This window comes from Sphingobacterium sp. HMA12 (assembly GCF_002933815.1).
Lineage (GTDB): Bacteria > Bacteroidota > Bacteroidia > Sphingobacteriales > Sphingobacteriaceae > Sphingobacterium.
This window is the reverse complement of the sequence record NZ_BEYR01000008.1, coordinates 115343-173013: the sequence shown is the minus strand read 5'-3', so window position 1 is coordinate 173013 and position 57671 is coordinate 115343. Positions and strand designations below refer to the sequence as shown.

Here is a 57671-nt window from a genome sequence, read left to right as displayed (position 1 = left end):
GTTCTTTTAATTCCTCAGCTATCAAAGAAACCCGTAGGGCACATCTTTGTTCAGAAGGAATCGTTGGTGTATCCAAGATCGGATGTTGGAATGTTTTATGGAATTCCGCTACGGATGAAAGTGTTTTTGGATCAGTCATATTCTTTAATTTTTTATACTCTCTTCTTATCAGGTGCAAATATAAAAAATAAAGGACGGTTAACTGAATGACCGTCCTTTATTTTATTTTTCAAATGAGATTTGATTAGATCAAATGTTTCAATTGAACAATCTCTCTTTCTTCTAGATATCTCCAGCGTCCGCGTGGTAAGTCTTTTTTCGTCAGGTTAGCATAAACCACACGATCTAACTTCACAACTTCATAACCTAGAGATTCAAAAATACGGCGTACAATACGATTTTTACCAGAGTGGATCTGAATACCTATTTCTCTTTTTGAACCTCCTTGTACATAGCTTAAATCATCAGGTTTGATAACACCATCTTCCAATTCAATACCAAAATTAATTTTGTTAAAATCTCCTTGAGTCAGACTCTTATTAAGTTCGACATTGTATATTTTGCTGATGCTGTTACGTGGATGGGAAAGTTTTTCCGCTAGGTTACCATCGTTTGTCATCAAAAGTAGTCCGGTTGTATTTCTGTCAAGACGACCAACTGGATAAATTCTTTCTTTCGTTGCTTTAGAGACAAGTTCCATTACAGTATGACGCTCTTGTGGATCATCCGTTGTGGTGATATAGTCTTTTGGTTTATTGAGTAAAACATAAACCATTTTCTCACGTTTTAGACGTTCGTTGTTGTAACGGATTTCGTCTATCGCCGGATCAACTTTCGTCCCTAATTCGGAAACAGGTTCTCCATTTACCCAAATTACTCCGGCAGCGATCAATTCGTCCGCTTTACGTCTCGAGCAGATACCAGCATTGGCGATATAACGGTTTAAGCGAATTAGGCCATCATCTTCTGTTGAAGTTTCAGCTTTCTTTTTAGGACGCTTAATATATTGTTTCTCGTCAAAATTTTTGTTTTCATCAAAGTTTCTGCTTCTATCGCCATCAAATTTTCTATTGGATGGTTTATAAGGTCTGTCGAAACTTTTGTTGCGACCGTTTGAAGAGCGTTCATCTTTATCAAAACGTTTGTACGAATCTCTTTTTTCGAATGAACCTTCTTTTCGGTCAAAAGATCGTGCGCCATCTTTCTTGTCGAAAGAACGCTCAGATTTATCAAATTTATTGAAAGTGTCTTTTTTATCAAAAGAGCGGGATGAATCATTTCTGTCAGTACGTTTGAAACCATCTCTTTTATCGAATGAACCTTCTCTTCTGTCAAAAGAGCGGGATGAATCATTTCTGTCAGTACGTTTGAAGCTATCTCGTTTATCAAATGAACCTTCTCTTCTGTCAAATGATCTTGATGAATCATTTCTGTCGGTGCGTTTGAAATTGTCTTTCTTGTCGAAAGAACGTTCAGATTTATCAAATTTGTTGAAGGAATCTCTTTTGTCAAAAGATCTTGATGAATCATTTTTATCAAATGACCTGCCCCCTTTGTTGAAAGGTTTGTCTGAATTATCTTTTGAACGGAAGGAATTACTTTCTCCTCTATAGGAAGGTTTGTCTGCGTATTTATTAGATCCGAATGATCTATTTTCACGGTTATCATCTTTTCTGAAAGAACCTCTTTCAGATTGATCCTTTGAGCCAAAGGATGATTTTTTACCGAAACTATTGTTCTTGTCGCCTCTAGATTTGAAGCTATCTGAGTTGCCCCGTGACTTTCTGGAGTTGTCATCACGACTGTTCCTTTTATTGCTGAATGGCATTGTGTTTTGCTAAAATGTGAACTGCAAAGTTAGGTATAATTTTGGGTTTTGCGAAAAAATCCTTATCTTTTTGTCTTTTCTTGCATTTTGATGATTTAGGCATAAAAAAAGCCCTTTAAAAGGGCTGCAACGTAACTATTTGTTTTTTAAATAAATACTATTTATCTTTGTACCCTTGAATTTGAACCAAGCTATTTTTTGATCGATTTGACTCGTGGATAGGATAGCATTAAGGGAGTGAATGATAAGAAAGAAAGTATTATGTAGTAGTTTAATTTTGTTTGCGTTATTGCTGTCAAAATTATACTCAACCCCACACAACAACACTTCTGGTGGCGATAAGATCGTTGCAGCGAAGTTAGTCGAAACTCCAGCTCATCTTGGAGGCGATGAAGAGAAAAAAGAAAAAAGCAATTCTTTTGAATCTTACCTGAGTTCATTGACGTTTGCTGAAGATTCATTGCCAATGGATCGTCCATTAGTGGAAAGCAAATTGCGCAAGTTCTTCAGTAGGTTTTCATTTAAAAAAACAGGATCCTATGATATGCATAAAAAGGCGGAAACCTATCTGCCTATGATTGCAAAAATCCTGAAGTCACATGGCATTCCAGAAGATTTTAAGTACATCCCATTAGTGGAAAGTGGCCTAAGCAAGGCTGTCGTTTCATCGAAAGGGGCTGGTGGTTATTGGCAATTTATGCCAGCAACGGCGCGCTTATATGGCCTGCGCGTCAATGGTACAGTGGATGATCGAAAAGATCTTGTGAAATCCACACATGCAGCAGCACGCTACTTGAAATATCTTTATGCTCAATTCGGTAACTGGACTTTGGTGGCAGCGGCTTACAATGTAGGTGACGGTAGTTTAAAGGGTTCGATGAGAAGGCAAAAGAAGGATGATTACTTTGCTTTGAAATTGAACAATGAAACTGGATCTTATGTGTATAAACTGGTATCGATGAAGGAAATTATCGAGCATCCGCAGAAACACGGGTATTCACGTTATGCGGACAAGGAGACCGAGACATTGGATAGAGAGCCTAATATGCTTTAGAACAAGAACAAACAAAACAAAAAAAGGATTTCCCATTGAGAAATCCTTTTTTTTGTAGTCTTATTCGGACGGAGAGTTGATCCATCCGAACATAGGCCTTATCTTAGGTCGACGATATCAAATCCGCTGTAGTTGCTTTTATTAAAAGTAAAAAAGCTAGATGCAATGGTTTTGTTTCCTTCCTGTGCATTCAAGGTATAGGTATAACGATTACCACTTTTATCAAAAATAGTCGTATCATAGATCAAATTATTCGCTTTATTGATCCGTAACTTGATTTTGGAATAATTCTTTTTGCTATCAACTGGCGTCAATTCTACAACACTTAAATTTATTCCTTTTGCTTTCTCTGCGTTTGCTAACGCATATTTAAAGCCTGAGGTATAGAATGTAAAAATATTAGTTGGGTTGATCTCATTTGTTGAGTTGCTTGCCTCCGATATCTCGACTTCTTTCTCTGCTTTCATGATATTCCATTGTGTTTTGGAATCTGAAATTAGAATTTGATTTTTAGTATTGATATGGTATTTATTATTTGCATTGTCAAGATATAAAGTGCCTGCATCACGATGTGAACTTCCGTTTGCTTGTCTGATGTCTAAAGAGAAGTCAGCCTGTATGGTCTTATATCCATTATATTTTTGACTGACTTTATTAAGTAACGCTTTTGCGTCATTTTGTGCATAGCTGTATTGACTTGCTATAAGTAGCAAAAAGCTCAGCAGGAACCCGATTTGTTTTTTCATGTTAATTGTTTCTTAGCGTCTCCAAATACTGTTCTAATGAATATTCATCTGGATAAAGTACTTCACGTGCTTTACTTCCTTCAAATGGGCCGACAATTCCAGCGGCTTCCAATTGATCGATGATTCGTCCAGCTCTGTTATAACCCAATTTCAATTTACGTTGGATTAATGATGTAGAACCTTGTTGATGCATGACAATCAAACGAGCAGCTTCTTCAAACAATTGATCGCGATCTTTAGGATCAAAATCTACACTACCTGAACCCTCTCCGTTTTCATCTACATATTCCGGAAGCATAAATGCCGATGGATAACCACGTTGTGCTCCGATATAATCGGAAATCTGTTCAACTTCTGGTGTATCGACAAATGCACACTGAATACGTATCAAATCACTTCCAGTAGCCAGAAGCATGTCCCCGCGACCTATTAACTGGTCTGCTCCGCCTGTATCTAAGATCGTTCGCGAATCCACTTTAGATAACACACGGAAGGCAAGACGTGCTGGGAAGTTGGCCTTGATTGTACCTGTAATGATATTGACTGAAGGACGTTGGGTCGCAATGACCAAGTGAATTCCTACAGCGCGGGCCAATTGGGCCAATCGCGCAATAGGTGTTTCTACTTCTTTTCCGGCAGTCATCATCAAATCGGCAAACTCATCAACAATAAGAACGATATATGGTAAGAATCGATGACCCTCCTCAGGGTTTAATCTGCGATTGATAAATTTTGCATTATATTCCTTTAAATTACGAACCTGTGCATTTTTCAAAAGGTCATAACGCTGATCCATTTCGATACAAAGCGAGTTTAGGGTATTGATCACCTTTTTTGTATCTGTAATGATCGCTTCCTCCTCATCGGGTAGTTTGGCCAGGAAATGACGTTCAACCTTTTTGAATAGGGAAAGTTCAACTTTTTTAGGATCGACAAGAACAAATTTAAGCTCTGCCGGGTGTTTTTTATATAATAAGGATGTTAAAATAGCATTGATACCAACTGATTTACCCTGACCTGTGGCCCCCGCAACCAAAAGGTGGGGCATCTTTGCTAAATCAGCGATATAAACTTCATTAGAAATGGTTTTTCCTAACGCGATAGGTAGATCCATATCCGTTTTTTGGAACTTTTCGGTCGCCAAAACGGAGCGCATGGATACCATCTCCGGACTCGAGTTTGGCACCTCGATCCCGATGGTTCCCTTACCTGGCATTGGTGCAATAATCCGGATTCCCAGTGCCGCGAGACTTAAAGCAATATCGTCTTCCAGGTTTTTGATTTTTGAAATCCGTACACCTGGTTTCGGAATAATCTCATATAGGGTAACTGTAGGACCGATTGTTGCTTTTATACTTTCAATCTCAATGCTATAATTCCGAAGGGTATCAACAATCTTGTTTTTGTTTGCTTCAAGCTCATGCTGATTGATGGTTATTTTCCCTGTTCCATAGTCTCGCAACAGATCAAGCGTAGGGTGCTGATAGCCTGATAAATCTAATTTAGGATCATATTGACCAAACTGGGCAACAAGATCGCTGGCTGTTATTTCTTTTTCCTCTTTAATGTCTTCGACAACCAATCCTGGGACTACAGCAACTTCAATCGGAGGTTCTGGTTCCTCTTGTGGAGCAATTGTGATGGTCGGGTTGTGGTTTTCCTGTATACTTGGACGCACTTGTTCTGCAGCATCTTCATCCGGTTGATCAATAGTAAAACTAATGGAGGGTGTACTTTCCGTACGTTCCAAAGGACTATCATCGAAGGTGAGCACAACCTTGTCCTTTGGATCTATCTGTACCTCCGTTATAGGATGATGTGTAAATGCAGGACGTTCGAGTTCTTGCTGTAAATCTTTCTCCCGACTGGACTGAAACCTTTCATTTATAGAGGTCGGTCGTTGGAAAGATTCCCTAACAGATTGAATGGAATCGTCCTCTACATGGACCTTGGTCCTCAAACTATTCGCTGTGTAAGAATCTTCGTCGTCTTCATCCTCCAGATCCTCAGTTAAAGATTTGGATTTTCGATTGCTAAATAATACAAATTTAAAATCTAAGTTATACAGTAGTATCAATGTTGTCAGATAGGCAAAGGCTAAAATACAACCAACGCCGACAACACCAACCTGTGCTTCCAGTAATTTATTGGTCCAAAAACCAAATTTACCTTCCAACATGTGCGGTGTATCCGCCATAAACCCATGTAGGAATCCCAATGTGACCGAAATAAAGACAATCGCTACAAATGAGTAAACTACAGTGCGGTATAATGGAAGCAGTGATTTTTTGAATAATAGGCGATAGCCTAAAATGAACAATACCGGGATAAAGAGGAAAGCGGCAACTCCAAACCATTCATACATAAACTGGTTGGCAAGTAATGCGCCGAATTTTCCTAATTTATTGTCGACGACAGGTAGTTCGACAGTCTCATCGTGAATTTCTTCGGAAGAACTAAAAAGTGTCCCCCAACCGCCATTTGTTTTGGCGATATAACTTTGGTCATCTTCCCATGTAAAAAGATAGGAAACAAAAGCGGTGGCAAAAGCCAACGAAAGCACAATCAATAAAATCCCTAGAATTTTGACAGTCTTCTGCTGTGCATCTGAGTAATCTCTGGGGACACTGGTTTTTTGACTTTTTTCTTTTTTAAATGTTGCCGATTCTTTTGATGGGGCACGCTTGCCAGAAACTGAATTTCCTGCCTGCCTAAATGTATTTCCTTTATTTGACATTGAAAAGCTCACAATTATACTGCTTACAAACTTAGTTATTTTGATAGTATTTTGAAGATCATGAAGACTATTATTTTAAGTTTGTATTTTTTTCATAAACGAATAATTCTCGATCGGCTATTAAATGAATAATAGCAATGTACAACTAGCAAATACTATGCCCTGCGAAGAGGTTTGCTGTAAAGATTGGAGTAAATCGGAAAGAATAGACTGGTTTGTCTGTCTTTTACAGTTAAAGTAAATTATGTAGTTTTACTGATCAAATTAAGGCATTATGAATAAGTTTCAGATACGGAAAGCGGAACAGGCAGATAAGGGAAGGATTTGGGAAATTATACAACAGGCAATAGCGCTGCGCAGGGAGCAGGGCAGCAGGCAGTGGCAGGATGGTTATCCGAATGAAGATGTCGTACAGTCGGATATCGATAAAGGATATGGGCATGTGGTGGAGGCTGACGGCAAAATTATCGGTTATGTCGCTATTATTTTCGATATCGAACCTGCTTATAATGTTATCGAGGGCAAATGGCTTAGTGATGGCGAATATGTGGGCATTCACCGCCTGGCCTCAGCTCAGGATCCACACGTAAAAGGTGTTGGTACAGCCATTATGCAAGGGGTGGAGGAAATCGCTGTTCTTAACGGCGTTTATAGCATCAAAGTGGATACAAACTTTGACAATGCAGGTATGCTGCATGTATTTGATAAATTGGGGTATCAATATTGCGGAGAAGTACATTTTCGGGGTGCTGCCCGTCGTGCTTTTGAAAAACTACTAAATAAGTGATTATAGTAACAAAATGGGGCGAAAACGAGTTAAAAGTTGGTCGGTTTAATGGCCTATTTAATGCAATTTATATAAAATAAAAAATCCCTTCTAACACTGTTAAAAGGGATTTTTTTGATGAATAAACCTATACTTACGCAATAATCAAATAATAGTTTTTCTTGCCTCTCTGTGCAATGATGTATTTATTGTTCACCAAATTGCTTTCGGTGATCACTTGTTCAATATCCGTTGCTTTTTCGCGGTTGATAGAAACACCACCACCTTGCAGCATTTTACGTGCTTCGCCTTTTGAAGGGAAAACTTGCGTACTGACAGCCAAAAGATCAAGGATATTGATTCCTGCTTTTAGATCTTCTCTTGTTATCTGAAATTGTGGAATACCTTCAAATACATCCAATACGGTTTCGTGATCTAAGTTTTCTAAAAATTCCAATGTGCCATTGCCAAAAAGAAACTCAGAGGTTTTGATTGCAGTCTCGTAAGCTTCTTCGGAGTGTGTGCGAATGGTGATATCTTTCGCTAATGCTTTTTGGACAATACGTAAATGCGGCGCTGCATCATGCTCTGCAATGATCGCTTCTATTTCTGCCTGTGGTTTAAGTGTAAAGATCTTAATCCAGCTTTTCGCATCGTCGTCGGAGGTGTTTAACCAGAATTGGTAATATTTATAAGGCGAAGTTTTCTTAGGATCCAACCATACAGCTCCAGATTCTGTTTTTCCGAATTTTTGACCATCTGCTTTTTTTATCAATTGTGTAGTAATGGCGTAAGCTGTTCCCTGATCCTGACGACGGATCATTTCACTCCCAGTGACAATATTACCCCATTGATCAGATCCACCCATTTGTATTTTACAATTGTGGTGTTTCCACAGGTAATAAAAGTCATAACCTTGAATCAATTGATAGGTGAATTCTGTAAAGGATAGACCATTGTCACCTTCTAAACGTTTTTTTACAGAATCTTTTGCCATCATATAGTTGACGGTAATCATTTTACCGATATCACGAATGAAGTCCAAAAAAGTAAAATCTTTGAACCAGTCGTAATTATTAACCATTTGGGCATCATTTTCACCTTCTCCAAATTCAAGAAATTTGCCTAACTGTTTTTTCAGACAAGCAACATTATGTTGTAAGGTTGCTTCATCAAGTAAGTTACGCTCTGCAGATTTGAAAGAAGGGTCTCCGATCATTCCTGTTGCGCCACCCACTAAAGCTACGGGTTTGTGGCCCGCGTTTTGAAAATGGATTAAGGTCATGATTTGAGTTAAGTGTCCTACGTGTAGAGAGTCTCCTGTGGGATCAAAGCCAATATAGCCAGCGACTTTCTCTTTATTCAGTAAGTCTTCAGTTCCAGGCATAATATCTTGCAACATGCCTCTCCAACGTAATTCTTCTACAAAGCTCATTGTTAAATGGATTTAATTTTTTAATTTACAAGATGCAAAGATAGGAGATTAAGCGTATATTGAGCGAATAATTCCAGATAAAAGCACACGCTAATAAGCTAATATGAATTTTTTATCACATTTTTATTTTGAGCGGTTTGCGACCAATCCCGAGCGAATTGTCGGTGGGTTGTTGCCGGATCTATTAAAAAATGCAGATAAAACTTTTGTCCTTAAGCCTAGGCAATATGAAGATGAATTGCTGGATAATCCATTGCTGGAACAGCTTTATATTGGCTGGAACCGTCATATTGAGGTCGATCGCCTTTTTCATAATTCAACGTATTTTTTTCATCATACACATCAGTTAAAGTTACAGATACAGCCAAGTTTGCAAGGATTGCCCATTCGGCCTTCCTTTATGGCCCATATTGCCTTGGAATTGTTGTTGGATCATATTCTAACACAGCAGAAGGCGGTTTCCATTGATAAATTTTATGTGGCAATGTCGCAGGTGAGTGAAGATGCTTTACGAAAATTTCTGAAAATAAACCAATTGAGTGATATTCCTAAATTTGAGAAATTTTACCATCAATTTATTGACTGGAAATATCTCTATGACTATGCACATATTGAAAAAATTGCCGGTGCACTTTTCAATATCTGTAAACGCCTCTGGCAATTTGACGTTCAGGAGCATCATCGCCAATTACTGACGGAACAATTGATTTCTTATTTACAGCATCATATGACGGATTACCAAGAGATTTACCATTATATTCATTATGAGCTGGTCGACTTTAAATAGTCTGCCCGAAAAATACCAATAGTATAAGACCTTGAAAATATTTATTTTCGCATAATTTTACGTATAAAACTAATTTTACATGTCACATAGACTTTTTCGGAAGAAAAGTGTTGATCAGATCCTACTGGATACCCAAAAGGAGGGTGGAACTGGCCTCGCAAAAGTGTTGGGAGTAACCGATCTCGTTTCATTGGGTATAGCTGCTATTGTGGGCGCTGGAATCTTTAGCACCATCGGATTGGCGAGTTATGAAGGTGGGCCTGCTGTTTCCCTGCTATTTATCTTTACTGCTTTTGCCTGCGTGTTTACGGCTCTGGCCTATGCACAGTTTGCGAGTACTGTACCTGTTTCAGGATCAGCTTATACGTACGCTTATGTGGCGTTTGGCGAACTGTTTGCCTGGATTATAGGCTGGGCACTGGTGTTAGAGTACGCAGTTTCAAATACCGTTATCGCTATTTCCTGGTCACAGTATTTTGTTTCCATGCTAGAAGGTTTTGGTTTACACATACCTGCTTGGCTTTCCATGGCCCCGGGCTATGCTTATGATGCCGTGGATAAAATGAATCAACATGGTATGGCTAGCCTTACTGCTATCGATCAGCACGGACTTGCCGCATTTAATAGTGCGCCACGGCTCGCTGGAATGCCCATTATATTTGACTTGCCCGCCGGAGTAATTACTTTTTTGGTCACTTGGCTTGTCTATATTGGCATTAAGGAGTCCCAAAAAGCGAGCATGATTATGGTGATGATCAAAGTGGGGATAATCCTAGCGGTTATTTTTGGGGGAATATTTTATGTAAAACCCGAAAACTGGACGCCTTTTGCACCGAATGGACTAGAGGGTGTACTCGGAAGTGTTGCTGCTGTATTCTTTGCTTTTATCGGATTTGACTCGATCTCCACAACTGCTGAGGAATGTAAAAATCCGCAACGCGATCTACCTAAAGCCATGATTTATTGCTTGCTGATCTGTACGGTATTATATGTTGCTATTACTTTAGTATTGACGGGAATGGTAAATTATACTGAACTTAATGTGAAAGATCCTTTAGCTTTCGTATTCAAGTATGTTGGATTTGACCATATGGCCGGAATTATATCCGTGACATCGGTAATTGCGATTACTAGTGCACTATTGGTCTATCAATTGGCACAGCCAAGGATCTGGATGACAATGAGCAGGGATGGATTGTTATGGAAGAAATTTGCGACGATTCACCCCAAATATAAAACACCTTCTTTTGCAACAATTGTAACAGGGCTGGTCGTAGCTGTTCCCTCATTATTCTTCAAAATGGACTTCTTTGTCGACTTGACAAGTGTAGGTACATTCTTCGCTTTTATCTTAGTTTGTGCAGGGGTACTTTATATGGATTATTCGGGACTGTCCGCGAAATCTAAATTTAAAGTTCCCTACATTAATGGCAAATATGTGGTGGGTGCAGGACTATTCATCGCTATCGTCTTGATCACAATATATGGACAGGATACCTTGGACGAGTGGAAAAAACTTTCCCTTCTGGAAATTGTGGAACATAAAATGTTGGTGATTATTTTTTGGCTGACATGGCTGGGCTTGACTATCTATAGTTTTAAAATGAATTTTTCACTTTTGCCTGTTATCGGGATATTGATCAATCTATACCTGATGACCGAACTTGGCGCCAGTAATTGGATTATTTTTGTCATTTGGTTGGTTATTGGTCTAGGCGTGTATTTTATGTATGGCTATAAACACTCTAAGTTAAATAAATCGGTAACTGTTTAAATCTGGAATTCTATTTTTAAATAAAAAAGGAGCTATCAATAGCTCCTTTTTTATTTAAAATCTCCACAACAGGATTCGACTCACTTTGTTCCCTTGTTCCATACGGATAACTTCCGATTCTTTTACATTGATTTTCTTTAGCTTATGCTGGAGAAAACGAACATCCTCACGGTGGGCAACCAGAGAGGAAAACCATTTGACCTGATCTTTATAGAACTGGCTCTCAAATATCATGCGCGTCAAGAAAGCCTTCTCCCCGCCGTCGCACCAGAGCTCACTTCCTTGTCCTGAAAAGGTTTGGACAACGGTCGTCTCCTCTATTTTAGCATCTTTTATGCCAGTAGTTTTACGTACAGATTGTTGTAATGCTTCCGTTTGTGAACTAAAGAAAGGTGGATTGCAGATAATCATATCGAATTTTTCGCCCGGCAGAATGATATCTTTGAAAATCGCTTTTGGATTGTTTTGTAACCGTATTTGGATGTTCTTTTTGAGGCTCATATTGGTGCGCGTAATTTCAATAGCGTTTTTATAAGCTCTTTTTATGATTTCTGAACCAACAAAACTCCAGCCGTATTCCTGATGACCAATAATGGGATAGATACAACTTGCACCCACACCAATATCCAGCACCTTTACTTTTCCTCCTTTTGGAATTTCGCCATTATTATCCCTGGCAAGCACGTCAGCAACATAATGAATATAATCTGCTCTACCCGGAATTGGGGGGCATAGATTTTCCTTTGGAATATCCCAATGTTGAATGTGGTAGTATTTTTTTAGAAGCGCTTGGTTTAAGACTTTCACAGCTTCAGGGTTATTAAAATCAATTGTTTTGATTTTATAGGCATTTAGCGTGACAAATTCTTTTAAGGAAGGTTCGACTTTGCAAAGTTCGTCAAAATTGTAATTATCGAGATGTCTATTTCGAGGGTGTAATTTCTTTGTTGGATTAGCGTCTGCCATGTTATAATATTTGCAACAAAAGTAATGCAATTCTATTGAATAAAAAAGGTGATGCTTTTGCACCACCTTTAAAGACTTAATCTTTTCGTATGAGATGAACCTCCGATGTCTGCGGAAAATTCAGCGGAACTCGCTCAACTGTGACAAAACTAGAATCTAAACCAAATCCTTTTTCTTCGGATAAACTCATTTTTTTCAGGTAACCATAAATGTCCATAATCACTTTTTCGATCCACGACATCTGATTGGTTTTGGATAATACTTTCTCCAGCACAACAAATTTGAAATCTCCTGGAATATTATGTTTACGTAGGGTATCGTATTGGCTTGTAATGTCTATTTCGCCTTTTTTAACCATGTCTTCAACGACTTTTCGGAAAAGTAGACTGATACGCTGCTCTTCTCTAAAACCTAATTTAAAGTCGATGCGAATCAGTTTTCCAGGGATAAGTTGATCAATGGAGTATTCTCTTGTGTGTGGGTGATCCATGACATCGACGTGGACCAGCCAATAAACGTCGGCGCGCTTCGGTTTTTTATTGATGATGGAATAAATAATCTTAGCTTCGATTTCAGATTTGAAATTCGCGCTGGTCAAGTATACCAAATGTGAGGCAAAAGGCGGGACGGATTTGTCTTCACTCAATTCCGATATAATCGGATAATATTTATTGATATTGATAAAATTGACAAAACGATTTTTAATCTTACGCGCTGTATACCAGCAGTACATTGTACCGAACAGGGCAATCGCTAATAGCAATGTCAACCAACCACCGTGAGCAATTTTTACACCGTTACCAATCAGGAAGGTCAATTCAATCACAAAATAGGCGACTAGGAAAATGCCGATGAGCACGCGATTGACTTTTTTCATGGCAAGGAAATAGCCCATTAGAACTGTTGTCATTAATACCGTTAGGTTGATGGCAAGACCATAGGCTGCATCCATTTTGCTTGATTCTTCAAAAACCCAGATAACGATCATACAGCCAATCCAGAGAATGAGGTTGATCGATGGGACATATAATTGTCCTTTATGCTCGCTCGGATAGCGTATAGCAACTTTGGGCCAGATATTTAAACGTACGGCTTCCGAGATTAAGGTATAAGATCCAGAAATCATCGCCTGGCTGGCGATTACGGCAGCAATGGTCGCAATAGCAATACCATAGCCGATAAACCAATCCGGCATAATCGAGTAAAATGGATTTGCCCCACCTAAGACCCTTCCTTCTTGTGTCAATAACCAAGCTCCTTGACCAAAATAGTTTAATATCAAGGTAATTTTGACATAGATCCAGCTGATGCGAATATTTGCCTTACCACAGTGGCCCATATCTGAATACAAGGCTTCAGCACCTGTAGTACAGAGGAATACTGCGCCGATGAGGAGTAGCGAGTGTGGGTAGGTTATTAAAATATGAAAAGCGTAATATGGATTGATTGCTTTCATTACTTCCGGCGCCAAATGGATATGAGATAGACCAAGGACACCAATAATAGTGAACCAGATCGTCATTAATGGGCCAAACACCTTTCCGACGACAGAAGTACCAAACCGTTGAATAATAAAAAGCAAGGAAATAATCGTTACGACAATTGGTACGGTTGGCAAGCCCGGAAATTTGATGTCCAATCCTTCTATCGCTGAGGATATGGTGATGGCTGGTGTGATCATCCCATCGGCAAGTAACGTTGCTGCACCGATCATCGCGGGAAAAATTAACCAAGGTGCCCGTTTGCGGACCAACGAGTAAAGTGAAAGGATTCCGCCCTCGCCTTTGTTGTCCGCGCGCAACGTGATCCAGACGTATTTAATGGTGGTTTGTAAGGTAAGTGTCCAAAAGACGCAGGAGAGACCGCCCAGAACGAGATCTTTTTGAATGGCACCCTGTCCCATGATTGCTTTGAAGACATATAGCGGGGAGGTTCCGATATCTCCGAACACGATTCCTAAACTGATCAATAATCCGGCGAAGCTCACCTTATTGATGCTGTTGTGATGACTGTTATCTGTCATTTAATTATTATTTTATTTCAAAATATAATGCAAAAATATACTTTTTACTTGTACTCTAAGCAGGTACATTTTCTGCGCCAAATTTTAGCATTTCATTTGACATGCACAATAGCTGTTAAAATTTGTTAAAAGAATCTTTTGATCCCTCGATTCACTAAAAAACTTTTAAACAAAATAGTAACTTTGTTGTTGATAATTCAAATAGTTAGCGTTATATTTGATTAAACCGTAACCAATATTTGAAGTCTAATTTAACACTATGGGGAGAAATCTACTTAAAGCAGCTTATTTAACACTTATTACCGCACTGACTTTGTGCAGCGGGGTAGCTCAGGTGTATGCGAAATCTCCTGATGACCATACTTATTTGCAAGCTACTTGGAACGGTAATGAGGGATTTGGCGATAACACGATCAAGGATACAGAAAAACTGATTAATAACGTTAAAGTATTCTATAATCCTATTGCCGAACAGGTTAATCTTTCATTTAAATTGGCAAAGTCATCGAGTGTATCTATTAAGGTCATGGATGCTTTAGGAAACGAGATTCTACAGTTGATGAATGGAAATCTTGATGCTGGTATTCAAAATCTTTCGTTTGAACATGGAGGGAAATTGACAACTGGATTTTATTTTGTGCGTGTAGTTGCCGGATCGGAGACTGTTGTAAAAAGATTTTCTGTCCGTTAATTGAAAGAAAAGATTTGATTGATAATCAACATCGTTAAAATAAAAAAACAAGGGGGATCATTTGATCCCCCTTGTTTTTTTATTTATTCTTGAGCCTCATCAATCCAGCGCCCATCATCTTTAATGATCTTGATCAGTTCGTCCAATGCCTGCGCGGAGCTTACGTTCTTCTTGACGACTTGCTGACCTCTGTACAAAGTTACTTTATCGGGGCCAGCACCCACGTAACCATAATCTGCATCGGCCATTTCACCGGGGCCATTCACGATACAACCCATAATGCCAATTTTCAAGCCTTTGAGGTGATTGGTACGACTCCGAATCATTTGCGTGGTTTCCTGAAGATCGAACAAGGTCCTTCCGCAGCTTGGACAAGAAATATATTCTGTTTTGGATATTCTCGAACGCGTGGCCTGTAATATACCGAATGAAAGTGATGCTATATTTGCTAATGGCGTGGCTGGAGAATCAATCCATATCCCCGAGCCTAGACCATCAATTAATAAAGCTCCCATATCGGTGGCAGCATATAACTGTATTTTTGAGATAGGCTCCTCTGGATTCATGAATTCGGCCATAGGCCCTGAAAAATCCGCTTTACGATATGACCTTTTGATAATAACAGGATTCTCAATACCTATTTCCTGTAAATTTCGAAAAAACTGACGCTGGTCAGCCATTCCATGTGTATGATCAGTTTCTAAGATAAATACAACCGTCTTGTCTAAAAGCAGTGACTCAAATAATGGACTCGTTAAATCCGTATTACGTATTTTCACCATGTTCAAAACACGATCCCTATTGTCCGTTTGGACAAATTCTTCCAATGTATAGAGCGGATGGATATTTGTTTTGTCCTGAAGTTTCGACCAGGTCATAATGTTATATACCTGTTTTAAATTGGCAGGCATATTAAAGGAAGGCAATTGATCTCCTAGATAGACAAAATCTACGGATTGTTCCCCCATATGATATTTATCCAAAATCATATCATATCGGTAACCTACTTTTGCCAGAATTTGCGCATCCTTGAGATTCTCATTTGAAATATCCACCACAATCCGCGGCACCAGCGAACCACCGATGAAGGTATTGACCTCTTGACTCTGATAGGGGATAGCCGGACTATCTGGGGAGAGTTGTATGATTTCTTCTGACTGACGGGCCAAGGTGGCTTTTCGCTTGCTATACCTATTGACTAAGGCAATCGCTACCGGAGCTTCTCGCTCAGGCTCCTCGGTCAAGGAAACCCTTACCGTATCTCCAAGTCCATCTTCCAGCAGTGTACCTATCCCTACTGCGGATTTTACACGACCATCTTCTCCATCACCAGCCTCGGTCACCCCAAGGTGTAAAGGATAATTCATGTTTTCAGCAACCATCTTTTCAACGAGCAGACGGTAGGCTTTGACCATGACTTGCGGGTTGGAGGATTTCATTGAAATACAAAGGTTATGGAAACTAAGATCTTCACACATGCGGATAAATTCCATCGCAGATTCGACCATTCCCTCAGGGGTATCCCCATAGTGGCTCATGATCCGATCTGAAAGTGAACCATGATTAGTACCGATGCGCATGGCAGTACCATACTCCTTGCAGATCTTTACCAAAGGAGCAAACTTCGTGTAGATACGTTCTAGCTCCAATTTATATTCATGCGCAGTATAGGATAACTGGTCAAACTTCTTCTTGTCGGCATAATTGCCGGGGTTAACCCGAACCTTCTCAACAATGCGTGCTGCAACTTCAGCCGCATTGGGTGTAAAGTGTATATCCGCGACTAAGGGGACATGGTAGCCTCTTTTTCGAAGTTCACTTTTTATATTTGCTAGATTCTGAGCTTCTTTTATACTAGGTGCAGTGATACGGACATATTCACATCCTGCTTCCACCATACGAATGGTTTGTTCTACAGAGCCCAGGGTATCCATGGTATCTACCGTAGTCATACTTTGAATACGGATCGGGTTGTCTCCACCCATGGGGATATCACCGATCTGAATTTCCCTGGTCTTCCATCTCGAATATTCTACCTTGGAATTGCAATAGATTCCTGGTAAAGTCAACATATTACTTGTGTTCATATATAACACAAAGTTAGCTTTTCTTGACTAAAAATTCGCTGTCAATTAATATCTTCTAATTTTTATTGATGCGATTCCACCATTGATATCAAAATCAAATTTTTCGGTTGCAGCATCGTAATTTGTTGATTTAACCATACCATCTGTTTTTAAGAAATCGCCTTCATAAGAAGTAGATGATAAGGCATTATCGCTGGTGATACGACATGCAGCATTTTTTGGGATTGCAATTTCGATCGAAGATGCACCGGCATCCATGGATATTTTTGTCGTTGCGAGAGGTTGTCCAAGTTTTAATTTTAGACTTGTCGCTCCGGCATCAATATCCAATACCTCAATTTTATAAGGTGAAAGATCTAATTTGGCATCAATTGCACCGATATCAAAGTTCAGCTTCCATAGGATATTTGGATTAAGCGCAATGTAAGTATTGTTATTTTTACTATTAAAATCTTTGTCTTTAACTTTACCTTTTAAGTTAATGTTTATTTTATCTGGGGATTCCCCATGAGTAGTCATACCCAAAAGATAGTCACTGGAGGTATTATAGGCAGTGAAGATGGATGATGTTGTTATACTATCGTTTTTCAACGAAGTAGCACCTAGATCGACGCTTAACGTTGCGCTTTTGATTTTATCATCCAAAGGGATTTGCAGTTTTTGCGTTGTATAATTAGTCTTATCATTTGGATCGTCCATATCGATTTGTACACCCTTATTTTTTAGCAATTGTGTTAATAGGGGCTCTTTTGGGGTGGATAAACCGATATAAGTAAGGAATCCCAAGATGATTACAGTGGCGCCGATAGCAATAAACTGTCCTATTTGTTGATCTTTAGGAACGAGCATTCGGATTCCTGCGAGGACAATGAATAAGGGCCAATACCTGAAAATTCCAACCCAATTAAAGGAAATGCTATTCAGTTGGGATAATAATAAGACAATCCCTATGAAAAGAATTGTGATTCCAGTTGTTATACGTTGTGTGTTCATGACTAATTCCGTTTGTTATATACCCCAAAAGTAAATCGCTTTATTGGACACTGTATGAAAGATTAGGCTATTATACATAAAAATTCGGTAAATGTGACTAATTGGTCGGTAAGTAATTTCGTTTTTCTCCCACTTTTTCGGTTTCTGCTTGTTTATATATTTGTTGGAATTAATTACCTTTAATGGATACATGGGCTAAACATCGTGTTTGGAATGTATAATACATGGAATTTAAATTGATAATATGATTTTTCATCACATTGGTGCATATCTTATACTCCTGAAATCAGTCTTTAAAAAACCTGAGAAAGGACGAATTTATTGGAAGGAAACCTTATTGGCCATGACAGATATCGGGATAGGGTCTTTGGGACTTATTGTGATCATTTCGACTTTTATCGGAGCGGTAATGACCATGCAGATTGCATTTCAGATGGTTTCCGACCTTATTCCCAATTCGATTATAGGGTCCATTAATAGGGATTCTAATATTTTGGAGTTGGGACCTACGATTTCGGGATTGGTATTAATGGGGAAAATAGGCTCATCGATTTCTTCCCAAATAGGTTCTATGCGCGTAACCGAGCAGATTGATGCCTTGGAGATTATGGGGATCAATGCCCCTGGCTATCTCATATTGCCTAAAATATTGGCCGGCGTGACGATGATTCCGATGTTGGTTATTATTGCCATTGTCTGTGCATTGGTGGGTGGACTATTGGGCGGTTCCCTTTCTGGAGCGGTGACACCAGCAGATTATATTTTGGGTATTCAAGATAATTTTAATGGTTTTACTGTGACTGTAGCACTTGTAAAAGCGTTCGTATTTGGCTTTATCATCACTTCTGTATCCGCATATAAAGGTTACAAAGTGAAAGGCGGAGCCCTCGAGGTGGGTCAGGCAAGTACGGAAGCTGTTGTGGTGGGCTGTATTACCATTCTGGCAGCAGATTATGTGATTACAGCATTAATGCTTTAAAAAGATTCTATGATTGAAATTGATAATATTAACAAATCCTTTGGTGATAACCATGTTTTAAAAGGTATCAGTGCAACTTTCGAACCTGGAAAAGTGAGTTTGATCATTGGTGGATCAGGTTCGGGGAAAAGTACCTTATTAAAATGTATCGTTGGATTGCATCATCCTGAAAAGGGTAAAGTACTGTTTGACCACACCGATTTCACCCGCATGAATTTTGAAGAACGGGTACCGATTCGAAAAGAAATCGGGATGTTATTCCAGAATTCGGCCTTGTTTGATTCAATGACAGTGGAGCAAAACATCATGTTTTCCCTGGACATGTTTACAGATATGTCCAAATCGGAGAAGGTAGACCGTGCGAATCATTGTTTGGAACAGGTTAACCTGGAAGGACGAAACAAGTTATTCCCCGCAGAATTATCTGGGGGGATGAAAAAACGTGTTGGTATTGCACGTGCAATCAGTATGAATCCCAAATATCTTTTTTGTGATGAACCCAATTCGGGTTTAGACCCCGAAACCTCTATTGTAATTGATGAGTTGGTGCTTAAAATTACCCAAGAATTAAAGTGTACGACGGTTGTTGTGACTCACGATATGAATTCCGTTATGGGCATCGGCGAATATATCCTGTTTTTGTTTAAAGGACAGAAATTTTGGGAAGGATCAAATAAAGATATGATGCGATCAGATGTTGAGGAGTTAAATAATTTTGTATTTGCAAGCCCGTTGATGAAAAGCGCCAAAGCTTCTATGGGACAATAATTGCTGAAAATAAAACCTTTGAAATCAATAGTCTCTTTTCTTTGTATGAATTGTGACAATACTGGTTTACATGGATTTTTTATATGTTTTCAGCGTATGAAATCCATTTTTAAATAACATGGACCGAGGCTAAATTTCAATATAAAAGAAATTTAGCTTAGTTTTGTCGGAAAATTTTGATTTTGGCAACAACGAATATACAACTATTGACCCCACAACATTGGAAAGACTATGAGCTTATAGACTGTGGTGATTTTGAGAAATTAGAACGCTTTGGCGACCTGATATTAATTAGACCGGAGCCACAGGCGGTATGGCCCAAGGCTTTGAGCGATGCAGAATGGAACAAACGTTATCATATCAAATTCAAAGGGCGTTCAGCAACTTCCGGAGAGTGGTTGAAAAAAAATCCAAAAATCCAAGACCGTTGGCATATCCAATATAAAAACAATGATGTCGCGATCAAATTTAGATTGGGACTGACATCGTTTAAGCATGTGGGGATATTTCCTGAACAAGCAGTCAATTGGGATTATATTTCGGAATCTGTCCGTTCATTTAAGACAGAGAAACCCAAAGTTTTAAATCTTTTTGCCTATACGGGAGGCGCTTCATTAATAGCGAAGGCTGCAGGAGCGGACACAACACATGTCGACTCTATTAAGCAAGTGGTGACTTGGGCCAATGAAAATATGGAGATTTCCAATCTGGATAATATTCGTTGGGTAGTTGAGGATGCATTGAAGTTTGTCAAGCGTGAGCTAAAACGTGGAAATACATACAATGGTATTATTTTGGATCCACCAGCATACGGACATGGACCAAAAGGAGAAAAGTGGAAGCTCGAAGACCATATTATGGAAATGATGACTGAAGTTGTGCAATTATTGGATCCTAAAGAGCATTTTTTGATCTTAAATACCTATTCATTGGGTTTTTCTTCGGTCATTGTGGAAAATTTAATAAAAACTGCTTTTCCAAAAGTAGAAAATTTAGAAATTGGCGAGCTTTTTCTGCAAGCTACTGCAGGACCAAAACTGCCACTGGGAGTTTTTGGGAAATTTCGTAAAATTGCACGATAATTTTGCCGTTGAATAAACAGGAATATTTATCAGTCCTATAAACGCGACAGGCCCACAAGGCCTGTCGCGTTTATTTTAGTATCCAAATACCTATATCTGAAGATCTTTTAAACGGATGGTTGCAAGCTCCAGCTGTAAGGGTATGGCTTCCAGGGTGCTTTTGGGAAGGTGTGAGAGCTGATCTTGTAGTTTATGATAATAATCTATTCCTGCCTGTAATTGTGCTTTGAATTTGGCAACATAATTTATTTTTTTGTCATTGAATTTATCTTTATTGTCGCCAATATATTTTTGGATATGATCGATATAAAGGTTTAATTCATTGATCAGCACAAATGGCCGATCTGAATGCTCCAGTATCGATACGCGGCCGTAAATATGATCAATCATCTGTTGTAAAGAATATTGTTTTTTGAACCAGTACAGATTTGGTCCCGGGCAAATGGACACAGCTGTTTGCTCCTTATTTCGTTGGATATTATATTTGAGATAAGCAGGGGTAGCCAGTCCTTCACAGAGACAGGTTTTTTCGGTGATGGTATCGAATGCCTTGTTATATTCTTCATTCGTAAGTTGCTGTTTCTGCAATTCCAGGATTTTTTGATGTTGATATGCGCGCGAAGCGGTACAAATTGGTTTTTCTCCAAACTCCCGATTGGCGATCAGATATTCCTTTTTGCAAGGGCTTCCGGGCCTTCCTTTTTGGATACGATCCAGTCGCAGCTTTTCGGCGCTACTTGGTCTAAAATTATTAAATGGTACGCCTAAAGGTGAGGCCCCACTACAATAGAAATCTGTCTTCTTAGCTTCTGCCAGTGCTTTCAATGTTTCATTGTCCACAGTAGTAGCTTCTGGAACCATTAAAAATGGCGATCCCCAGCCTACAGCATCAAATTCATAGTAATCCAATAAAAATTGATGTTCCATAGCGGTGCCTATTCCACCTTGTACGGTATATTTGATCTGAGGTGAATCGCTTAACTGTAATCCCTGCCCTAGCCAATAGTCCTGATAAATTGTGAAGAGTTCAGCTTGTAAACTTTGTTTTTTCGCCTTGAATTCTTCCAAAATGGGCCCCAATAGAAAACCATCTGTTGCAAAAGCATGTCCACCGCAATTTAATCCAGACTCTACCCGAAATTCAGAAACCCAGACTCCTCTTTTTGCGAGATATTTTGCCTGGATAAGCGATGATCTAAAGTCGCTGACTTTTAAAACGACCTTCTTGTCAAAGCTGCTGTCAGCCTTTGGGAAGAATGCCGGTAATTCGGCAAGATAGGCATATAGATGCGGGTTCATTCCTGCGGAGAGAATGACTGAGGAGTGTAATATGGAATTAGCGAATCCGCGTAAGGCGGCTAAGGCATCCGAGTAGCGCTGCGCTAGAGGAATATCTTTTTTATAATTTATTTTGTCCACTTTGGACATAATATTAACATCGATGTCTCCGGGTTTCAGATAATTGATCAAAAGATCTTGAAGCGCTGTTTTGATCGCGCGATTTGTTTCAATTTCCATCGCGTGAAAGATCGGTTTTGAGGGATGTGAATCCGGTAAAAGCTGGAAGTATTTGGTTAGTTCCGAGTTTTCAGTAAAGGATTGATGTTTCAAGGAATCTATCTGCCTATTGACAATCTGCTGTACGAGATTGAGATAGGCGGTGATTCTATTTGCACGGTAATCGTCATCAGTTGTGCGGATCGGATGATAAGGAATTTGATATTGTCCGCAGTAATAACAGCGTATGCGCTCGATGAGCTCATCATCAACAATAGACATCACGGATGAAATTCCGTATTGTGCGACTTTAATAGCTGAATCTATTGAAAAAGCTAGTCCCAATACAGGGATATGGAAAGTGTGTGTCATTTTTAAATATTTCTTTTACGAAATAATCAAGAATAACGCGATAAAAAAATAATGACTACACGTCTAAAATGGTGATTGTGATCACTATTCAAATACGATGGTTTTATAGTCGTTGAGCATCACCCGGTCTTCGCTCAATAGGCGTATTGCTCTGCTTAAAACGGCTTTCTCAATTTCTTTCCCTGCAGTTACCATGTCTTTAACGGTATACGTATGATTGACGTGGCGTATATCTTGAACGATGATAGGACCTTCGTCAAGCTGGTCGGTGACAAAATGCGCAGTAGCACCAATAATCTTTACTCCTCGGGAATGCGCTTGTTTGTAGGGATTTGCGCCAATGAATGCAGGAAGAAATGAGTGATGTATATTGATCAACCTATTTTCGAATGTAGCAACAAATAAGGAGGAGAGGATGCGCATAAATTTCGCCAGAATAATATAATCAAAATTGTAATTTTTGATTTGCGCAATCAGTTGATTTTCAAAATCTTCTTTTGATAAACCTTCGTGCGAGATACAATGGAATGGAATATCAAATTTATCCGTAAACGAACGTAAGGTATCATAGTTACCAATGACCGCCTGTACTTCTGCTCCCCAGGTTTCGAAATGTTGTCGCACCAGAATATCTGCCAGGCAATGATGTTCTTTTGTGACAAGGACAATAATTTTTTTCCGATTGCTGGGGTTGACTTGAATCTGGGCGGAAGGCGGAAGCACTTCGGCAAGCGAATTGGCAAGCTGCATCTGATCGGGAAATAAACCGTTACAGACGACACGGACAAAAAATTTATTCGCTTCTTCATCAACATATTCCCTCATGGTAATGATATTAAGCTGATATTTGGCCAATGTATTGGAAATATTGGCTACCAATCCAACAGCATCTTGACATTGGATCAGAATTAAGGTTTGGTTGTGCATGAAATATAGGTCGTAGGTCGCAAAAAAGCGGGTTAATTTAACCCGCTTTTTTTGTTAGTTCTTCTTCAAGGTCTACTTCTACACGCAAATTCTCGACGATATGTTTTTGTCGGTCCGGTGTATTTTTGCCCATGTAGTATTCTAATAATTGTTGAATTTTATTGTCTTTTGATAAAATAACAGGATCAAGACGGATGTCTTTTCCGATGAATAGGCCAAACTCAGAAGGTGATATTTCACCTAAACCTTTAAACCGCGTGATCTCAGGCTTGGCTCCTAGTTTTGCAATTGCTTTTTGACGTTCTTCATCGGAGTAACAATAGATTGTTTCCTTTTTGTTCCGAACCCTGAATAATGGTGTTTGGAGGATAGATACATGACCTGCTTTGACTAAATCTGGGAAAAACTGTAAGAAAAATGTCAATAACAAGAGACGGATGTGCATTCCATCGACATCGGCATCAGTAGCAATGACAATATTGTTGTACCGTAGTCCATCTAGTCCATCTTCGATATTGAGTGCATGTTGCAAGAGATTGAACTCTTCATTTTCATAAACAATTTTTTTGGACATGCCATAAGAGTTCAATGGTTTTCCTTTTAAACTGAAAACTGCTTGCGTCTGTACATCACGTGACTTGGTAATTGAGCCTGATGCGGAGTCTCCCTCTGTTATAAAAAGAGTAGTCTCTTGGTTGCGCTCGTTTTTATCGCTGAAGTGGACTTTACAGTCACGCAATTTGCGGTTGTGTAAAGATGCTTTTTTAGCCCTTTCATTGGCCAGCTTTTTGATCCCGGCAATATCTTTACGCTCTCTTTCAGATTGAAGAATACGTTTTTGCAGTGCATCCGCTGTACTTGGATTTTTATGGAGATAGTCATCCAACGCTTTTTTGACAAAGTCATTGATGAAGCCTCTCACTGTAGGGCCTTCTGGACCGACACTCTGAGAACCTAATTTTGTTTTTGTTTGGGATTCGAAAACTGGTTCCTGTACTTTGATGGCAATGGCGCCAATAATCGAGGATCGAATATCCGATGCGTCAAATTCTTTTTTGTAGAACTCGCGGATTGTTTTGACTATTGCTTCACGAAAGGCTGCTTGGTGTGTTCCGCCCTGTGTTGTATGTTGACCGTTTACAAAAGAATAGTATTCTTCTCCATACTGTTGACCGTGGGTCATTGCGATCTCAATATCATCACCACGGAGATGAATGATTGGATAGCGCATGGATTCGGAATCTATATTTCTTTCTAATAAGTCTTTTAATCCATTTTCAGAAATAAACTTCTGTCCGTTAAAGTTGATGGTAAGACCTGAGTTTAGAAAAACATAGTTCCAGATCATATTTTCCACAAATTCCGAACGATATTTGTAGTTTCTAAAAATAGAATCGTCTGGATAGAATGTTACTGATGTACCATTGCGTTGGGTCGTGTCTTTCTGTTCGTCATTCACCAATTCGCCTTTAGAGAACTGCGCAATACGTGTTATATTTTGTCGGTATGACTGTACGGTAAACTGACTGGATAGTGCATTGACAGCTTTTGTACCCACACCATTTAAACCAACGGATTTTTGGAAGGCCTTGCTGTCATATTTACCACCGGTATTAATTTTGGAAACTACATCTACGACGGAGCCAATTGGAATTCCCCGACCATAGTCACGTACCGAAACTTTGTTTTCGTTTACCGTGATATCAATGGTTCTACCGGCACCCATCACAAATTCATCAATCGAGTTGTCGACGACTTCCTTCAATAAAACATAGATGCCATCATCATAGGCCGAACCGTCCCCCAATTTTCCTATGTACATTCCCGGACGAAGGCGGATATGCTCTTTCCAATCCAGGGACCTAATACTGTCTTCGTTATATGTACTCATAAATTTATGTAGAACTTAGCTAACAAAAGTATAAAAAATAAACCACGATATGTAGTATAAAAGACTAAATTTTTTAGATATCTATGGTTTCCGATAGGAATGGTAAAATTGGCGGTTTCCAAGGAAATGTTTACATTTAGTGTAAGTAATTGTAAAGAGAAAAATTTATGGGGTTATTTGATAAAATCAGAAATGAATTTATAGATATTATCGAGTGGGTCGATAATAGTACAGATACGATTGTGTGGAAATTTCCGCGGTATCAGAATGAAATAAAGATGGGTGCTCAACTTACTGTACGGGAGGGGCAGGCAGCTGTATTTTTGAATGAGGGAGTTGTGGCCGATGTATTTCACCCCGGCAGATATGAATTGACAACGCAGAACATGCCCTTAATGACAACTATTAGAGGTTGGAAGTATGGTTTTAACAGCCCGTTTAAGGCTGATGTTTATTTTGTCAACCTACGCCAGTTTGTTAATCAACGTTGGGGAACAAAAAATCCGATCATGTTACGTGATCCTGAATTTGGACCGATACGACTTCGAGCCTTTGGAAATTTTTCCTTTCAGGTAAGGGATATCTCTGTTTTTATGAAACAGTTGGTTGCGACGACTCCGGTGTTCACCGTAGATGATATTACGGAGCAATTGCGCAATATTGCCGTTTCCAGAGGCATGGATGCCATTGCGGAATCAAAAATTCCAGCTTTAGATCTAGCTTCGAATTACGATGAAGTTTCTGCAATGATCCAACAGAAAATTGGCGGAGACTTTGAAGAGATCGGATTAAGCCTGACCAAATTTTTGATAGAAAATATCTCATTTCCAGAGGAGGTTGAAAAAGCACTGGATAAACGAAGTAGTATGGGAGTGGTTGGAAACCTCGGCGCCTATGCGCAATTCCAGGCGGCAAACTCCATGGAAAAAGCTGCTGAAAACCCAAATAGCGGTGGCATTGTTGGTGCTGGTTTTGGCGCTGGTCTGGGAGCAGGAATGGTTGGGCAGATGGGTAACGTGTTTCAGCAAAATAATTTTGATGGTAACAATCCTACCGTTGCGGCTGGGGCAGGTGCAGCAGCAGGGTCGGTTGGACCGCCGCCACTACCGAAGGCCGTGGCTTATTACTTGGCTATAAAAGGGAAACAAGAAGGACCATTCGATCAGGAACAATTACGTGGACTGCTTGGGGAGGGTACACTCACGGCTTCGACTCTAGTTTGGAAAGAAGGGCTTGATAATTGGACAGAAGCTGACAAATTTGTTGAATTGAAGGATTTGTTTTCGCAAACCCCACCACCAATTCCTGGAGTTTAGAGATCTAAGTGCTATCACGCGTATGAGTTTTGAAGAGAAGACCTCTGAAATAGAGCGGGGGTTAAAATGCCAAGGTTGTGGTGCTGTTTTGACTTATCAACCGGGAACTTCCTACCTGGAATGTTCGTATTGTGGGACTAAAAATGAAATTGCGGATAACATGCCGGAAGGTGGGGAGATTGAAGCAACGGATTATAAAGTTTTTGGAAAAGCGATGGAAGGTGTCGCGGATGAGCGATACAGCTATCTGGCGGAAGTCGTTCATTGTAGCAACTGTGGGGCTAATTCGAGGTTGAATCCGCATGTTACAGCAGATGTGTGTGCCTTTTGCGCATCGCCGTTGGTTATTGATCATCAGCAAAAACGTATCGTTAAACCCCATGGACTTGTACCTTTCTCAGTGGACTATAAACAAGCCTTTGGTTTATTAACGCAATGGGCAGGGAAAGTCTGGTTTGCTCCAAATGATTTCAAGCGGATTTTCAATACGCGGAATGATCGGTTGAAAGGCGTATACATCCCATTTTGGTCATACGATTCGGATGTACATTCTTCTTATGAAGGATCCCGTGGGGAATATTATTATATCACACGGACACGACGTAATTCTGACGGTGAAACGGAGGAATATGAAGAGCGCCGCACGAACTGGTATCCTGCTTCAGGAACGATTTATAGCCAATTTAGAGATATCGTTGTCTCTGGATCGACCTCGCTGCCCGAAAAATTTTCGGATAAAATTGGCCCCTGGAACTTGAGTTACCTGAAGCCATTTAACGAACAGTATCTGAGTGGTTTTATTGCAGAGACTTTTAGTGTCGACCACGTTGTGGCGGCCCGAACCGCCCGAACTATTATGGATCGCGAAATTGAACGGCAGGTCGAAAACGATATTGGAGGGGATACCCAGGACATTGATTCCATTGATAGCGATTTTAAGTCGATCCAATTGAAATATATTCTGTTGCCCGTATGGCTTTCAGCTTATCAGTACAAGGGCAAGAGTTATCAGATCATGGTTAATGCGTTCAACGGTAAGGTATATGGACAAAGGCCCTACAGCTTTTGGAAAATTGCTTTCTTGGTATTACTAATTCTTATTATATGTTATCTATTGCGCTTTATGGGATAATAGGCGCAATAAAAGCAACAAAAAGAGCTATATTTCGAAAAGTATAGCTCTTTTTGTTGCTGCTGTAAAATGTAATTATTTATTTAAAGAAAGCAAGAAGCCAATCGTAAAGTTTGCATCCCAATCAAATACAAAGGTATCGCAGTTGGTCGCATCTTTAAGCGCTTTGTAGATGTTGACCCCGCTTTTAGTTTTTATTTTGTCAGTTTTATAGGAAGCAGGATCGTTCAATACCGTAAATCGTTCTTCTCCTTGACGTGTTTGAGATGCCAGTTCGAAAGGAACTCCACCAATGATAAAGCAGACTTCTCTTTTTGAAGCCGGTATTTTCTCACCTAATTTTTTTACTTCCGCATAAACAGCATCATCCTTTAGATCTTTTTCATAATACTTTGCCCCTGGAGCTTCCACAGATTTAGTGTCGCCTTCAATCCAGGAGATTTTGGTGTTACCGGAACCGATATCCACAACGAACGAGTTGTCTTCGTAAGATTTAGGGAGCACAGATTTAAGCGCTAATTTCCCCTCTTGTTCGGCTGTCACTAAATTCACGACGAAGCCCATCTTTCTAAGTTCTGAACTGATGACGGTTGTTTTTGGTTCTTTTTGGGCGCCGGAACTGATCACAAAGTGAATGTTTTTGGACTTCACACCTTTATCGAGCATCATACCAATATAATCCTTTAGCCCTTTGCGGATATCTTCGGTGTTGGCTAAGCCCTCATATGCAAAAGATTTACCAAAATCTTTGGAAATGATTTCCCAACGGTTTTCTTTATCCATATTGACAACAAAAGAATTGAAGCCTGAAGCACCTACTTCAACAACACCCTTATACTCGCCGTCAACAGGCTTTTCAGGTTGATAGTTGAATGAGCGGATGTTTTCTGATCCTGAGGTTGCAGGGCCGGTAGCATTGATGTTAGTTGAGTCTGGTTTAACTGCAAGCGTGGTGTCAAACTTGCCGGATTGCATAGCCCAGTAGCCAATAGCAAGAATAGGTACTGCGATAATAATTGCTTTAATAGGCCATCTTAACCTAGCCCATGTCGATTTCTCTTCCATAATTTTGAATAATATGATATTGTTTTGTTAATTAATCCAGTAATGTAAAACCCTTGTCGACTTTCTCCTCCGGTTTGAGTTCATAGCTTGCGTCGGACATTTGTGTGACGTTGAGCACCTTTAAATTACGTTCGTCAACCTTACGGATAAATTCTTCCAATTCTCCCTGTGAAGGAGCGCCGCCTACGGTGATGTTGTTGTTTTGATCCAGGAAGTCCAGGTTGGAACGAATGGATGCTATGTTTTGGCTAATGGCACCTGTAGCAGCATTCATTGCCTCCTGAAAAGCCCAGCCATCTTTAATATTAAATACATCGGCAAGCCCATCCGTCGCATTTTTCATTTTTTGCGTTGCTTCGAGCTTCTTCGAAATGATGGAGATGCTGCTATCCAGCGTACTTACATAAATACGGGCCGCACTTTCATTGTCTTTGAGGACTTCCAATACTTTCGCAAACTGATTGGCGTATTGCACATAACTACGGGCATTTTGTTCTTCTGATTCCCCTTCCTTACCTAGCAGAAAAGCTTTGGTACGTGTTTCCTTAGCATCTCTTGCATATGCGTTGGCTTTTTCCGCATTATTCCTGCTCGCTTCCTCCTTTGATTTTTCGTCAAGGTTAGCAGCTTCTGCTGTAAACCTTTTTGCATAGGTATACTTTTCTTCGGCGGTTTTTTGTGCCGTTTCACCACTTTGAATCATATCGATGCGCACACCATCCACATTGCTGATCTTCTCCTTCACACGTTTTAGGGTGTCTTTCGCATCACGGGACAACAGTTGTAAGGTCTCTATCGGATTGTTTCTGATAATGGATTTCTCACCTTTGAAAAGCAATACGGTACCCAAGCGATGTAGTAGAGCAATAATCTTAGGTGCTAGAAGTAATAAGGTGATCAGGATAATGCTGAAGATCACAAATAAAATACTCTTTCCGGCATATTCAAGCATAATGGGCAGGTATTTGAAAAAAGCAAATGCGCCCCCCAGTATCAGTGCCCAAAAGAAAATTGCAGAGACCGTCTTTTTTGCTTCCGGAGATTTTAATTGAGCGGGCAAATGGTCTCCCAAAACTTGAAATATCGGGAGCTGTGTCTTTATTTCAGCAGGAATATTAATGTATTGGTCTTTTCTTTCCATTGATTTATAGTTATGTAATTGATTGATTAATCATATGCAGTGCGCTGTTTATTTCGGTAATAACCTCACCGACGGCTGCGTTGCCTATGGCTATTTTTTGTTCGATTTCTTTAATTTTTGGTTCGTACTTTTCATTAATTTGTCCCAGTGCGATTTGCTTTTTCTGTAGATCATCCTGCAATTTGCTGATGTTTTCTGTTATGGTTTTAATTTCACTGTTCAAATTGGCGATCTCCATGGTGCGGTCCTGTTCCGTCCTTCTCTTTTCATCCTGTTTCTGTTCTGATTCTTTGGCAATGGTTTCTTTAAGCTTATTAGCATAATTTGTGCCAGTTGCCACAAGCTTTTCCTTCGATAATGAACTATCGACAAACTTCAGGGAGGTATATGCGGCTTTTAAGGTATTTTCCTCTACTTTTCCCATTGCAGCAGCAGCATTCCATACTTCAAAAAAATCAACTCCCTGTTCATTGAGTTTTTCCAGGATAGCGTATACTTTTAGTTTCATTTCTTTGAGATCCGTGGAACCGTCATTAGCTGTTATGGGGATAGGAGGCGGAGTTTTACCGGTGGGCACGGGAGGCGGTACCGACCTATATGTTGGTGCAGGAGTACTTAATTTTTCTGTAGTCGGAGCAGGTGGAACCGGAGCCGGCGATGGTGTAGCGGAGCTTGTCTGATCATCCTCGAAAATTAATTTTTTAAGACTATTTAATATCCCGGAACTTCTTTTGTTTTCATCGTTGCTCATAATGTGACATTTTATTATACGTATACTAAAATAGTAAAAATTAGGATTGTGGCAGCTAAATTTATTGGATGAAATCATCATCAGGTTAATTAATGGTCAAAATGGGATGAATAGAGGTGATTCCAGTCTGGATAGCAAAGGGGAATACGATAAATGACTTGACATTTAACGAATTATTAAATCAATAAGCTGTGTGAAATAGGAATATGGTGCGCAACTGGGGGGAGATTACCTAAGGGAAATAAAGAGGGAGAACAAAGATTTCCAATGCTGAATTGGAAATCTTTGTAAAAAATAGCTTGGGATCTTTCTATCTTCCAAAATCGTCTTGAACGCGTACGATATCGTCCTCATCAGATGGGTTATTGGCATCTGTATGTTGCCAAATTTCAGCTAAAATACCAAAGCCGTCCAAACCGATTAAGCGGTGACGTTGCCCCTGGCGTAATCTGATCGTTTCGCCTTCTTTTAAGGTAGAGACAACAGATTCTTCATCTGTATCAGAAACCATAACACCCACGTTGCCTTGAATGACACGCCAGATTTCGGCCCGACGATGGTGATACTGCCAAGAAAGTCTCTTGTCTGGTGCAACGATCAGAATTTTTGGACTTAATTTTCCAGAAATTCGTAATTCCTGAACATCCAATCCTCCGAAATACTCATTGGCAAACTCCTGTGCCTGCGACTCGTCGATAACAAAAAAGCCACCCCAAGGGCGTGCTGCATCCGATTTCTCAATGTTGAACCCTTTGGATGTCAACATTTCTTGCACTTTTTCAAATAATGCGGTTTTATCTATAGCCATGTTATAAAATTTCTAAAAATTTATTGATCCTTAATTCAGCAGCTAAATATAGAAAAAAATCATTAATGTTTTTAGTTAACCGTTTTAGCTTTGATAAAATCATCAGTAAAACACGTTTTTTTATAAAGTATACAATGCAGGGATAGGATATGTTTTCAAAATGAAATCCTTAGTTTTGTGGTCAATCTAATTTCAGGATATGTCAAATTTTCAAGTCGATCGGGAAAACACAGCATTTATGCAGGCTGTTGCATTTGTTAACCAAACCAATCAGAATGTATTTATTACGGGAAAGGCAGGTACAGGTAAGACGACTTTCCTGAAGTATATCCGTGAGCATAGCTATAAAAAGATGGCAATTACTGCGCCCACGGGTGTAGCAGCCATGAACGCAGGTGGTACAACTTTACACTCTTTATTTTGGCTTCCTTTTGGAACTTTTGTGGAGGACTATGAGTTGCGTTGGGATGAGCAGGATAGTCATATCTATAATAAATCCCGTTTATTCAGCACAATAAAACTAACGAAACAAAGACGGGCGATTTTGCAGGAACTGGAGCTATTGATTATTGATGAGGTTTCCATGGTACGGGCAGATACATTAGATGCGATCAATGTGATATTACAGTCTGTTCGCCGGGATATGCGGCCTTTCGGTGGATTACAGGTATTGTTTATCGGAGATTTATATCAATTACCGCCCGTGGTCAAAGATGCGGAATGGAACATCCTTCGCGATCATTATTCTTCGGTGTTTTTCTTCAATGCAAAAATCTTACGGGATAGCCCTTTGGTCATGTTAGAACTTAATAAAATCTATCGTCAGCAGGACGAGGGCTTTATTTCGATTTTGAATGCGATACGGAATAATCAATGTACCAGTGAGATGCTGGCGACCTTAAATGGCTACTATCAGCAAGATTTCGTGCCAAGAGAGGAGGAACAATATATCACATTGACATCCCATAATCGAAATGCCGACGAGATCAATAGTGCAAAGTTGGCCTCGTTATCTGGGAAAATGCTCAACTTAAAAGCCGTCGTAAAAGATGACTTCGCACAAGGATCTTACCCCGCTGAGGAAACGCTATCATTAAAAATAGGTGCACAGGTGATGTTTATCCGAAATGATTCTGGTGAGGAGCGAAAGTATTACAATGGTAAAATAGGTACCGTAAAGGATATAGATACAGCACATGGTACTGTATCGGTTACTTTCCCAGATGGTTCTGATGAGGTGACTGTTAAAAGAGAAACCTGGGAGAATATCCGTTATAACTATGATAAAGGACAGGATCAGATCAAAGAAGAAATTCTAGGTACATTTTCTCAATTTCCGCTACGATTAGCTTGGGCGATCACCATTCATAAAAGCCAGGGATTGACCTTCCAGAAGGCGATTATAGATGCGGGTACTTCTTTTGCTGCAGGACAGGTCTACGTTGCCTTGAGCCGTCTGACAAGTCTGGATGGATTGGTGCTTAAATCTATTATTCCATCTTATGCCATCCGTACGGATTACCAGGTGGTTGATTTTGCACAACGGGCACATTCCCAGTCCAATATCAATGAAATATTGGAACAGTGCCAACGAAATTATCTTGGACAGATTCTGATGAATGGTTTTCGATGGGATGGACTCTTGGCGGAGACTTCAGAACTGCTTAAATCAATGGAAGAACGCAATATTGATGGGAAGGAAAAGGCCATTCAGTTTTTTCAGGATGTGGTTAAACAACTCCAGACGCAGGAGAAAGTAGCACATAAATTTATTGTTGTCCTTTATGATCTTCTCCGGGATAAGGATGCGATTGATTATGATCTGATCTGTGAACGTTCCACTGCCGCTGTCAATTGGTTTTTGCCTCGAATGGATAAGGACCTTATCGAAGCGTTGACAAGGCACATTGAAGAATACCAGATCCGTAAGCGAACAAAAAAATATATCGATGAGCTAAAGGCGGTATTGCTGGATTATAAAAGAAAACGTGAACAACTGCAGCACTGTTTAATTATTGCTGAAACGCTGTCCAAAAGAGAGGATTTTCAAACAGCCATGCTTGATGTAGCCGCTCAGGTTAAAACGAAAGAAAAGGAGGTACTGGCAGCTCAAATTGCTGATGAGGAAGGCGCGAAGAAGTTGGATACAAAAGATATTTCATTGGAAATGTTTAAAGAAGGGATGAGTATCGCTGATATAGCAGGTAAGCGCGGGATGGTAGCCGGTACAATTTACGGGCATTTGATTAATTTTGTAGGCACGGAGGTCGAAGCAACTGAATTAATTGATCAAGAGAAGCTCGACCGTATCCTAGATGTCATTCGAGCAAATCCAGAAAAATCATCTTCGGAACTTAAGATGATTTTGGGCGCAGATATAGACTATCCGGATATTAAAATTGGACAAAAAGTTTTAGGATTGTAGTCGGTAAGGATTTATGATGTATATTTGTCAACCTTTTATTTAAGCTAATTGAAAGAGGAAAAAACCAATAAGAAAATTAACAAATGGATTGTTTTTACTTCCATGCCGATTCAAATGGGTGTGACAATATATTTATTTTACTGGGTCGGAAGTTGGTTAGACAATAAATATGCGATTGCGGGTGAATGGGGGATGAAGGGATTGACATTGTTAGGAGTGGTTGTGTCTTTGTATCAGTTTATTAGGCAAGCAAATCAAATTAATAAGAATGAATAGTTATTTGAAAAGCGTCCTTGTACTGCTTATCGTCTTTGTGGCAAGTTTTGCTGCACATTATTTAGTGATATCTGGTATGAACATGGGGCAGTACTGGTCACAGACTACCTACAGCCTCGTTGGTATGTATGCATTTGGATGCTGTTCTTCGTTGCTGGTTGCGGTGTTGGTCTTTTTTGCAAACTGGTCCATGCCTGAGAAATTAGGTGTCATATTTTTGGCGCTGGTGCTCTTGAAGGGTGTTGCAGGGTATATTTATGTTAAAGACGGGTTAAAGACCGTTGAAAACAACTTCATCGAATATAACTTTTTGGTTGTATTTTTTGTCGCTTTGTTTGTCGATGTATACATCGCTTTCAGCGCTTTAAATCAAGCAGATAAAAAGGTTTAAACTATTTTTGGAAAAAGTTTAAACAAATGGTGATTTATGCCAAATAAAATTGTATTTTTGCGCAAAATTTTTTATTATTCAATAGTAATCTGAAATGGTGAATCTTAAGAGAGCACTTTTATTATTTGCAGTAATTTTTCTTGCTGTCAATCCTTTTACCTTAAAAGCAGCTGAAGAAGCGCATGGGGATGCGCCTAAAACCCAAGCTGAGGAAATCAAAGCGTATAGTCAACATCACTTACAAGATGATCATTATTTTTCTTTGTTTTCCGATCAAAAAGCAGGAAAACATTATGGTTTTCCATTGCCAGTAATTCTTATTGATAATGGATTGGTTGTTTTTTCTTCTGGTGAGTTTCATCACGGCGAGTCTGTTGTGGAGAAAAATGGTCAATACTATACCCTTTACCACGGTAAGATCTATAAAACAGATGCTACAGGTACCTTAAACTTTGATGAAGCACATCACCCTACAAATGCAAAACCGCTCGATTTCTCGATTACAAAAAATGTGGTGGGGTTATTATTAGCGGCGTTCTTATTGTTCTGGGGTTTTATCTGTTTAGCTAAAACTTATAAGAAAGGTGTTAATAACCTTCCTAAAGGAGTCGGTCGTGTTCTGGAGCCCTTGGTTTTATATGTACGCGATGAAATGGCTGTTCCTAATATCGGCCACCGTTATAAAGAATTTATGCCTTATCTATTATCTGTGTTTTTCTTGATCTTTGTTTTGAACTTATTGGGTATGACTCCACTAGGTTTTAACGTGACAGGAAATATTACGGTAACTTTGTGTTTGGCTTTATTCACTTTCTTTATTACCAACTTTAAAGCGAATAAAGATTATTGGAAACACATTTTTTGGATGCCGGGTGTTCCAGTTCCTTTTAAATTTATTTTAGCACCAATTGAGGTGTTGGGTATGTTTACTAAACCCTTTTCCTTAATGTTGCGTTTGTTTGCGAATATCACTGCAGGTCACTCTGTTGTGATGGGGTTGATCGCAATCGTCTATTTATTTCAACAACAATTGACCGTCGGTGGTAGTATCGGGGTGTCTATGTTGTTAACTCTAGTGTTGTTTTTCTTGGAGTTATTGGTTGCGTTTTTGCAAGCTTTTATCTTTACGATGTTGTCATCCCTATTTATCGGAATGGCAGTTGAAGAACACGCACATCATTAATCGAATTTTTTTGTTAAATTTTATAAAATAATTATTATGTACAACTTAATTGGAGCAGGTTTAATCGTAATCGGTGCAGGTTTAGGTTTAGGTAAAATCGGTGGTTCAGCAATGGAAGCTATCGCTCGTCAACCAGAAGCAGCATCTAAAATTCAAACTGCGATGATCATCATTGGTGCCTTAGTTGAAGGTTTAGCATTCGGTGCTTTAATCTTAGGTAAATAATCCAAGCTGATTAAAAGTTTACTAAATACAGTTTGCAACGGTTGGTTGCAAACTGTATTTAAACAAAAAAATACAAACAAAAGAAAATTATAATTTACAATTGTATATAAATGGAAGCATTAATTAATCAGTTCTCGTACGGTTTGTTCTTTTGGCAACTAATCATCTTATTGGTTGTGATCTTTTTATTGGGCAAGTTTGCCTGGAAACCTATCGTCAACGCTTTGGATGAACGTGAGCAAGGAATTGCGAATGCATTGGAAGCTGCTGAGAAAGCTAAATTAGAAATGGCTCGTTTGACAAATGAAAACGAACAATTGCTTAAAGAGGCTCGTGCGGAACGTGATGTTATCCTTAAAGAAGCAAAAGAGCTAAAAGAAAAAATCGTTGCTGAAGCAAGAACACAGGCGCAATATGAAGGCGCTAAAATGATTGCTCAAGCGAAAGAGGAGATCGACGAACAAAAGAATAAAGCTTTGGCTGAGGTAAAATCACAAGTTTCTTCTTTGTCTTTGGATATCGCCCGTAAAGTGTTAAACAAGGAATTTGAGGACCAAGGTAAGCAAGAAGCTTTAGTAGCAGATTTGCTTAAAGATGTTAAATTGAACTAATCCGGTCACTCAAATTACGAAATAGAATTATGTCAGTATTTAAAGTAGCATCGAGATATGCAAAGTCATTGATTGACTTGGCTAGCGAGCAAGGCTCACTGGAGACCATCAAAACAGATATGGATTCGTTCATTACTGTTTTAAAATCCAGTTCAGAATTGCAGGCTGTTTTTGCCAATCCTATTGTTCCATTGGACAAGAAGAAAAACATATTGGATGCTTTATTTAAAGATAAGATCAACCCAAATATCTTGGCATTCTTTAAGATCATGATCAATAAAGGTCGTGGGATGATCGTATATGCTACTGCTCAGGAATTTATCCGCGAGTATAACGAGGTAAAAGGTATTGTTAAAGCTACAGTTACCTCCGCAACACCACTTTCTGAAGCTAATTTGGCAGCGATGAAAGATGTGCTTGCAAAAGAAACCAACGCTCAGGTGATATTGGTCAATAAAGTCGATAGCAAGCTGATCGGTGGATTTGTAGTCAATATTGGTGACCGTCAGATTGATGCAAGTATTGCTGGTAAGTTGAACAAATTAGAAAGATATTTGAATCAGGGTAACTAAGTTATTCTGGTACTTGAAGTAAAATAAATCAAAAAACCCCTTATAATAATTAAAATGATAGAGGTAAGACCAGATGAAGTTTCGGCGATTCTAAGAGAACAATTGTCGGGCTTTAAATCAGAAGCCGAACTAGAGGAAGTGGGTACCGTACTTGCTGTAGGCGACGGTATTGCTCGTATTTACGGCTTAACTAAAGTTCAGTCCGGTGAGTTGGTTGAATTTGATAACGGATTACAAGGTATTGTATTAAACTTAGAAGAAGACAACGTCGGTGTTGTACTTTTAGGTCCTTCTGACGAAATCAAAGAAGGAGATACGATTAAACGTACCAACCGTATTGCATCCATCAAAGTTGGAGAAGGTTTGTTGGGACGTGTAGTAAATACATTGGGTCAACCAATTGATGGTAAAGGACCTATCCAAGGTGAATTGTACGAAATGCCTATCGAACGTAAAGCTCCGGGTGTTATCTACCGCCAACCGGTAACAGAGCCATTACAAACAGGTATCAAGGCAATCGATGCGATGATTCCAGTAGGTCGTGGTCAACGTGAGTTGGTCATCGGTGACCGTCAAACAGGTAAAACTGCGGTGTGTATCGATACGATCTTGAACCAAAAGGAATTTTATGATGCAGGTCAACCTGTATTTTGTATCTACGTTGCCGTAGGTCAAAAGAATTCTACGGTAGCAAATATCGTTCGTACATTGGAGGAAAGAGGTGCAATGGCTTATACTGTTGTAGTCGCTGCTTCTGCTGCTGACCCTGCTCCACTTCAATTCTACGCGCCAATGGCAGGTGCTGCTATCGGTGAGTTCTTCCGTGATACAGGTCGTCCAGCATTGATCGTTTATGATGATTTATCTAAACAAGCTGTGGCTTACCGTGAGGTTTCTTTATTGTTACGTCGTCCTCCAGGTCGTGAAGCATATCCAGGTGACGTGTTTTACCTACACAGCCGTTTGTTGGAGCGTGCAGCGAAAATTAACTCTTCAGATGATATCGCCCGTAACATGAATGACCTTCCTGAATCTATCAAGCATTTGGTTAAAGGTGGAGGTTCATTGACAGCTCTTCCGATCATCGAAACACAGGCGGGTGACGTGTCAGCGTATATCCCTACCAACGTGATCTCTATTACAGATGGTCAGATCTTCTTGGAGTCTAACTTATTCAACGCCGGTATTCGTCCAGCGATCAACGTGGGTATTTCGGTATCTCGTGTGGGTGGTAACGCACAGATCAAACCGATGAAAAAGGTATCCGGTACTTTAAAGTTAGATCAAGCACAGTACCGTGAATTGGAAGCTTTCGCGAAGTTCGGTTCCGATCTAGATGCTGCAACTAAAGCCGTATTGGATAAAGGTGTTCGTAACGTGGAAATCTTGAAACAAGGTCAATACTCTCCAGTTTCTGTAGAGAAACAAGTTGCGATTATTTATATTGGTACAAAAGGTTTATTACGTAATGTTCCAGTAAATAAAGTAAGAGAGTTTGAAGAAGAATTCTTAACACAGTTGGAACAACGTCATCCAGAAGTTTTGTCCGCGTTCAAAGCTGGTAAATTCTCTGATGAGTTGACTGCAGTATTAGAAACAGTAGCTAAGGATTTAGCATCAAAATATTAAATAGATGTGAGATGATAGATTTGAGATTTGAGATGTCTTTAATAGATTTCTTAAATCTCACGTCTCAGATCTCCTATCTCCAATCTCAGATATGGCAAATTTAAAAGAAGTAAGAAACCGGATTACCTCGGTATCATCAACACAGCAGATCACGAAAGCCATGAAAATGGTATCGGCTGCTAAATTGAAGCGCGCTACTAACGCTATCTTACAATTGCGCCCATATGCGAATAAACTAAGAGATATTTTGGCTGATGTTTCTGCAAGTGTGGAAGGGAGTAATTCTCCTTTTACAGTAGATCGTGAGCCAAATAAGGTGTTGATCGTTGTTGTTTCTTCTAATAGAGGTTTGGCTGGAGCATTCAATGCGAATGTTATCAAGATGACCAATAATTTGATCCTTAACAAATATGCGGAGCAACATGCAAAAGGTAATTTAAGTATCATTGGTATTGGTAAAAAAGGTTATGATTTCTATTCGAAACGTAATTTTAATGTAATAGCAAACCACTCAGACTTGTTTTCTGATTTGAATTTTGGGTCTGTTTCAGTAGTGACAGAATTTATCATGGAACAATTTAAAGAAGGTAATTTTGATCGTGTAGAAGTGGTTTATAACCAATTCAAAAATGCTGCGGTTCAAGAATTGACAGCAGAGCAGATTTTGCCTTTATTACCACCTGCAGAGGAAAACACACCACATACGCATAAAGCAAAAATAGAAGCCGAAGTGGATTATATCATCGAGCCTTCCAAAGAGAAGATTATCGAGGAATTAATTCCTAAAGCCATCAAGATTCAATTATACAAAGCTGTTTTGGATTCCAATGCTTCGGAGCATGGAGCACGTATGACAGCCATGGATAAAGCGACTGAAAACGCTGGTGATTTATTAAAATCACTTAAGTTGTCTTACAACCAAGCGCGTCAGGCAGCAATTACGACAGAGTTGACGGAAATCGTTTCCGGAGCAGCAGCTTTGTCAAACGGATAATTCGTTATTCAAAAATGCATAAAGAAGGCGATAATCGAAAGGTTATCGCCTTCTTTATCTTAGTACCCCGTGCTACCACCTGATTAAGGCTGATCCCCAGGTAAAACCTGCACCAAAAGCGGCTAAACAAATGAGATCACCCGCTTTGATTTTTCCAGCTTCCCATGCCTCGCATAGCGCTATCGGTATGGAGGCTGCTGTGGTATTTCCATATTTTTGGATATTATTGAATACCTGATCCTCAGTTAATCCTAATGTTTTCTGTACAAATTGTGAGATCCGAAGATTCGCTTGATGTGGGATCAATAAATCAATGTCTGAAGTTTTTAGATTGTTTTTGGTCAAAGCCTCATGAATTACTTCGGGAAATTTTACAACTGCCTTTTTGAACACAGCCTGTCCGTCCATATTTGGGAACGCCGTTCCATCTTCCAACATTTCTTTGGTCATCAATAATCCGCCCAATTCCTGTTCAGGCCAGTCGGGCATTTTATCCAACCAGATTCCGCTCGATGCCCCAGGGTAATACATAGCGAGCTTTTCTGCCTCAGCGCCATCTGAATGTAAATGCGTACTCAAAATGCCTTGGCCAGCTTCGGTGGTAGGCTGTACAACTACTGCTCCGGCACCATCACCGAAAATAACGGAGACAGCACGTCCTCTGGTTGAAAAATCAAGTGCAAACGAATGCTTCTCCGAACCTACTACAAGCACATTTTTATACATTCCTGTTTTGACAAATTGATCTGCTATAGACAGCGCATAAATGAAACCCGAACATTGGTTCCTAATATCTAATGCGCCCACTTCATTCATCCCCATTTCCCGTTGCAGTAATACCGCACAGCCGGGGAAATAATAGTCGGGAGATAAGGTTGCAAAAATAATAAAGTCGACATCTTCCTTGCTGATGTTTGCGCGTTCAATTGCTATTTTCGCTGCTTCAACACCCATTGTGGTGGTTGTTTCTCCGATACGGTCGGCATAGCGGCGCTCTTTGATCCCCGTTCTTTCCTGAATCCATTCATCGCTGGTATCCATGAAACGTGTTAAGTCATTGTTGGTATATACGTTTTTCGGAACGTAATAGCCAATTCCTGCGATTTTCGACTGAAACATAATAAATTCCTCTAATTGATTGTATTCTTCCCTTTTATATTGTCGTTAATTTAGAAAAAAATATTCTATTTTTGCAGCATGGGTACCCAAACTGCTGAAGAAACCTTTACATTAGAAGAGATATTAGCGTCTGTTAAGGACTCTAATCGACTGATTTTGTGGAATGATGAAACGAATACATTCGACCATGTGATCCATTGTTTAATGTACCACCTCCAATATACCGAGAAACAAGCGGAGAAAATCGCATGGAAAGTTCATACGGAAGGAAAGTGTGCTGTTTTGGAAGGGACTTTCACTGAGATGGAAATCTACCGCAAGATTTTGAAAGCTGAGGGATTGACGGTCTCTGTAGAATAAACTTACTATCCTTTTTGTTACGGTAATAATGTGGTTACGCTTTAAGTTTGTCTCTAAGTTTTAGTTTTATTTGCACTAAACTATAAACTAAGCTGAAGCTCTCATGTCATTTAACGCTAAATCGTTTAAATTTTTATTATTATTTGTATTCTTTCTACCGGTTATCGTTTTTGGACAAACTGGTCAAATCAAAGCTATCTTGATCGATAGCAAAACTTCCAAACCTATTTCATCTGCCAGTGCTGCGCTTTTAGATGCGAGCAATAACAATTATGTCAAAGGTGCACAGTCAGTAGACCAAGGCTTTCTTTTATTTACAGATATCAAACCCGGTAAATATAATGTCCGTATTAGTTATGTAGGCTACGAAACGCAGACCATCGAGGGGGTGGATGTGGCCGCATCGAAAAGCAGGGACCTCGGAAGGATTGGTTTAAACTCAACCGGTGAGCTACTAGATGAAGTTGTTGTTGAAGGGAAAGTGCCTGCGATGCAGATTGGTATTGACCGTAAGACCTTTAATGTAGGCGAGAGCTTGGTCAGCGCGGGCGGAACAGCAACAGATGTTCTAGCGAATGTACCCACGCTTCAGGTGGACCAAGACGGCTCGGTGAGCCTGCGCGGATCCAGTAGTGTCAAAATTCTAATAGATGGCCGTGAGTCTGCATTAGCAGGAAATGACGTCACATCTTTGCTTCAGAGCCTTCCGGCCAATTCCATTGAAAAAGTTGAGGTCATTACAAATCCCTCGTCTAAATATGATGCAGAGGGGCAGACGGGGATTATTAATATTGTCTTAAAGAAAAATATTCGCACAGGGTTGAACGGATCGATAAATACATCTGCAGGTTCCTATGATAATTATATGGCTGGTCTAACGTTGAATTATAGGGATCGGAAATTCAATTATTTCGGATCCTATAACTTCAATAAACGTCATATGGTGGGGAGTGGGAAAACGGACAATATCTTTTTGGGTGATACGACACGCAATTATAGCGAATCCGAATCCTCAAGAAAGGGCAACAGCCATACGGTAAAAGCCGGATTTGACTACAATATGTCTGATCGTACTTCATTGAGCTTTTCGGGTAATTTGAGTATTCGGGATAATAAACGGATAGAGGACTTAAATTATCGCTTTTATAAAGGAGCAGACGAAACGGGAACGAGCGTTCGTAATTCGACTCAATTTGAAGATGACTTAGGGTATGAGTTCAACGCCGATTTTAGACATCAATTTAAGCGACAGGGGGAGGAATTGACGGCGAATGCGAGTTATGGAAGAGACAAGGAGGATGGCACGAACGGCTTTTGGCAAAATTATACCGATGGACGGAGAAATACCCAACGAAATAATGTGACGTCTGAAGATGGGAAGAATATCAATCTACAATTGGATTATGTACTGCCTTTCTCTGAATCAAGCAAATTTGAGGCCGGCTACCGTTCCCAGATTAGAAAATCTTTTGATACACAAGTATCCGATACTTTGATCGTCGATGAAATTTATGGACGAGACTATAGAGTTAGCAATGATTTTGATTTTACCAGTGCTGTCCATGCGGTCTATGCCAATTATCAAAATAAGCTGACGGATAAAATTGGCTATCAAATTGGATTACGGGGTGAACAATTTGAACTCAAATCCACTTATTTCTCAAAGGACCCAGACGCCGCGGAAAAAGAGTCCAATGCAAAGCAAAATTTTTTCAGATTATACCCGACATTGTTTTTGACCTATGATGTAGATGATAACGGTGATAAAGTTCAGTTTAGCTATTCGCGTCGTGTGCAACGCGCACGTGGCTGGCAGGTCAACCCATTTCTAAATGTATCCGATGATTTGAATTACCGTCAGGGAAATCCGAATCTGAAGCCAGAAGATGTACATAGTTTAGAGATGAGTTTTGCGAAAACTTTTGGAAAGGTCAATTTAATATCTTCGGCTTACTTTAATCATGCGAGTGAGGTTATTCAGCCTTTTGTCTACAAGATAGAAGATGGCCGAACATATAGTCGATGGGAGAATATGACGAGCCGTAATCTTTCGGGATTTGAGTTTATTTCAAAGGTGAGTGCAACGAAAGATTTTGACTTTACATTTAATCTCAATTTGATCCATATTAAATATAATGCAAATCCAGACTATGAGATAAAAGAAAGAAAGGACTTCGCTTATAATACAAATTTAACCGCGAATTATCGTTTTACACCTACTTTTTCTGCTCAGATGAGGGGAGAGTATAATTCGTCACGGGTCATGGCTCAAGGTCGGATGAATGCGATGAAAGGCGTGGATGTGGCGTTGAAAAAGGATGTATTTAAGAAGAAAGCGTCAATTATGTTAAATGTCAGAGATGTATTTAATTCACGAAAAATGAATGGTGTGACAGAGACATCTCAACTTGTATCTAATTTTGAACACCGTTGGATGAAGAGAATGGTGACTTTATCGCTCTCATACCGCTTTGGTAGTCAGGATCTAAATAAGTTGAAGAAGAAGGAAACAAATACGAATGAAATAAGTGGGGGCGGTGAGGAATATTAAAAAATATTCCTCTTTTTAAGCCCAAATATGTAATTTTAATTTTGAAACAAACCTAAAACTAAAAAGAATGAAGTTATTAAAAACAGTTCTTGCAGTATCGGTGATGGCATTTTCAGCACATCTAAATACTGCCGTAGCGCAAGCAAAAAAAGAGATCCCAGCGTACAAAATTTTGGATTTACCCCGTGTGGATATCAAGAAATTCAAAAAGAATAAAGCTGGAGCATATGTTATTTTCGATGGTACTTCGATGGAAGGCTGGAGAGGATATGATAAAACTGTAGTGCCCAAAAGATGGGTTATCAACGAAGGTGCAATTAAATTTGATAGCCAGGCAAATGTAGGTAAAGATGAAGGTGGAGATCTGATTTTTGCCCATGATTTTAAAAATTTTGAATTGGAAATGGAGTGGAAGGTTGCCAAAGGCGCAAATTCAGGGATTTTCTTCTTGGCTAAAGAGGTAGAAGGTCAACCGATTTATATTTCATCTCCGGAATGTCAGGTTCTTGACAACGAAAACCATCCGGATGCTAAAATGGGTGTTGATGGAAACCGGAAATCTACATCTTTGTATGATATGATTCCCGCAAAACCACAAAATGGCAAACCTTATGGCGAATGGAATAAAGTGAAGATCCGTGTGAACAATGGTAAAGTGGAGCATTTCCAAAATGGTGTAAAAGTAGTTGAATATACCTTGTGGGATAAATCATGGATTGACCTATTGCAAAAAAGTAAATTCAGTGAAGAAAAATGGCCGTTGGCTTTTGAGTTGCTGAGCCATGTAGGTGGAGACAGCAAATCAGGACTAATCGGTCTTCAAGATCATGGAAATGATGTTTGGTTTAAGAATATAACCGTAAAAGTTTTAAAATAAAAAAAGCAGCTTTTAAAGCTGCTTTTTTGTTATAATATAGATTGTAATTCTTTCAGATCGAGGATCATATGCGGTACGTCTTCAGGTTGTTCGGCACTATTCGGATTAAAGAAAATTGCGTCCATTCCGACATTCATGGCTCCACGTACATCCGCATCCAGATTATCACCGATCATCAATGATTGTTGCGCTTGTGCTCCTGTCGTTTCCAGTGCGAATTGAAAGATCTTCGGATCGGGTTTGTTCACCCCGACGACTTCAGAAATAAAAATATTTTTGAAATATCTGTTCAAATTGCTTTTTTCCAATTTGGTCTCACAAGCCTCTTTAAAACCATTGGAAATCAAATGCAGGTTGTATTTTTCGTCCAGATAAGACAGGGTTTCGTGTGCATGTGGGAATAGATTTGTCTTTTGGGGACAGATTGCGAGGTATTCCAGTTCAAATTCTTCCGGAAATAATTCGGGGTCTACACCCAATTCGGTAAATGTATCAGCGAAGCGAGCTTTTCTTAACTCAGGTTTGGAGATTTTTCCATGGTGGTATAAGCCCCAAAGTCGATGATTGTTGATCGTATAAGTTTCAATGAAACGGTTTGGGGACTCCTTGTCAAACAAGCTGTCAAACTTGTATTTAAAATATAATTCGTGGAGACTTTCTTCGGCATTTTTGTCAAAATCCCAGATGGTATGATCCAAATCAAAGAAAATATCCTTTTTTTCACGATTAAACATATACAAATATACCACCTACGCAGCGATTTTATATTATTGTGAATCGGCTAATTTTCTTCTTTGTGTCATAATCTTTAGGATATTTCCGAATGCCTTGATGAATAGCTATTTTTGCTACATGAAGAAAGCGCTTTTACTCTTTTATTTCCTTTTGTTTTACGCGATCATGCAGTTGATATGGTGGGGGGTGATGTTCATCCGGTTTGATCCAAGCAAAAAAAATATGATTATAGGCGAGGGCATTTTCTTCTTGATCATTTTTTTATGGGGTGCGTGGCGGTTAAAGCGCTTGGTAGAGCGAGAACAGAAATTGTTGCAACAGCAGCAAAATTTCCTTTTGGCTATTACGCATGAGTTGAAATCTCCTTTGGCTTCAGTCAAACTCTATATTCAGACCATTTTGCGACGGGATCTGGATAAAGAGCAACAGCAGACTTTTTTAAGAAATTCCCTAAAAGATATTGAGCGATTGGATGATCTGGTAGAGAATGTCTTGATGACAACCAAACTGGACAGCCGCAATTACAGCATGCCCAAGGAGGATTTTAACTTTACTTCTTTGGTGGAGCAAATTGTCGATCGGCTTCAAAAAAATTCATGTAGTTCACAGGTATTGAAACCTTACTTGGAATCGGACATTATTATCCATGGTGATAAATTTGCGATCAGTAATGTCGTGACAAACCTCATTGAGAATGCTATTAAATATTCACCGGCTTGCGCCATGGTGGATGTCAAACTATATACGGAGAGTAATAAAATAATTTTTTCTGTTGCTGACCATGGTATCGGTATCAGTGATGAAGAGAAAAAACTTATCTTTAATAAGTTTTATCGCGTGGGAAGTGAAGCAACACGGAAAACCAAAGGCACTGGTTTGGGGTTATATATCGTGAAAACTGTGTTGCAGAAGCACGATGCGACCATTAAAGTTAAAGATAACACTCCTAAAGGGAGTATTTTTGAAGTAACATTTGAAAGAAATGCAAAGTAAACAAAGAATATTACTTGTCGAAGATGAAGAACACTTGTTAGAAGCAATCAAGTTGAATCTCGAAATGGAAGGTTACCGTGTCACTACGGCTACTGACGGAAAAAAAGCATTGAAAGTTTTTAAAGAGGAACGTTTCAATCTCGTGATATTGGACGTTATGATCCCTGAAATTGACGGATTTCAAGTTGCAGAAACAATCCGACTACAGAATACAGAGGTTCCTATCATGTTTTTGACTGCCAAGAACAGTAGCGAAGACCGTATCACTGGACTAAAAAAAGGTGCCGATGATTATTTGGTAAAACCGTTCAATCTAGAAGAGTTGATTCTCCGTGTAGGAAATTTGGTTCGTCGCGGCATGAAACCTGATGATCTAAAAGAATTGAATTCTTATCAAATCGGTGACAAGACCATCTATTTTAATTCTTACGAATTGCATCATGCAGATGGAACGATTACGTCATTAACGAAAAAAGAGACTATGCTATTGAAGCTGTTGATCGAACGTCGTAATGAAGCCGTTTCCCGTGAGCAGATTTTAGAAACTGTATGGAATTATGATGTTTATCCTTCGACGCGTACCATTGACAATTTCATTTTGACGTTTCGGAAATATTTTGAGCCTGATCAAAAACATCCGATCTTTTTTCACTCTATCCGAGGTGTTGGTTATAAATTTACCGACAATAATGCATAGCAAATAAAAGATGATGACAATTAAGGCTAGAATAGCCGTTATTTTTATTGCTGCGTTACTTTTGGGCTATGGTTTATACCAAGGGCATTATCAAACAGCTGTCTTGCTGGCTGGTGGAATTGGTTATCTAATTTGGAGCCATTTCCGGGAGGGATCAGTTTTCTTGGCAACACAAGCTTTTCATAGACAGGACTATGAAAAGACAAAAAGCTTGTTATCCGAAATAAAAAATCCGGATACCCTTCGTAAGGGCCGTCGTAATTTTTATGAATTCATGATGGGAAATATAGCCCTAAAAGAGGGACATATCGATGCGGCTGAATACCATTTTCAGCTGGCCTCCCGTTTACCTTGGAAAAAAGATAATGAAAAAGGTATGGTAATGATCAATTTGGCCAATATTGCACTGCGAAAGACTGATTATGAAAGAGCAAGGGCATATACAGATGTGGCTAGCAAATTGCATTTAACTGCAAGACAGGTCAGTATTATTACAAAAATAGAAAACGAAATTTCAAAACATTTATAGTGAGTACTACTTTACAAAACGACTTATTGATTAGGGCTGCGTTCTCGCAGCAAACGGAGAGACCTCCGGTGTGGATGATGCGTCAGGCTGGACGCTTTATGAAAGAATACTGGGATATCAAAAACAAGTATTCTTTTCTCGAAATGTGCAAAACCCCAGAGATTGCAGCAGACGTAACGATGCTGCCAGTGGATTTGTTGGGAATAGATGCGGCGATCTTGTTTTCGGATATTTTGGTTACAGCTGAGGCAATGGGTGGAGATCTGTCATTTGAACAAGGAGTAGGCCCTCGTTTTTCTAATCCGATTCGTTCTGTCAAAGATGCTGATGCATTATCAACCGATTGTCTGGATAAATTGCAGTATGTTGCGGATGCCATAAAAGTAATTCAACAACGTCTTGATAATCGTATCCCATTGATCGGTTTTGCGGGAGCACCTTTTACTATTTTAAGTTATTTGGTTGAAGGCGGTTCGTCAAAAGACTTTAAATTGACGAAGTTGATGTTAAACAATCAACCTGAATTGGCGCATACAATCCTTCAAAAGATTGCTGATGTAACAGTAGAATATCTTAACATGCAGATCGCCGCAGGCGTAAATGCGATCCAATTATTTGATAGTTGGGCGTTGGCCTTATCATGGAATGACTACCGTGATTTTTCACATTACTACAACAAACAGATCATCTCCAAATTGAACCGCAAGGATATTCCTGTCATATCCTTCTGTAAAGGATCATCTGTCTTTGCTCCGATGATGGTAGAGGCGCAGCCAGATGTTGTTTCGATCGACTGGAATGCCGATCTTAAAAATATGAAGCAATCTTTGCCTCAGGGAATTGCAGTTCAGGGAAATTTAGATCCTTTTGTATTATATGCCGAAAAACCTGTTATCAAAAAGAAGATTATAGAATTATTTGAGCGCATGCGCGGAGAGAATGGTTTTATATTCAACTTGGGACATGGTATCATGCCTGATATTCCTTTCGATAATGTAAAATACGCAATCGAGGTTGTGAAAGAATTTAGCTATTAAACTTTTGATTGTATTGAATTCTAAAAACGAAATAAGATTTTAGATAAATATCCGATCGAGAAGAAAGAAGACTTGCTACAACTAGCAGGTCTTTTTTTTGAACAGGAGATGGCAGCTGTAAATCGTTAAAACTAAGATTTTTATTGTTTAATAATGCGTAAAAATTGGGATTATAGCAGGTATGGCGAAAATTCGTGCAAAATATGTTAAAATGAGCACACTTACTTTTTTTGTAAATCTTGTTTTATTTTATAGCTTAGTCGCAAAACCTAATAAATGAGTAAAAATACCTTGCTGGATGGACTGCTGATTAATGAAGAAGCACTGGAAGAAGTGTTTCATCACTATTTTGACGAGCTTTGCCGTTTCTTGGGGTATTATACACGTGACGTGCAGTTAGTGGAGGACTGTTTGCAGGATGTGTTTGTTAAATTGTGGGAAGATCGGGATCAGATCCATATTTTCCATGTCAAGACTTACCTTTATCGGGCTGCTCGTAACCGTGTGCTCAATGCCCTACGCAATGAAAGTGCGCGTACTGCTCATTTGGAACGTTGGTTTAAAGAAGAAATGATCCGTCAGGAAGCAGAGGAGTGTATCAATATGGAAGAGTTTTCCATTGTTTATCAGGAAGCTGTCGGCAAATTACCGGAAAAATGTAAAATCGTCTATCAATACTGTAAAGAAAAACAGAAAACTTACCAGCAGGCCGCACAAGAACTACAAATATCCATCAAAACAGTCGAAAATCAGATGTCCATTGCCTCTAAAAAAATACGGGCACATATACTTGAACGCTATCAAATACTGTATCCAGATTCGATTTTATTGGTTTTAACGATGTGTGGTGCAGGCCTTTCTACACTCGTTTAAATATTTTTTTAAAAAAATACAAAATCTTTTAGGGGTTTTCTCCGCTCTAGGTGTCTATTTGTCGTAAACCCAAAATAATGAATAGCAGTTATAAGCCGTCACTGGAGCAATTAGTTCGATATCTAAAAAAAGAAAGTGATGTAAAGGAAAATGAAGTGATTGTAGCTTGGCTCGATTCAAGTGAACAAAATCGTCATGATCTTTTGCAGTTGGAAAACGAATGGATACATCTCAAAGAACCGCCGTTGATCATTGATCTAGCGGATCGTCCACGGATATGGAACAAAATCCAGGATCGTATTCAACCTGTTGTTAAAACTATTGTTTTTGACCGTAACCGTTTTTGGTGGTTGGTCAGTGCTGCTGCAATTCTTATTTTTCTGTCAGGGACATTGGGCACATATTTTATTCAGCGTAATATTTCGATGCATACATCTTCGCAGGAGCAGACAGTTGTTTATACGGCTTTGGGGCAAAAGTCACAGGTTATATTACCTGATGGATCAAAAGCTTGGTTAAATGCGGGTACAAAAATGATCTATTCGCATGCTTTCAACCAACATGATCGCAAGATTACGCTCGAAGGCGAGGCATTTTTTGATGTGGTGAAAAAGGAAAATATGCCCTTTACCGTACAGACTTCGCATTTGGATGTTGTGGTGAAAGGAACTGCTTTTGATGTTTCAGCCTATGCGGATGATGCCAAGATAGAGGTATCCTTGCTGCGTGGAAAAATAGCGATAAAAGATAAACATGGAAAACTGATCGGTGAGTTAAGACCTAATGATTGGATCCAATTGGATAAACGGACTGGTCAGTATACACAGATACGTCAATTGGATGCGGTACAATACAGCACCTGGAAATCTGAGGAACTTGTTTTTGAGAACGAATCTTTGGATAGCGTGCTCAAGAAATTGGAACGTTGGTATGGTGTCAATATCAATTGGAAGGGGGCAGAGTCCGATAGACATTATACTTTCAAAGTGAAAACTGAAAGTCTACGTGAAATTTTGGAATTGATCAATGTCATTACACCAATCCATTATACCATAGAAGGCAAATCTGTTGCTATAGTTTCAAAAACACAATAACCAAAATGATGATGTAAACAACTTAAAACAAAATATACCATAAATTATGAAAAAGAAACCTATTCTGATGAGTCTTTTGCTCCTCAGCCAGACTTTCTTTGCTGTAAACGCACAGCAGATATCAGGCAAAAAGGAGTCTTCAAATCTTAAGTCACTTATCGAGATTGTCGAAAAGAAATATGGCTATTCATTTATGTTCAGTAATTCGGATGTAGATGTTAAGACACCACTTTTTTATGACAGTCAGGCAAGCAGCTTGGAAGCTCTGTTGAAGGATGCGCTACAAGAGAGCTCGATTACATATGATATTACGGGGAAAAGGATTTTATTAAAACGTAAGGCTACAAACAAACAACAAACGGGGCAAGTAAAAGGGACTGTAGTAAATGAAAAGAGGGAGCCACTAGCGGGAGTGAGTATACATGCGTCGGGTAGCGGAAAGACTGTCGCGACAGATCTATCCGGCGCTTTTTCCCTAGAAGTCAAAGCGAGAGACTTACTCCAAGTGAGCTATGTGGGCTACCAAAACCAACAGATTAACGTACAGGCGGGAAAAGATATCGATATTACTTTAAATAGTGGAAATAGAGAACTTGACGAAGTCGTTGTGATCGGATACGGTACTTTAAAGAAGTCTGATGTCACGGGTGCAATAACAAGTATTAGCACAAAAGATCTGGCAAAACGCGCGACGACAAACCCGGCTGAGGCGTTACAAGGGGTGGCTGCCGGTGTCAATGTGCAGAAAAATAGCGGTATTGCCGGAGCGGGAGTACAGGTCAAGATTCGTGGGGTCAATACCTTCGGCAGTAATGAACCCTTGTATATCATAGATGGTTTCCCAGGTACAATCAGTAATGTCAACCCCAATGATATTGAGAGCATGGAGGTACTCAAAGATGGTGCCGCTGCCGCAATATATGGTTCTGTGGCTGCCAATGGTGTTGTTATCGTCACAACGAAAGCCGGTAAAGCCGGAAAAATTCTGGTAGACATCAATAGCTTTACGAATGTAACAGAAACGTCCAATCGACTAAAAGTACTCGATGCTGACGGTTATGTAAAAGTGCACCGTCAAATGTATGAAGAATACAATAAGTATGCTACGACGCCGGTCAAACTCCCCGACTATATCAACAAAACGGGTATGAATAATACGGATTGGCAAGAGGAGGTGTTCCGTACCGGACTTTCTACAGCGAATAGTGTCGCCATCAGGGGCGGGCAAGACAATACCCGCTATTCCCTGTCCGCGAATTTAAGTAATGACAAAGGTGTCGTTATCGCGAACGATTTCAAAAAGGAAAATGTCCGTATGAAATTGGCGACCAAGAAAAATATCTTTACCGTGGAAGGGAGTATGGCCTACACGAATTCGAAATATCATGGTCCCAACTTTAGTCTAAAAGAAGCCTATATGATTTCGCCTTTGGTACCAGTGTATGACTCCGCGGAAAAAGGTGGTTTTGGTTTGACAAATTGGGGTGGTATTCCCAATAATGTCAATGTGGTTGCCGATGAGCATTATAAAACGAGTTGGACAAAAAAACAGGATTTCGCCGGAAATGCTTTTGTTAGTATAGATATTATGAAAGGTTTAACCTTTAAAACAAGTTATGCCTTTAACGCGATTAATACACAGAACTATTTCCATTATCCACCATTTGCTTCTGATGAAAAGAACCCCTATGAATTCCCTTTTTATTCCGAAGGGCGTAGCTATTGGCAGGAGCAGGTCTTTGATAATCTCCTGAACTATAAAACAGAATTTGGAAAACATAGTTTAAACGCGCTTTTGGGTAGTTCGTTGAATATGCAGGAATCCAATTGGAATAATGTAGGGGTAGAAGGCAAAAAGATTGTCTATTCTGTTGAAAATGGAGGACTAGTGACTAAAGAAAGCGCAGAAGGGTTTCTAGATCCAAATTTTATGACGATTAGTTCAGGCCAAGGCGGAACGTTTTCTGCGGATGGTTCGAAATATGACTATAATCGCATGTCAATCTTTGGACGTGTCAATTATTCGTATGCCGATCGTTACCTTTTACAGTTAACCTTACGTCGTGACGGCTCATCCAAATTTGGAAAAGATAGCCGATATGGAAGTTTTCCTTCAATTGCATTGGGCTGGAAGATCGATGAGGAATCATTCTTCCCGAAAGAATCCTTCGTATCTAATCTGAAATTAAGAGCAAGCTGGGGGAAACTCGGAAATGAGGTGGCATTAGGGTATTACGACCACCAGGCGCTGATCAGTACTTACAATAATTTGTACATGGGATATGTGCGCGGAAGTGGAAATCCTTGGCCCGGTAGTACCGCAATGGGGCTTGAGAATCGACTGTTGAGCTGGGAGACAACGGAGTCAAAAAATATAGGCGCAGACTTTGGTCTGTTCAACAATTTGTTGAAAGGTTCGGTAAATTACTTTATAAAGACTACCAATGATCTTTTGATCACCAAGAAAGTGGCGCCATCCGCGGGGTTGGAGGATCCGACATTAAATGTCGGAAAGATCCGAAACTCAGGTTTTGAGCTTGAACTCAAATATGCAAATCGAAAGAATGCGTTTCAATACGATATCGGATTAAACTTGTCAACTTTAAAAAATAAAGTGGTGAGTCTCGCTAACGAGGATCAGATTCTTTTGGGGAATGGTTTAAAATTCGATACGGAACATTTTCCGAATCAGACCCGTGTAGGTTACCCTATCGGAGGGTTCTTCCTTTACCAAAGCGATGGTATCTTTCAGAGCATAGAAGAGGTGGATAAACATGTCAACCAGGAAGGTAAATTACTACAAGAGAATGCCAAACCGGGCGATATCCGTTTTATCGATGTTGATGGCAATGGTATCATTGATGATGAAGACAAAAAATATAGTGGTACGGGGATTCCCAAATTGGAGGTGGGACTGAACCTTGGCGCCTCTTATAAAGGATTTGATTTTTCGGCATTGATCGGAAGCGGTTGGGGACATAAACTCTATAACGGGAATAGGTACTTTTTTGAAGCCATGAGTTCTGGATCAAACTTTTTGAGCAGTACATTAAATGCATGGACAGAAAACAACCGTAATACTGATGTTCCGCGTGCTGTATTACAAGATCCAAATGGAAATAGTCGCGAGTCCACACGCTTTTTAGAATCAGGTAATTTTATTAGACTACGTCAGCTGCAGATTGGGTATACTTTGCCGAAAAATTTATTGCATGCGATCCGTTCAGAAAATCTACGGTTTTATATCAGTGGACAGAATATATATACCTGGACAAAATACAAGGGGATTGATCCCGAGTTTGCACCATCTGGAGTTAACAATAAATCCAGTGTGTTGAATACGGGGGTAGATCGTTATATTTTTCCATTTACCAAGTCCTATTCCTTTGGAGTTCAATTTACATTTTAAGACTAGGTTATCTATTGTATCATAATTAAAGAAACTAGAAGATGAAAAAGAATAGAATAAATTATAAGTGGATTCTTTGTATCGCTTGTGCACTAAGCACAACATTGTCCTGCAGCGATAAATTGGATTTAACATCGCCGGACAAACTTACTTCAGATAACTTCTGGCGTAATGCCGAGGATGCTGAGTCTGGACTTTCTGCTGCCTATTCGCAGTTGGAAGCCGCTACTGATGTATGGGAATTTGCAGAGGTAAAATTTCCCGTCGAGGCCTATCGTGAGGATGCTTGTGAAATCGGTAGTGATGCATTGAACTACCAAACCTGGGTGGAACTCTATAATTTTAGTTATACAAATGGTAATAGTCAGTTTACGGCCTATTGGAGTAAAGCCTATCGCGGTATTTCTTATGCAAATCAAGTGATCGAGAAGACTTCGCCAATTGAAATGGACGCAAATAAGAAAAATCAGATTATTGCCGAAGCGAAGTTCTTACGTGCCTATTATCATTTAAAACTCTTGCTCAACTGGGAGAAGATCGTCATTCGAGACCAATATATTACCAGTGAAGAAAAGATTAATAAGGCTTTGTCTACACGTGATGAAGCGTGGGCTTTTATTATCGGGGATCTGGAGACTGCGGTTGGCAATTTGCCTGTGAAACAGGGGGCGGGCAATGTTGGTCGAGCAACCAGAGGAGCGGCGAATGCCTACCTCGGCTACAGTTATTTAACCTCAGCATATGAAAATACAGCCAAAAAGAACGAGCTTCTCGGAAAAGCAGAACAGGCTTTTAAAGCGGTATCTGGATACAGCCTAGAAAAGGATTTCCTATCCATGTTTGACGGTACCAATAAAAATAGTGCAGAATCTATTTTTGAACTTCAATTTACCGATAATACCGCTAATGGCGCAAGTTACCGTACTGCACTGCATAAGTGGATCGCTGTAGGGGAACTGGGCGGTTGGGATGAAATCTTACCGAGCAAGATGCTCTTAAATGAATTTAAAAAGGAGGGGAAGATCGCGACAACAGGACGTTATGACTCACGAATGTACCAGACGGTATTCTGTAATGATCCTTATTTTAATGATTTGAAGAATGGGGGAGTTTATGGCTTTACCTACGATGAAATATTTGGGGCTGGATCTGACCGGGCAAGCTTCAGAAAGTATTTACCACGAACAGCTGCGGATTTAGATAAGTCCCGCACAGCTGTTAATCTTCCATTAATGCGTTATGCTGATGTTTTATTATTATTGGCTGAAACCTTAAATGAACGTAATCGTCCTGCAGATGCTATCCCTTTAATCAATCAGGTACGCCAGCGGGCAGATATGCCAGCACTTGCGTTGAATTTGTCTGTTACCGAAGTCAAAAAACGAATTGAACATGAGCGTATCGTGGAGTTTGCGTTGGAAAATACCCGATTCTACGATATGAGAAGATGGGGGAAAGCGAAAGAAGCATTACAAGCTATCGGGCGGAATAGTTTTGATCCGGCTAAGCACAACTTTTATCCTGTCCCATTATTGGAGATCAAATCAAATGATAAAATTAATTAAGGAGCATGTTTACTGTTTTTTTTATCATGCTTTTAGGTGTAGGAATAGGGATAGGACTTCGGTCCTTTCCTATTCTTAAACATACAGGTATTCTTGTCCGACTGGTCGTATTTGCCCTATTGTTTTTCTTGGGACGCGAGGTCGGGCAAAATCCAAAAATAGTAGACAATTTGGATACATTGGGGTTGCAAGCTATTCTGATCACATTGGCCGGAGTAGCTGGAAGTGTTCTTTTCTCGTGGTTCGTTTATCGTTTTTTCTTTAGCAGGCATGAAAGGTAGTTTAATCATTCTCGCATTTTTTATCGTAGGTGTTTTTGTTGGTCTCAAAGGGATTATTCCCACCGAACTGTTGAAGGAAGAATGGAATACTTATGTCCTCTATGCATTGATGTTTTTGGTCGGGATTACCATTGGGTATGATAGGGAACTCTTGGTATCTCTACGAAAAGTTAATTTAAGCATCGTACTTTCTCCCTTGGCAACTATCACTGGGACATTGTTCGGTACCTTAGTCATCAGCTTCTTTATCCGGGACTGGAATACTGCTGAAAGCATGGCTGTAGGATCTGGATTTGGTTACTACTCTTTATCAAGTATTTTTATTACACAATATAAGGGTGTCACATTAGGAACTATAGCATTGATGTCGAATTTGATGCGTGAACTGTTGGCGCTATTGATTGCTCCATTAGCTCGAAAATGGTTTGGCCCATTGGCGCCGATTTCTGTTGCCGGAGCCACAAGTATGGATACTGCATTACCGATTATCACACAATATTCCGGCAAACAATATGTTCTCGTTGCGATCATTCATGGTATTTTGATTGACCTCAGTGTACCCTTTTTAGTTACTTTTTTTTGTTATTTATGAGAAATAAGATCGAAACCTTATGGGTTACAATTAGTTTTTGTTTGATTTTGATAGGATGCAATACGGTCAAGGCCCCTAAAATGGATGGCTATGGTGGATTGTTAAGGGTCGAGCAACAACCAGAAGGTGTCACTCGCCGAACAAATCCCTTTTATACTGATCGTGGGGCTTGGATCGGATTTGGCATTCATGAAAATAAGACCGCGACCGGTTTTTGTGGACCTTATGATCTAGATGGGCGTACCTGGTTAAGTAGTGCATTGCTGCAGATTGGGACAGCTCCGACAGGAGAAAAAAATCTACTGAACCGTGACAGCAGCTGTTATTATCCAGATCGCTTGTGGATGCGTTTGCGGGGAAAGGATATGGAAGTAGAACAGACCTTAAAAATGGTCTCGTCAACAACAGCCATATTGCATATTAAAAACAAAGCATCAAAGGTACTATGGATATATGGCAATCTCAATCAAGGGGAATGGACACTGGCAGGCAATACCCTGTGGTCGAAACTTCCAAATGGAGAACTTCTTTTTCTGTCTTTTAAGGCTGGTGTGAAGCTAAACTGTGATCAAGGGAAATATGAGGCTCATTTAGAAAAAGCCGATACGGAGATTGTCCTGACCCATTATGCCAACCCAATCACTTTAGAAAAAGCACTTTTAGCGGCAGAAGCCGCGCTTGAGCAAAGCAGGGCTTTGAGCATACAGCATACAGCACGCTGGGCGAATTATATCAGCTCAAATACTCGTCGGGAACTGTCCATGCAGGAACATCGCATTATGGTGAAAAGCATGATGACGCTGATGAGCAATTGGCGGAGTGCAAAAAAAGAATTAAAACACGATGGTGTTGTCCCTTCGCATGTGGCCGACTACTTTGTTGGATTTTGGGCCTGGGATTCATGGAAGCATGCCGTTGCATTGGCGCAAATAGATCCCGCTTTGGCGAAAGATCAAGTCCGCGCTATGTTTGACTTTCAGGATAGTGTCGGGATGATTGCCGATTGTATCTATACGGACCATCGAGAGAATAATTAT

Annotated in this window: 51 protein-coding genes (2 of these 51 running past the window's edge); 33 read left to right on the top strand and 18 right to left on the bottom strand. The window is 39.7% G+C overall.

Features of this window, described 5'->3' with window-relative positions:
• Window positions 1-139, bottom strand: the 5' portion of a protein-coding gene (locus HMAT_RS26060; protein ID WP_104385762.1) for a nucleoside triphosphate pyrophosphohydrolase family protein. 329 nt of this gene lie to the left of the window's left edge; only the first 139 of its 468 coding nucleotides appear in the window; the start codon lies at window positions 137-139; its stop codon lies beyond the left edge, outside the window.
• A gap of 105 nt (window positions 140-244) precedes the next feature.
• The gene (locus HMAT_RS26055) at window positions 245-1828 is read right to left on the bottom strand and encodes a pseudouridine synthase (RefSeq protein ID WP_104385761.1); all 1584 of its coding nucleotides are present in this window, start codon (window positions 1826-1828) and stop codon (window positions 245-247) included.
• Window positions 1829-2069: 241 nt separating this feature from the next.
• On the opposite strand from HMAT_RS26055, the gene HMAT_RS26050 reads away from it, so the two are divergent.
• Window positions 2070-2882: a lytic transglycosylase domain-containing protein gene (locus tag HMAT_RS26050; RefSeq protein ID WP_104385760.1), complete on the top strand. Its 813-nt coding sequence runs from the start codon at window positions 2070-2072 to the stop codon at window positions 2880-2882.
• A gap of 98 nt (window positions 2883-2980) precedes the next feature.
• Here the strand turns inward: HMAT_RS26050 and HMAT_RS26045 are convergent, their stop codons facing one another.
• Both HMAT_RS26045 and HMAT_RS26040 read right to left on the bottom strand, forming a co-directional pair.
• On the bottom strand, window positions 2981-3628 hold the full coding sequence (locus HMAT_RS26045; protein ID WP_104385759.1) for an outer membrane lipoprotein carrier protein LolA: 648 nt from the start codon (window positions 3626-3628) through the stop codon (window positions 2981-2983).
• Window position 3629: 1 nt separating this feature from the next.
• Window positions 3630-6365, bottom strand: coding sequence for a DNA translocase FtsK (locus HMAT_RS26040; protein ID WP_104385758.1), 2736 nt, complete (start codon window positions 6363-6365; stop codon window positions 3630-3632).
• A gap of 274 nt (window positions 6366-6639) precedes the next feature.
• Here HMAT_RS26040 and HMAT_RS26035 point away from each other — a divergent pair, with 274 nt between their 5' ends.
• Window positions 6640-7152, top strand: coding sequence for a GNAT family N-acetyltransferase (locus HMAT_RS26035; RefSeq protein WP_104385757.1), 513 nt, complete (start codon window positions 6640-6642; stop codon window positions 7150-7152).
• A 133-nt stretch (window positions 7153-7285) separates the two neighbouring features.
• Here HMAT_RS26035 and tyrS read toward each other — a convergent pair whose 3' ends face one another.
• Window positions 7286-8566 (bottom strand): tyrosine--tRNA ligase, encoded by a 1281-nt coding sequence (gene tyrS, locus HMAT_RS26030; protein ID WP_104385756.1) that lies wholly within the window; start codon window positions 8564-8566, stop codon window positions 7286-7288.
• A 103-nt stretch (window positions 8567-8669) separates the two neighbouring features.
• Between tyrS and HMAT_RS26025 the strand changes: the two genes are divergently transcribed.
• Together HMAT_RS26025 and HMAT_RS26020 are read left to right on the top strand one after the other, a co-directional pair.
• Window positions 8670-9353 carry a hypothetical protein gene (locus HMAT_RS26025; RefSeq protein WP_104385755.1) on the top strand — a complete coding sequence of 228 codons (684 nt, stop codon included), beginning with the start codon at window positions 8670-8672 and terminating at the stop codon, window positions 9351-9353.
• 79 nt (window positions 9354-9432) lie between these two features.
• A complete protein-coding gene (locus tag HMAT_RS26020; RefSeq protein ID WP_104385754.1) occupies window positions 9433-11127 on the top strand; it encodes an amino acid permease in 1695 nt (564 codons plus the stop codon).
• Between the two features lie 54 nt (window positions 11128-11181).
• Here the strand turns inward: HMAT_RS26020 and rlmF are convergent, their stop codons facing one another.
• Window positions 11182-12093 carry a 23S rRNA (adenine(1618)-N(6))-methyltransferase RlmF gene (rlmF, locus tag HMAT_RS26015; protein ID WP_104385753.1) on the bottom strand — a complete coding sequence of 304 codons (912 nt, stop codon included), beginning with the start codon at window positions 12091-12093 and terminating at the stop codon, window positions 11182-11184.
• Between the two features lie 76 nt (window positions 12094-12169).
• Complete coding sequence (locus HMAT_RS26010) at window positions 12170-14116, bottom strand: KUP/HAK/KT family potassium transporter (protein WP_104385752.1); 1947 nt, start codon at window positions 14114-14116, stop codon at window positions 12170-12172.
• Window positions 14117-14375: 259 nt separating this feature from the next.
• Here HMAT_RS26010 and HMAT_RS26005 point away from each other — a divergent pair, with 259 nt between their 5' ends.
• On the top strand, window positions 14376-14807 hold the full coding sequence (locus HMAT_RS26005) for a T9SS type A sorting domain-containing protein (RefSeq protein WP_104385751.1): 432 nt from the start codon (window positions 14376-14378) through the stop codon (window positions 14805-14807).
• 83 nt (window positions 14808-14890) lie between these two features.
• On the opposite strand, the gene ispG is transcribed toward HMAT_RS26005, so the two are convergent.
• Both ispG and HMAT_RS25995 read right to left on the bottom strand, forming a co-directional pair.
• Window positions 14891-16894, bottom strand: a complete 2004-nt coding sequence (ispG, locus tag HMAT_RS26000; RefSeq protein WP_199768770.1) for a (E)-4-hydroxy-3-methylbut-2-enyl-diphosphate synthase — start codon at window positions 16892-16894, stop codon at window positions 14891-14893.
• A gap of 45 nt (window positions 16895-16939) precedes the next feature.
• On the bottom strand, window positions 16940-17887 hold the full coding sequence (locus HMAT_RS25995) for a LiaI-LiaF-like domain-containing protein (RefSeq protein ID WP_104385749.1): 948 nt from the start codon (window positions 17885-17887) through the stop codon (window positions 16940-16942).
• A gap of 244 nt (window positions 17888-18131) precedes the next feature.
• Between HMAT_RS25995 and HMAT_RS25990 the strand changes: the two genes are divergently transcribed.
• From HMAT_RS25990 to HMAT_RS25980, 3 genes are all read left to right on the top strand, one after another.
• Window positions 18132-18866: an ABC transporter permease gene (locus HMAT_RS25990; protein WP_104385748.1), complete on the top strand. Its 735-nt coding sequence runs from the start codon at window positions 18132-18134 to the stop codon at window positions 18864-18866.
• A 9-nt stretch (window positions 18867-18875) separates the two neighbouring features.
• On the top strand, window positions 18876-19634 hold the full coding sequence (locus tag HMAT_RS25985) for an ABC transporter ATP-binding protein (RefSeq protein WP_104385747.1): 759 nt from the start codon (window positions 18876-18878) through the stop codon (window positions 19632-19634).
• Window positions 19635-19810: 176 nt separating this feature from the next.
• On the top strand, window positions 19811-20716 hold the full coding sequence (locus HMAT_RS25980; protein ID WP_104385746.1) for a class I SAM-dependent methyltransferase: 906 nt from the start codon (window positions 19811-19813) through the stop codon (window positions 20714-20716).
• Between the two features lie 90 nt (window positions 20717-20806).
• On the opposite strand, the gene HMAT_RS25975 is transcribed toward HMAT_RS25980, so the two are convergent.
• From HMAT_RS25975 to HMAT_RS25965, 3 genes are all read right to left on the bottom strand, one after another.
• Window positions 20807-22585 carry a hypothetical protein gene (locus tag HMAT_RS25975; RefSeq protein WP_104385745.1) on the bottom strand — a complete coding sequence of 593 codons (1779 nt, stop codon included), beginning with the start codon at window positions 22583-22585 and terminating at the stop codon, window positions 20807-20809.
• 84 nt (window positions 22586-22669) lie between these two features.
• Window positions 22670-23512, bottom strand: coding sequence for a formyltetrahydrofolate deformylase (gene purU, locus HMAT_RS25970; protein ID WP_104385744.1), 843 nt, complete (start codon window positions 23510-23512; stop codon window positions 22670-22672).
• A 37-nt stretch (window positions 23513-23549) separates the two neighbouring features.
• A complete protein-coding gene (locus HMAT_RS25965) occupies window positions 23550-25403 on the bottom strand; it encodes a DNA topoisomerase IV subunit B (protein WP_104385743.1) in 1854 nt (617 codons plus the stop codon).
• A gap of 167 nt (window positions 25404-25570) precedes the next feature.
• On the opposite strand from HMAT_RS25965, the gene HMAT_RS25960 reads away from it, so the two are divergent.
• Both HMAT_RS25960 and HMAT_RS25955 read left to right on the top strand, forming a co-directional pair.
• Window positions 25571-26719, top strand: coding sequence for an SPFH domain-containing protein (locus HMAT_RS25960; protein ID WP_104385742.1), 1149 nt, complete (start codon window positions 25571-25573; stop codon window positions 26717-26719).
• Between the two features lie 22 nt (window positions 26720-26741).
• Entirely contained in the window at window positions 26742-27851 is a 1110-nt protein-coding gene (locus tag HMAT_RS25955) for a hypothetical protein (RefSeq protein ID WP_104385741.1), read from the top strand.
• Window positions 27852-27926: 75 nt separating this feature from the next.
• Here the strand turns inward: HMAT_RS25955 and HMAT_RS25950 are convergent, their stop codons facing one another.
• The 4 genes from HMAT_RS25950 to HMAT_RS25935 all read right to left on the bottom strand — a co-directional run bounded on the left by HMAT_RS25950 (window position 27927) and on the right by HMAT_RS25935 (window position 31574).
• Window positions 27927-28916 carry a hypothetical protein gene (locus HMAT_RS25950; RefSeq protein ID WP_104385740.1) on the bottom strand — a complete coding sequence of 330 codons (990 nt, stop codon included), beginning with the start codon at window positions 28914-28916 and terminating at the stop codon, window positions 27927-27929.
• Window positions 28917-28947: 31 nt separating this feature from the next.
• Window positions 28948-30057 (bottom strand): hypothetical protein, encoded by a 1110-nt coding sequence (locus HMAT_RS25945; protein ID WP_104385739.1) that lies wholly within the window; start codon window positions 30055-30057, stop codon window positions 28948-28950.
• Window positions 30058-30067: 10 nt separating this feature from the next.
• Window positions 30068-30808 carry a hypothetical protein gene (locus tag HMAT_RS25940; RefSeq protein WP_104385738.1) on the bottom strand — a complete coding sequence of 247 codons (741 nt, stop codon included), beginning with the start codon at window positions 30806-30808 and terminating at the stop codon, window positions 30068-30070.
• 310 nt (window positions 30809-31118) lie between these two features.
• Window positions 31119-31574, bottom strand: a complete 456-nt coding sequence (locus HMAT_RS25935; protein ID WP_223581170.1) for a phosphoheptose isomerase — start codon at window positions 31572-31574, stop codon at window positions 31119-31121.
• A gap of 241 nt (window positions 31575-31815) precedes the next feature.
• Here HMAT_RS25935 and HMAT_RS25930 point away from each other — a divergent pair, with 241 nt between their 5' ends.
• The 9 genes from HMAT_RS25930 to atpG all read left to right on the top strand — a co-directional run bounded on the left by HMAT_RS25930 (window position 31816) and on the right by atpG (window position 39922).
• Window positions 31816-34041 (top strand): helix-turn-helix domain-containing protein, encoded by a 2226-nt coding sequence (locus HMAT_RS25930; protein WP_104385736.1) that lies wholly within the window; start codon window positions 31816-31818, stop codon window positions 34039-34041.
• A 48-nt stretch (window positions 34042-34089) separates the two neighbouring features.
• On the top strand, window positions 34090-34317 hold the full coding sequence (locus HMAT_RS25925; protein ID WP_233789610.1) for an AtpZ/AtpI family protein: 228 nt from the start codon (window positions 34090-34092) through the stop codon (window positions 34315-34317).
• On the top strand, window positions 34310-34708 hold the full coding sequence (locus tag HMAT_RS25920; RefSeq protein WP_104385735.1) for a hypothetical protein: 399 nt from the start codon (window positions 34310-34312) through the stop codon (window positions 34706-34708). The genes HMAT_RS25925 and HMAT_RS25920 overlap by 8 nt, the downstream gene beginning before the upstream one ends.
• 94 nt (window positions 34709-34802) lie before the next feature.
• Complete coding sequence (gene atpB, locus HMAT_RS25915; protein ID WP_104385734.1) at window positions 34803-35891, top strand: F0F1 ATP synthase subunit A; 1089 nt, start codon at window positions 34803-34805, stop codon at window positions 35889-35891.
• 36 nt (window positions 35892-35927) lie between these two features.
• Window positions 35928-36116, top strand: a complete 189-nt coding sequence (atpE, locus tag HMAT_RS25910) for an ATP synthase F0 subunit C (RefSeq protein WP_028070619.1) — start codon at window positions 35928-35930, stop codon at window positions 36114-36116.
• 110 nt (window positions 36117-36226) lie between these two features.
• Window positions 36227-36727, top strand: coding sequence for a F0F1 ATP synthase subunit B (locus HMAT_RS25905; protein WP_104385733.1), 501 nt, complete (start codon window positions 36227-36229; stop codon window positions 36725-36727).
• 29 nt (window positions 36728-36756) lie between these two features.
• Window positions 36757-37299, top strand: coding sequence for an ATP synthase F1 subunit delta (atpH, locus tag HMAT_RS25900; RefSeq protein ID WP_104385732.1), 543 nt, complete (start codon window positions 36757-36759; stop codon window positions 37297-37299).
• 54 nt (window positions 37300-37353) lie between these two features.
• Window positions 37354-38928, top strand: coding sequence for a F0F1 ATP synthase subunit alpha (atpA, locus tag HMAT_RS25895; RefSeq protein ID WP_104385731.1), 1575 nt, complete (start codon window positions 37354-37356; stop codon window positions 38926-38928).
• A 91-nt stretch (window positions 38929-39019) separates the two neighbouring features.
• On the top strand, window positions 39020-39922 hold the full coding sequence (gene atpG, locus HMAT_RS25890; RefSeq protein WP_104385730.1) for an ATP synthase F1 subunit gamma: 903 nt from the start codon (window positions 39020-39022) through the stop codon (window positions 39920-39922).
• A gap of 72 nt (window positions 39923-39994) precedes the next feature.
• Here the strand turns inward: atpG and HMAT_RS25885 are convergent, their stop codons facing one another.
• Window positions 39995-41041, bottom strand: coding sequence for a 3-oxoacyl-ACP synthase III family protein (locus HMAT_RS25885; RefSeq protein WP_104385729.1), 1047 nt, complete (start codon window positions 41039-41041; stop codon window positions 39995-39997).
• A gap of 78 nt (window positions 41042-41119) precedes the next feature.
• On the opposite strand from HMAT_RS25885, the gene HMAT_RS25880 reads away from it, so the two are divergent.
• The 3 genes from HMAT_RS25880 to HMAT_RS25870 all read left to right on the top strand — a co-directional run bounded on the left by HMAT_RS25880 (window position 41120) and on the right by HMAT_RS25870 (window position 44829).
• The gene (locus tag HMAT_RS25880) at window positions 41120-41401 is read left to right on the top strand and encodes an ATP-dependent Clp protease adaptor ClpS (RefSeq protein WP_077437687.1); all 282 of its coding nucleotides are present in this window, start codon (window positions 41120-41122) and stop codon (window positions 41399-41401) included.
• A 103-nt stretch (window positions 41402-41504) separates the two neighbouring features.
• On the top strand, window positions 41505-43952 hold the full coding sequence (locus HMAT_RS25875) for a TonB-dependent receptor domain-containing protein (protein ID WP_104385728.1): 2448 nt from the start codon (window positions 41505-41507) through the stop codon (window positions 43950-43952).
• 67 nt (window positions 43953-44019) lie between these two features.
• Complete coding sequence (locus HMAT_RS25870; protein WP_104385727.1) at window positions 44020-44829, top strand: DUF1080 domain-containing protein; 810 nt, start codon at window positions 44020-44022, stop codon at window positions 44827-44829.
• 29 nt (window positions 44830-44858) lie between these two features.
• Here HMAT_RS25870 and HMAT_RS25865 read toward each other — a convergent pair whose 3' ends face one another.
• Window positions 44859-45563, bottom strand: a complete 705-nt coding sequence (locus HMAT_RS25865) for a YjjG family noncanonical pyrimidine nucleotidase (protein WP_104385726.1) — start codon at window positions 45561-45563, stop codon at window positions 44859-44861.
• 118 nt (window positions 45564-45681) lie between these two features.
• Between HMAT_RS25865 and HMAT_RS25860 the strand changes: the two genes are divergently transcribed.
• From HMAT_RS25860 to HMAT_RS25810, 11 genes are all read left to right on the top strand, one after another.
• The gene (locus tag HMAT_RS25860; RefSeq protein WP_104385725.1) at window positions 45682-46557 is read left to right on the top strand and encodes a sensor histidine kinase KdpD; all 876 of its coding nucleotides are present in this window, start codon (window positions 45682-45684) and stop codon (window positions 46555-46557) included.
• A complete protein-coding gene (locus HMAT_RS25855) occupies window positions 46547-47254 on the top strand; it encodes a response regulator transcription factor (RefSeq protein WP_104385724.1) in 708 nt (235 codons plus the stop codon). Before HMAT_RS25860 ends, HMAT_RS25855 begins: the two co-directional genes overlap by 11 nt.
• A 10-nt stretch (window positions 47255-47264) precedes the next feature.
• Complete coding sequence (locus HMAT_RS25850; RefSeq protein WP_233789607.1) at window positions 47265-47783, top strand: hypothetical protein; 519 nt, start codon at window positions 47265-47267, stop codon at window positions 47781-47783.
• Window positions 47783-48820, top strand: a complete 1038-nt coding sequence (hemE, locus tag HMAT_RS25845) for a uroporphyrinogen decarboxylase (protein WP_104385723.1) — start codon at window positions 47783-47785, stop codon at window positions 48818-48820. The genes HMAT_RS25850 and hemE overlap by 1 nt, the downstream gene beginning before the upstream one ends.
• 276 nt (window positions 48821-49096) lie before the next feature.
• Entirely contained in the window at window positions 49097-49693 is a 597-nt protein-coding gene (locus HMAT_RS25840; RefSeq protein ID WP_104385722.1) for an RNA polymerase sigma-70 factor, read from the top strand.
• Between the two features lie 77 nt (window positions 49694-49770).
• Entirely contained in the window at window positions 49771-50787 is a 1017-nt protein-coding gene (locus HMAT_RS25835; protein ID WP_104385721.1) for a FecR family protein, read from the top strand.
• A 46-nt stretch (window positions 50788-50833) separates the two neighbouring features.
• Entirely contained in the window at window positions 50834-54196 is a 3363-nt protein-coding gene (locus HMAT_RS25830; protein ID WP_104385720.1) for a TonB-dependent receptor, read from the top strand.
• A 41-nt stretch (window positions 54197-54237) separates the two neighbouring features.
• A complete protein-coding gene (locus tag HMAT_RS25825; RefSeq protein WP_104385719.1) occupies window positions 54238-55761 on the top strand; it encodes a RagB/SusD family nutrient uptake outer membrane protein in 1524 nt (507 codons plus the stop codon).
• A gap of 5 nt (window positions 55762-55766) precedes the next feature.
• Window positions 55767-56042: a LysO family transporter gene (locus HMAT_RS25820; RefSeq protein ID WP_104385718.1), complete on the top strand. Its 276-nt coding sequence runs from the start codon at window positions 55767-55769 to the stop codon at window positions 56040-56042.
• Window positions 56032-56634, top strand: a complete 603-nt coding sequence (locus HMAT_RS25815; RefSeq protein ID WP_104385717.1) for a lysine exporter LysO family protein — start codon at window positions 56032-56034, stop codon at window positions 56632-56634. The genes HMAT_RS25820 and HMAT_RS25815 overlap by 11 nt, the downstream gene beginning before the upstream one ends.
• Window positions 56631-57671, top strand: partial view of a glycoside hydrolase gene (locus HMAT_RS25810; RefSeq protein WP_104385716.1) — the 5' portion only. 861 nt of this gene lie beyond the right edge of the window; 1041 of the gene's 1902 nt are visible here — the first part of the coding sequence; the start codon lies at window positions 56631-56633; its stop codon lies beyond the right edge, outside the window. The genes HMAT_RS25815 and HMAT_RS25810 overlap by 4 nt, the downstream gene beginning before the upstream one ends.

Coding starts and splice junctions, on each gene's coding strand:
- HMAT_RS26055 (WP_104385761.1), bottom strand. CDS start 1,828: ATGCCATTCAGCAATAAAAGGAACAGTCGTGATGACAACTCCAGAAAG.
- HMAT_RS26050 (WP_104385760.1), top strand. CDS start 2,070: ATGATAAGAAAGAAAGTATTATGTAGTAGTTTAATTTTGTTTGCGTTA.
- HMAT_RS26045 (WP_104385759.1), bottom strand. CDS start 3,628: ATGAAAAAACAAATCGGGTTCCTGCTGAGCTTTTTGCTACTTATAGCA.
- HMAT_RS26040 (WP_104385758.1), bottom strand. CDS start 6,365: ATGTCAAATAAAGGAAATACATTTAGGCAGGCAGGAAATTCAGTTTCT.
- HMAT_RS26035 (WP_104385757.1), top strand. CDS start 6,640: ATGAATAAGTTTCAGATACGGAAAGCGGAACAGGCAGATAAGGGAAGG.
- tyrS (WP_104385756.1), bottom strand. CDS start 8,566: ATGAGCTTTGTAGAAGAATTACGTTGGAGAGGCATGTTGCAAGATATT.
- HMAT_RS26025 (WP_104385755.1), top strand. CDS start 8,670: ATGAATTTTTTATCACATTTTTATTTTGAGCGGTTTGCGACCAATCCC.
- HMAT_RS26020 (WP_104385754.1), top strand. CDS start 9,433: ATGTCACATAGACTTTTTCGGAAGAAAAGTGTTGATCAGATCCTACTG.
- rlmF (WP_104385753.1), bottom strand. CDS start 12,093: ATGGCAGACGCTAATCCAACAAAGAAATTACACCCTCGAAATAGACAT.
- HMAT_RS26010 (WP_104385752.1), bottom strand. CDS start 14,116: ATGACAGATAACAGTCATCACAACAGCATCAATAAGGTGAGCTTCGCC.
- HMAT_RS26005 (WP_104385751.1), top strand. CDS start 14,376: ATGGGGAGAAATCTACTTAAAGCAGCTTATTTAACACTTATTACCGCA.
- ispG (WP_199768770.1), bottom strand. CDS start 16,894: ATGAACACAAGTAATATGTTGACTTTACCAGGAATCTATTGCAATTCC.
- HMAT_RS25995 (WP_104385749.1), bottom strand. CDS start 17,887: ATGAACACACAACGTATAACAACTGGAATCACAATTCTTTTCATAGGG.
- HMAT_RS25990 (WP_104385748.1), top strand. CDS start 18,132: ATGATTTTTCATCACATTGGTGCATATCTTATACTCCTGAAATCAGTC.
- HMAT_RS25985 (WP_104385747.1), top strand. CDS start 18,876: ATGATTGAAATTGATAATATTAACAAATCCTTTGGTGATAACCATGTT.
- HMAT_RS25975 (WP_104385745.1), bottom strand. CDS start 22,585: ATGACACACACTTTCCATATCCCTGTATTGGGACTAGCTTTTTCAATA.
- purU (WP_104385744.1), bottom strand. CDS start 23,512: ATGCACAACCAAACCTTAATTCTGATCCAATGTCAAGATGCTGTTGGA.
- HMAT_RS25965 (WP_104385743.1), bottom strand. CDS start 25,403: ATGAGTACATATAACGAAGACAGTATTAGGTCCCTGGATTGGAAAGAG.
- HMAT_RS25960 (WP_104385742.1), top strand. CDS start 25,571: ATGGGGTTATTTGATAAAATCAGAAATGAATTTATAGATATTATCGAG.
- HMAT_RS25955 (WP_104385741.1), top strand. CDS start 26,742: ATGAGTTTTGAAGAGAAGACCTCTGAAATAGAGCGGGGGTTAAAATGC.
- HMAT_RS25950 (WP_104385740.1), bottom strand. CDS start 28,916: ATGGAAGAGAAATCGACATGGGCTAGGTTAAGATGGCCTATTAAAGCA.
- HMAT_RS25945 (WP_104385739.1), bottom strand. CDS start 30,057: ATGGAAAGAAAAGACCAATACATTAATATTCCTGCTGAAATAAAGACA.
- HMAT_RS25940 (WP_104385738.1), bottom strand. CDS start 30,808: ATGAGCAACGATGAAAACAAAAGAAGTTCCGGGATATTAAATAGTCTT.
- HMAT_RS25935 (WP_223581170.1), bottom strand. CDS start 31,574: ATGTTGACATCCAAAGGGTTCAACATTGAGAAATCGGATGCAGCACGC.
- HMAT_RS25930 (WP_104385736.1), top strand. CDS start 31,816: ATGTCAAATTTTCAAGTCGATCGGGAAAACACAGCATTTATGCAGGCT.
- HMAT_RS25920 (WP_104385735.1), top strand. CDS start 34,310: ATGAATAGTTATTTGAAAAGCGTCCTTGTACTGCTTATCGTCTTTGTG.
- atpB (WP_104385734.1), top strand. CDS start 34,803: ATGGTGAATCTTAAGAGAGCACTTTTATTATTTGCAGTAATTTTTCTT.
- atpE (WP_028070619.1), top strand. CDS start 35,928: ATGTACAACTTAATTGGAGCAGGTTTAATCGTAATCGGTGCAGGTTTA.
- HMAT_RS25905 (WP_104385733.1), top strand. CDS start 36,227: ATGGAAGCATTAATTAATCAGTTCTCGTACGGTTTGTTCTTTTGGCAA.
- atpH (WP_104385732.1), top strand. CDS start 36,757: ATGTCAGTATTTAAAGTAGCATCGAGATATGCAAAGTCATTGATTGAC.
- atpA (WP_104385731.1), top strand. CDS start 37,354: ATGATAGAGGTAAGACCAGATGAAGTTTCGGCGATTCTAAGAGAACAA.
- atpG (WP_104385730.1), top strand. CDS start 39,020: ATGGCAAATTTAAAAGAAGTAAGAAACCGGATTACCTCGGTATCATCA.
- HMAT_RS25885 (WP_104385729.1), bottom strand. CDS start 41,041: ATGTTTCAGTCGAAAATCGCAGGAATTGGCTATTACGTTCCGAAAAAC.
- HMAT_RS25880 (WP_077437687.1), top strand. CDS start 41,120: ATGGGTACCCAAACTGCTGAAGAAACCTTTACATTAGAAGAGATATTA.
- HMAT_RS25875 (WP_104385728.1), top strand. CDS start 41,505: ATGTCATTTAACGCTAAATCGTTTAAATTTTTATTATTATTTGTATTC.
- HMAT_RS25870 (WP_104385727.1), top strand. CDS start 44,020: ATGAAGTTATTAAAAACAGTTCTTGCAGTATCGGTGATGGCATTTTCA.
- HMAT_RS25865 (WP_104385726.1), bottom strand. CDS start 45,563: ATGTTTAATCGTGAAAAAAAGGATATTTTCTTTGATTTGGATCATACC.
- HMAT_RS25860 (WP_104385725.1), top strand. CDS start 45,682: ATGAAGAAAGCGCTTTTACTCTTTTATTTCCTTTTGTTTTACGCGATC.
- HMAT_RS25855 (WP_104385724.1), top strand. CDS start 46,547: ATGCAAAGTAAACAAAGAATATTACTTGTCGAAGATGAAGAACACTTG.
- HMAT_RS25850 (WP_233789607.1), top strand. CDS start 47,265: ATGATGACAATTAAGGCTAGAATAGCCGTTATTTTTATTGCTGCGTTA.
- HMAT_RS25840 (WP_104385722.1), top strand. CDS start 49,097: ATGAGTAAAAATACCTTGCTGGATGGACTGCTGATTAATGAAGAAGCA.
- HMAT_RS25835 (WP_104385721.1), top strand. CDS start 49,771: ATGAATAGCAGTTATAAGCCGTCACTGGAGCAATTAGTTCGATATCTA.
- HMAT_RS25830 (WP_104385720.1), top strand. CDS start 50,834: ATGAAAAAGAAACCTATTCTGATGAGTCTTTTGCTCCTCAGCCAGACT.
- HMAT_RS25825 (WP_104385719.1), top strand. CDS start 54,238: ATGAAAAAGAATAGAATAAATTATAAGTGGATTCTTTGTATCGCTTGT.
- HMAT_RS25820 (WP_104385718.1), top strand. CDS start 55,767: ATGTTTACTGTTTTTTTTATCATGCTTTTAGGTGTAGGAATAGGGATA.
- HMAT_RS25815 (WP_104385717.1), top strand. CDS start 56,032: ATGAAAGGTAGTTTAATCATTCTCGCATTTTTTATCGTAGGTGTTTTT.